The sequence below is a fragment of the Faecalicatena faecalis genome (genome assembly GCF_012524165.2).
Classification (GTDB): Bacteria; Bacillota; Clostridia; order Lachnospirales; family Lachnospiraceae; genus Faecalicatena_A; species Faecalicatena_A faecalis.
On sequence record NZ_JABACJ020000024.1, the window covers coordinates 1 to 57,671 of the forward strand.

The following is a 57,671-nucleotide window of genomic DNA, read 5'->3' on the forward strand; positions in this document are numbered from 1 at the left end:
CGCAAATATATGCGTTATATATAAACCAAGGGCTGAATGCTCATAAAGAAGCCTTCAGCCCTACCATTATCATAGAAGATCTGCTTTTACAGAGATTTCTTCACACACTCGAAATTAATGCCTTCTTTTTCTGCTTCTACACAGAGCCAGTATGGAATGGTACAGTTTTTCTTTACAGCCCTATGATTCATACGTTTTCTATACTCTGTAAAATCTACATCAACTAATGTTAGTATACCTGACAGATAATTGAAGTCTTCATCAGCCTCAAGTTTTGCTTTAGCAAGAGCTGTATTAAAATTAGATGGTTGAGGAATTGGCAAGTGGTCATTTTCAAAAGCGACTCCTTTTAATCCAATGGCATCACGTGCCATTTCAATAGCATCTACCATACTTGTTCCTTCGGTATAGATATCCATATCGGGAATATAGACAAGATAGTCTTCATCTGACTTACAGATAAAAACAGGATACGCATCTTTCATAGTATCATCCTCCTTTGATAACGTGATATATGTATCAGCTTAATCCCCATTTTCTAAGGATTCTTTTAGCGGTTATCTCATTGATTTCAGTATGCCTTGGAACCTGTTCTATATCGCTTCCACGTTTGAATGTATCATGATTTCCACCATGTTCTTTAAAAACAAAGCCGGCATCTTCGAGTTTTATATTAATAGTCTGCGTTTCAATAGCATACCTCCCTCTTATCTAATATGATACGTATTATATGCGCCTTTATCAAGGCCGATAATATGTCTGATCTGTATTAGATACCACAATTTTATCCAAATAATCGCATATCCTACAGTTGGTTCTCCCACTGCAGAAGTCTATAATGAAGTTATATTAGAAGACTTATGCAGTGGGAGGTTTTTATATTATGAAATATGGTCACTTTGACAATGAGAAGAGGGAGTATGTGATTGACCGGGTAGATCTTCCGACATCCTGGACGAATTATCTGGGTGTGCGTGATATGTGTGCCGTGGTCAATCACACAGCGGGAGGTTATTTATTCTACAAATCCCCGGAATACCACCGGATCACACGTTTCCGCGGGAACGGGGTGCCGATGGACCGTCCGGGGCATTATGTCTATCTGCGGGATGATGTGAGCGGAGACTACTGGAGCATCTCCTGGCAGCCTGTGGGAAAGAGCCTGGATGAGGCCAGTTACCGCTGCATCCACGGCATGTCCTATACCAGATATGAGTGTGAATACAATGGAATTCAGGCGAGTCAGACACTATCCATTCCGATAGAAGATCCAGTGGAATTGTGGGATGTTAAGATTAAGAATACGGATACAAAGGAGCGCGAGATCAGTCTGTTTTCCTACTGCGAATTCTCTTTCCATCATATTGAGTTCGACAATCAGAATTTCCAGATGAGTCTCTACTCTGCAGGTTCTTCCTATGAGGATGGCATCATTGAACACGACTTGTATTATGATGAGTTCGGGTATCAGTACTTTACTGCAGACTTTGAACCGGACAGCTTCGACTGCCTGAGGGATGAATTTATCGGTGTCTATCATTCCGAGAGCAATCCTGTAGGGGTAGAACGCGGCGTTTTAAGTGGTTCTTATGAGAAGGGAAATAATCATTGCGGCGCACTTCATAAAAAGCTGATATTGAAACCAGGCGAAGAGATTCGGGCAGTCTTTATGCTGGGAGAGGGGAACAGGGAAGTCGGAAGGAAAATGAGGGAAAAATACCGTCTTTTCCACAATGTTGACCAGGCTTATGTGGATATCAAAGCGTTTTGGGAGGAGAAATGTGGAAAACTCCAGATTCAAACTCCGAACGAGGGAATGAATACTTTGATTAATATATGGACCTTATATCAGGCGGAGATCAATGTCATGTTCTCCAGATTTGCTTCTTTTATCGAAGTAGGTGGAAGGACCGGACTTGGCTATCGCGATACAGCCCAGGATGCCATGACCGTGCCTCATTCCAACCCGGAGAAATGCAGACAGCGTCTGGTCGAGCTGTTGCGGGGACTGGTATCAAAGGGATACGGACTGCATCTGTTCGAGCCTCGCTGGTTCGATCCGCAGGCGGAGGAGAAACCGTTCAAATCTCCGACCGTTGTGCCTGAACCAAAGCGGGAGGATATGATACATGGGTTAGAATCTACCTGTTCGGATGATGCACTCTGGCTGATTGCTTCAATTGTTGAATATGTAAAGGAGACAGGAGAGTATGATTTCATAGATGAAGTCATCACTTACGCGGATGAGGGAAGCGGCACGGTCTATGAGCATATGATGAAAATCCTGGATTTCTCCTTTGAGCAGGTCGGTGCGGACGGAGTCTGCAAGGGACTGCGGGCAGACTGGAACGACTGTCTGAACTTAGGCGGAGGAGAGAGTGCTTTAGTCTCCTTCCTACATTATTGGGCGCTTGCGAACTTCCTGGAGCTGGCAAGATTCCGTCAGGATGCGCAGGTTGTTAAGAAGTATGAGGAAATGCAGAAGAAAGTCCGGGAAGTCTGTGACAGAGAGCTTTGGGATGAAGAGTGGTTCATCCGCGGAATCACGAAGAATGGGAAAAAGATCGGAACGAAACAGGATCAGGAAGGAAAAGTCCATCTGGAATCCAATGCATGGGCAGTTCTGTCAGGAGCATCCAGCTATGAAAAGGGCATAAGGGCAATGGACAGTGTAAGAGAATATCTGTCTACACCGTATGGAATCATGTTGAACGCCCCGTCCTTCACCGTGCCGGATGATGACATTGGATTCGTTACCCGGGTGTATCCGGGCGTGAAGGAAAATGGTTCTATTTTCAGTCATCCAAATCCGTGGGCATGGGCAGCAGAATGTCGTCTGGGAAGAGGCAACAGGGCCATGGAATATTATGATGCGCTCTGTCCGTACTACCAGAATGACAAGATTGAAATCCGCCAGGCAGAGCCTTATTCCTACTGTCAGTTCATTATGGGAAAGGACCACAGTGCTTACGGAAAGGCAAGGCATCCATTCATGACAGGCAGTGGCGGTTGGGCTTACTTTTCAGCGACCAGGTATATGCTCGGCATCCGTCCACAGTTCGATACACTGGAGATCGATCCTTGTATTCCGGGAGACTGGGACGGATTTGAGGCGGTCCGTGTCTGGAGAGGAATGACTTACAGAATCAAGGTCGTAAATCCAGAGCATGTGATGTCAGGGGTAAGAGAAGTGTATCTGGACGGAACAGAGCTTCCGGCAGTTTTATCTTTATCAGGCCTGGCAAAAGAAGGAGATGCATCGGGAAGGACTGCAGAACGTTATGTTGCAGAAATTCCTTTTATAGAAGATAGAAAAGAACACGTAGTAAAAGTCGTCATGGGAGAAAGGAAGGCACAGTTATGATAGCATTTGGCACAGGTGGATGGAGAGCAATTATCGGGGATGAATTCACAAAGGCGAATATTCAGATTCTGGCAAAAGCAATGGCAAGAAAGATGAAAGCAGAAGGCGTGGAGGAGAAAGGAATCGTCATGGGCTATGACAGGCGTTTCCTTTCGAAAGAAACGATTTACTGGTCTTGTGAAGTGTTTGCAGAGGAAGGAATCAAGGTCTGGTTCATTGACCGATCCGTCCCGACCCCGCTTGTGATGTTCTATGTGATGAAGCATGATATGCCTTATGGCATGATGGTGACCGCAAGCCACAATCCGGCGATCTATAACGGAATCAAAGTCTTTACAGAGGGCGGCAGAGATGCCAATGAGATTCAGACGCAGGATATCGAATGTTATATTCGTGAAGTAGAGGAAGAATTTAAGGATAAGCCACTTCCGGTAATGGAGTATGACAAGGCTGTTGAGGCCGGGCTTGTAAAGCAGTTCAACCCTCTGAATGAATATCTGGACAACATCATTGATAATATTAATATGCAGAAGATTCGGGATGCGGGCCTTCATATTGCTCTGGACCCGATGTACGGAGTGAGCCAGACTTCACTCAAGACGATTCTTCTGACCGCAAGATGCGATGTGAACCTGATCAACGAGCGCCATGATACTCTCTTCGGCGGGCGACTTCCGGCCCCTACGGATAATACCCTTCGGGCCCTCAAGACCTATGTCATTGATTATGGCTGTGATATCGGCCTGGCGACCGACGGAGATGCGGACCGGATCGGTGTCATCGATGATAAGGGAAGATTTCTGCACGCCAATGACATTTTGGTGTTATTATATTATTATCTTGTAAAATATAAAGGTTGGAGGGGACCAGTCGTAAGAAATGTAGCCACCACACATATGCTGGATAAAGTGGCAGCAGGTTTCGGAGAGACCTGTTATGAAGTTCCGGTCGGATTCAAACACATTTCCGCCAAAATGCAGGAGACAGGGGCGATCCTGGGAGGAGAGTCCTCAGGCGGCCTGACAGTACGCGGGCACATCAACGGGAAGGACGGCGTGTATGCCGCCATGCTTCTTGTAGAGATGCTAGCAGTGACGGGCAAGAAGATGTCTCAGATCATGGATGATATCCAGAGTGAATATGGGGCAATCCATATGGAAGAGCGCGATTATAAGATGAGCCAGGAGAGAAAGCAGGAAATTTTCCACATGATCATGGAAGAAAAGCTGCTTCCGAAGATGGATGTGCCGATTCGTGATGTCTCCTATCTGGATGGATGCAAAGTCTATTTTGAGGACGGTGGATGGATCATTGCGAGATTTTCCGGGACAGAGCCTTTGCTCCGTATCTTCTGCGAGATGCAGGATGCGGATGCGGCAAAGAAAATGTGTGAGAAGTTTGAAGCATTTCTTAGACTCTAAAGAAACGTATGAAGACAAAAAGAAAGATTTCAGTGAAATCCAGGATCATTGCGCTGATGCTGCTGTGCTGGCTTCTGCCGTTGATCATCATTACGGGAGTGAATATCTACTATCTTTATGGAAGCCAGTTTGAGAGTAAGATCTCAAAGGAGATCGACCAGCTCAAGTTCAACGACCAGGTCAGTGCGGAGCGTCTGGGGAAGGTCGTAGAGTCTTCCCTGGAAGCGTCCTATGACGGGAATCTGATGTCATTATACCGGCGCTACAAGAGAAAGACGATTATGGAGCATGACCTGCTGGCTTCCAGTATGTACTATCTGGGAAACCGTTATGGCAGGGACAGCCGGGTGAAGGCTGCGATTCTGTGGTACAGGGAGAATCCTGAAAAGCTGAACAGCAGTGCTTACAATACAAGTGAAGGTGCTACTTATCAATTGGTACAGAACTACTGGAATGAGGACCATGAGGCGATTGCCGCGATTTCAGAAGATTTGGGTACAGCGGTTCGGTTCTATAACAATGGCAGCCGTCTGTATTTGGTACGAAATCTGTATAATTCGAATTATGAGAATGCGGCAGTTCTTGTGCTTCTGGTGAATGAAGAAAATTGCTTTGAAAACTATTCTATATTCCCGGAGGGGACTTCAGTTACGCTTCATATTGATGACTGCAGCTTCCCGTTGATCGGGGAGGAAGTGACGAAGGAAGAGACCGGCATGACAGAGATGGGCGGAAGCTCCGGCTATATCTGGGAGAACGGGGTCCTCCGCCTTTATCATGATATGAAGGTAGAAGGGCACAGGATGGTGTCCCTTGTACGGTTCGACAATAGTTCTTCGTTCACCTTGTTTTATGGATATAAAGCGATTATGATCGGGATGGCGTTGTGTCTGATTCCGCTGCTTGCAATCCTGCTTCTTGTATTCTACAGGCATGTAACAAAGCCGATTCAGATTATGATGGAGGGAGCAGAGGAGATCGAGAAAGGAAATCTGGGCTATCAGTTGGAATATGAACCTGAGAGTACGGAATTCAAGTATCTGGCGGAGTCTTTTAATAAGATGTCAGAGCGTTTAAAGTATCAGTTCGATCATATTTATGAGGAAGAGCTGGCGCTGAGGGATGCCAGGATCATGGCACTGCAGTCTCATATCAATCCTCACTTTATGAATAATACGCTGGAGATCATCAATTGGGAGGCACGCCTGTCCGGGAATCAGAAGGTGTCCCAGATGATTGAGGCGCTGGCAACTCTAATGGATGCCGGGATCGACAGGAAGAAGCAGCCGGAAGTCCTTCTGTCAGAAGAAATGATCTATGTGAATGCATATCTCTATATTATTTCTGAGAGGCTTGGCAAACGGCTGACGATTAAGAAGGAACTCCCGGAGGAGATTATGCAGTATAAAGTGCCCAGGCTCATTCTGCAGCCCGTGATAGAAAATTCGATTGAACACGGGGTTGTGAAGAAGGGTCAGGGGACCGTGGTTCTGAATGGTTATAAGAAAGGAAAGTACTTATACCTGGAAATCGTCAACGAAGCGGTTCTCACCAAAGAGGATGAGGCGAAGATCGAACGCCTTTTAGATGTTAACTATGACACAAGTAAGGAATCATCAGGCAGTATGGGAATCGCAAATGTGAACCAGAGGCTTAAGATCCTGTATGGAGAGCCCTGCGGCCTGAGCATGGAAAAGATTGATGATGAGCATGTCTGTGCACGCCTGACTATACTGGTGGAACGCTCATGAGATGCATGAGTTTTTGAATCTGATGTACAAGATTTGCAAAGACAACAAAATCGTGCAAGAAATCACAGATTGAGTTATTCACTTTTCCTAAAAAAACGTCATAATTAAAGTATAAATTATACAGAGTGTATAAGGGATTGGAGGAAAAGTTATGAAGAAAAAAGTAGTATCAATTTTACTGGTGACTGCAATGGTCGGAACTATGGCTGCAGGGTGTGGCTCTAAGAAAGGCAGCGAAGAAGGAAAAGATGAGGAATTATCCTTAAGCGTCACCACAACATTTGCAGGCGAGGACGGCAACGCAGGAAATTATAAAGACGCCGTGGCAGCATTTGAAAAAGAGTCAGGAATTAAGATCAATGATTCATCTGCAGTTTCTGACGAGACATTTAAGGCACGTATCGAGACAGACTTCCAGGCAGGATCAGAGCCGGATGTATTGTTCTTCTTCAACGGCGCTGATGCAAACTCCTTTATCGAGGAAGGTAAAGTCGTTTCCATCGATGAAATCAGAAAAGAGTATCCAGATTATGCATCTAATATGAATGATGATCTGATTGCTCCTTCTCTGGTAGATGATGTAAAATATGCAGTTCCTGTTAATGGATACTGGGAAGGCCTGTTCTGCAACACAGAGGTTCTGGATGCAGCAGGTGTAGAAGTACCGGGAGCTGATTATACTTGGGCAGACTTCGAGGCAGACTGCGAGAAGATCAAGGCAGCAGGTTACACACCGATTGCAGCAGCACTGGGTGAGATTCCTCACTACTGGTGGGAATACAGTATCTTCAACCACACTTCACTGGACACACATCTGGAAGTTCCAGAGAGCGCTGACAAAGGCAACGGACCTGGATGGGTAGAAGGAATGGAAGATATCAAGGGATTATATGACAAAGGATATTTCCCGGAGAATACATTATCAGCAAAAGATGATGAGACATTCGCATTATTTACAAGCGGAAAAGCAGCATTCTTAATCGATGGTTCCTGGAAAGTTGGCGGTATCGCATCAGCTTGTCAGTCTGATCCGGATGATGCTTCCACACTTGACACAGCAAAACTGGATAAGTATACCGTAACATATGTTCCGACGAACGGAGAAAGAAAAGCAACAGACCTGATCGGTGGTCTTTCTATGGGATATTACATCACTCAGAAAGCTTGGGATGATGAGACAAAGAGAGATGCAGCAGTGAAGTTTGTAGAATACATGACAACAGATGATATGGTAGCTAAGTTCGCACAGCACACAGCATCTGCTCTGAAAGAAGCTCCAGAAGTTGATTCCGCAGACTTTAACTCCTTACAGATCAAAGCAATCGACATGATGGCAGGCGTTACATCCTTGACAGGCGCTGTACAGGATGTATTCAACGGACAGTGCAGAGTATCTACATTCGACGGAATGCCTCAGATCGTTACTGGCGAAGTCAGTGCAAAGGATGCAGTACAGCAGGGTCTGGAAGCATACGCAGAAGAGACAGCAGAATAACAGGTTTTCAGCCGGGGGCTTCGTAAAAGGCGCCTCCGGTTTTTCATGAGGAAGCAGGAGGCTGAAAATATGGAATCTAATGAATCTAATATATATAGAAACAAAAAGCCGCTATTTGTGTTCTTAATACCGGCATTTATATTCATGGTCGTGTTTCTCTATTACCCCTTTGTAAAAAATATACTGAACAGTTTTCAGAAGATTACAAGTCTGGGAGCAGCAAGCAAGGGATGGAACGGTCCGTGGTATTCGAACTATGTGAAAATGTTCAATGACCCCAACATGCGTACCGCAATCTTGAACACTATTATCATGATGGTCGTAACGATTATCGGTCAGGTAGGTATCGCAGTTGTCCTTGCGTTGATGGTCGATAATATTAAAAAGGGAGCCAAATTCTTCCGTACCGTATTTTTCTTCCCAATCGTTATTTCCGCAACTGCATTAGGTCTGATGTTCAACCTGATCTTCCTGTACGATAAAGGAATGGTCAATCAGCTCCTTGAGATGCTCGGAAAAGGAACACTGACAGATTGGAAGGACACCGCACATGCGCTGGTGGTCATGCTGCTTCCGGTTATGTGGCAGTATGTCGGGTTCTACTTTGTCATCCTGATTACGGGATTGAACAATATTCCCGAGGATCTGTATGAATCAGCCTCCATCGACGGTGCGACCAGATGGCAGCGTATTCGCTACATTACCCTGCCGATGTTAAGAAATGTCATTTGTACCTGTGTAGTCCTGGCTGTGACCGGAGCTTTGAAGGTCTTCGACCTCCCATGGGTCATGTTCCCGAAAGGAATGCCGCTTGGCAAGACCTGGCTGACCGGAACTTATATGTACTATCAGGCATTTAATACACAGGATGTAGATTACAGTTCTGCAATCGCGGTTGTTATTGTAATCCTGGGAATCGTAACCTCGAAGATCGTCAACAAAGTATTCAAAGAAGCAGACTATTAGAAAGGAGAATCAGCATGAAAGCAAAAACGAAAAAACACGTATCCCCAGGAATGATCGTGATTTATGCGATTCTCATTTTCTGGGCACTGACCACCATATATCCGATCTTTTGGATTATTATAAACTCTTTTAAAGCGAAAAATGAGATTCTGGCAAATTCCTTCTCTCTGCCGCTGGGAGATCTGTTCACAACATCAAACTATAAGACTGCTTTTGAGCGTTTGAACATTTTCAGTGCTTATCGGAACAGTATCATCATATCCTGTACTGTAGCACTTGTAGTCGTATTGCTGGCCGGTCTGGCATCCTTTGCCATCGTCCGCTATAGCTTCAGACTAAAGAAATTTGTGTACTCACTGATTATCGCAGGAATGATGTTCCCGGTGTTCTCAACAATCATTCCGGTCTTTCGGATGCTGAACACCTTGCATATTGCCAATACCAATAACCTGTGGCTGTCCCTTCTGTCCGTGGCGCTGCCCCAGATTGCAGGGAACCTGTCCTTTGCGATCGTGGTATTGAGCGGCTACATTAAGTCGCTGCCGATCGAACTGGAGGAGGCTGCTTACATGGAAGGCTGCAATGCATACCAGATCTTCTTCAAGGTCGTAATGCCGCTGACCAAGCCATCCTTTGCAACCGTTGCAATCTTCTCCTTCCTCTGGAGCTACAATGATTTGTTCACACAGATGTTCCTGCTGCGTCTTCCAGAGCAGAGGGCAATCACACGTCTGTTAAATGAACTGACTGCCATGGAGGGTACGAACTATGGACTGATGGCAGCAGCAGTTGCGCTGGTTGTCATTCCGGTCATCATCGTGTATATTATATTACAGAAGCATATTATTAAAGGTATGACTGCAGGCGCAATCAAAGGATAAATAGTTTTTGGACCATAGTATCCTGCAGACCGAAGGATGATACGAAGTACAAGAGGATGAACCAGGATAAAAGTTGACTTATGGGGATGGGATTATGTACAAAGTTGTGATTATCGATGATGAACCGATTATAGTGGAGGGGCTTTCCCGTGTGATTAAATGGGAAGAGTATGGCTGCCGTCTGGCAGGAACTGCCTATGATGGAATGGACGGCGTAAATGTGATCCGGGAGCAGAAGCCGGATATCATCTTTTCCGATATTGCCATGCCGGGGATGGACGGTCTGAAAATGATTGCCGCCATCAAGGTGGAACAGCCAGACGCAATGATCGCGATTCTGACAGGTTATCGGGACTTTGACTATGCGCAGACGGCAATCCGGCTTGGAGTATGCAGATTCCTTTTAAAGCCTTCGAACCTGTCGGAGCTGGAAGAGGCAGTCCAGTTCATGGTCTCCGAATTGAAAAAGAAGCATCCCGAGGAAGCAAAAGAAGAGAAAGCAGAAGGCGCAGAAGACTCCGAAGGGAAGGATTCTGAGGGAACAGCCGGAAGCTTTATCGTCAAGAATGCGCTGGAATATATGGAAAGTCATTATGCGGAGAAGATCACACTCTCCGAGCTGGCAGATAAGATGTATGTCAGCCAGTGGCATCTGAGCAAGCTCCTCAATAAGCATACGAAGAAAAGCTTTAGTGAACTTTTAAATGAAATCCGGGTAAAAGAAGCAAAACAGTTGCTCAAAGACCCGTCCCTCCGTGTCGGTGATGTGGCAGAGATGGTCGGATTTCTGGATATCGCACATTTTTCCAGAGTATTTAAGAAATGTACAGAAATGTCCGCGAATGAATATAGAAATAAGAAATTAGGATAGTAAGGATAATAGAAAAAAACACTGGAACAGGCTGAACAGAAAAGAATGCCTTTCCAGTGTTTTTTTGGTCAAAAAAGGGATAAAATTAAATTGCACCCCGCAGATTTAACAAAAAACTGCGTGTGATTTTGTGGAAAACAACTAAATTGATTTATTCGCTTCTCAAAGCTTGCAAAATTTTTAACAATTGGTTATTATAGAAACAGGCAATAGACTGGGTTCTAGTTGTCTATAAGTAAACTGCATAGTGGGATGATGTTTTCTAAGAGAGAGTTGTTGAATCAACCGCCGAAGAGGCAAGCCGGAGTTACGAGGGTGAACGTATGATGGTGAAACTTTCAGGCAAAAGGACTGGAAAACGTACCACATTCTGAATCTTGTGCTGAGTGTTTTTTATAAAACAGGTAATCAGGGCAAATAGACAGGAAGGAGGACGATTTATACACAGGTGTGTTTAAATTGTCTTTTTTTATGACATAGATAACTTCCTGTAAGGAACTGAAAAAGGAGAAGATGGATCAAGATGAGTAAAAACAGCTACATAGTGATAACAAACAATCCACTTGTTTTAGAAAGGCTCAACGAAGGGCACAAAGTCATATACAAAGAGATTTCTTATGAAGAGATTTTAAAAGAGGCTAGAGACAGAATCCACGATGGTCACCGGCTTTTAACACATCCTCTTTCGGGAAGTGTAAAACCGAATGAAACACCATACAAATCAATTTTAATAACAGAAAGAAAGGAGAAGATGGATGAATGGTCCGTCAAGATCATTGAAAGTGCCATCCAGGCATGTGGAAAGTTCGAGTTCAAGTCGGACAAGTACAAGCCGGAGGTGTACAGAGATTTTCAATTGATCGACTGGACACTGTTGGAGAGTGGATTAGCATCGGCTGACGCATGGTAAATGGGAAGGCCGGCCATACCTTCGCGGGACCTGAGTTAGGAGCGTTGGTATGTAGGGTAAGTTCAAAAGAGGTTTTGAATCGTTAAATTGCACGGAAACTAAAAAATTATAATAATCATTGAGAGGAGGGCATGACAAGTGAGATTAGAAATGGGACACATTTACATTAAGGATATCCAGTTCGGACCGGAATCAAAGATTGAAGACGGAGTCCTTTATGTATCCGAGGAGGCTGTAAAAGCAGTAGCTCTGGAGGAGGAAAAAATTAAGAGTGTATCACTTGACATTGCAAGACCGGGCGAATCTGTAAGAATTACACCGGTTAAGGACGTTATCGAGCCAAGAGTAAAGGTAGAAGGAAGAGGAGGAATCTTCCCGGGAGTTGTTGCTAAGACTGACACAGTTGGAGAAGGCAAGACTTATGCTTTAAAGGGAATGGCTGTTGTAACAGCAGGTAAGATCGTAGGATTCCAGGAAGGTATCATCGATATGACAGGCCCGGGAGCAGACTACACACCATTTTCTAAGACATTGAACCTGGTTATGGTATGTGAGCCTGTAGAGGGAATTGAGCCTCACGATTATGAGAAGGCAGTGAGACTTGCAGGATTTAAAGTTGCAGTTTATATTGGGGAATTAGCACGTGAGCTGACACCAGATGAGACAAAGGTATATGAGACATGCACAATCAAAGAAGGACTTGAGAAGTATCCTGACCTTCCGAGAGTTGCTTATGTACAGATGCTTCAGAGCCAGGGACTGCTTCACGATACATATGTATACGGCGTAGATGCAAAGAAGATCGTTCCTACGATTTTAAGCCCTACAGAGATCATGGATGGTGCAATCGTATCAGGAAACTGTGTATCTGCATGTGACAAGAACCCAACTTATGTACATCTGAACAACCCAGTCGTACATGATTTATTTGAACAGCACGGAAAGACTTTGAACTTTGTTTGCCAGATCATCACGAACGAGAACGTTTACCTGGCTGATAAGCTTCGTTCTTCCGACTGGACAGCTAAGCTTTGCAAGATGCTTGACTTAGACGGTGTTATCGTTTCCCAGGAAGGATTCGGTAATCCAGATACAGACCTGATCCTCAACTGCAAGAAGATTGAGGCAGAAGGTGTGAAGACAGTTATCATCACAGATGAGTATGCAGGACGCGATGGAAAATCCCAGTCTCTTGCAGATGCAGACCCGGCAGCAGACGCCGTTATCACTGGTGGTAATGCGAACCAGTTGATTATTCTTCCAAAACTGGACAAGGTAATCGGTACATTAGACTATGTGAACAAGATTGCAGGAGCAAGTGAAGAGACTCTCCATGAGGACGGCAGCTTAGAGGTAGAGCTTCAGGTTCTTACAGGTGCAACAAATGAAACTGGCTTTAACAAGCTGAGTGCAAGATAGCGGGGAGGAGAAGAAAATGGCTAAAATTAAAGTTGTTCATTATATCAATCAATTCTTCGCACAGATCGGCGGAGAGGAAAAAGCTGATTATCCGGCAGAGATTCGTGTTGGCGAGATCGTTGGACCGGGTATGGCATTAACAGCAAGCTTTGGAGACGAAGCAGAGATCATCGCAACGATCGTGTGCGGCGACTCATATTTCAATGAGAATCTTGAGAAAGCAAAAGCAGATATCCTTGCTATGGTAAAAGAGCAGGCACCGGATGTATTCGTTGCAGGACCGGCATTTAACGCAGGACGTTATGGTGTGGCTTGTGCTACAATCGCTGCTGCTGTACAGGAAGAACTTGGAATTCCTGCAATTACTGGTATGTATGTAGAGAACCCTGGCGCTGATATGTTCAAGAACCAGGTATACATGATTGCAACAAAGAACAATGCAGCAGGCATGAGAGATGCTGTTTCTAAGATGGCACCTCTGGCATTAAAGCTTGCAAAGGGCGAACCAATCGGTGCATCCGCAGAAGAAGGATATATGCCGAATGGTATCCGTGTGAATTTCTTCGAGAAGGAGAGAGGATCACAGAGAGCAGTAAAGATGCTGCTTAAGAAGCTGAATGGTAAACCATATGAGACAGAGTACCCAATGCCTGATTTCGATAGAGTAGATCCGAATCCGGCAGTGAAAGATCTGGCTCATGCTAAGATTGCTCTGGTAACATCAGGCGGTATCGTACCGAAGGGCAACCCGGATCATATCGAAAGCTCCAGTGCATCTCACTATGGTGAGTATGACATCACAGGAGTATATGACCTGACAGAAGAGACTTACGAGACAGCACACGGCGGATATGATCCTGTTTATGCAAACAAGGATTCAGACAGAGTTCTGCCTGTAGATGTACTGCGCGATTTGGAAAAAGAAGGCGTAATCGGAGAACTTCATAATAAATTCTATACAACAGTGGGGAACGGAACAGCCGTTGCTAATGCAAAAGCATTTGCTGCAGAATTTTCACAGAAACTGCTTGCAGACGGTGTAGACGCAGTTATCCTCACCTCCACGTGAGGCACCTGTACTCGTTGCGGTGCAACGATGGTGAAAGAAGTGGAGAGAGCTGGAATTCCGGTTGTACATATTTGTACAGTAACCCCGATTTCCATGACAGTTGGTGCTAACAGAATCGTACCGGCTATCGCTATTCCACATCCTCTTGGCAATCCAGCTTTGAATGCAGGAGAGGAAAAAGCGCTTCGTCGTAAGATCGTTGAAAAGGCATTAGATGCTTTGGCAACTGAAGTAGACGGACAGAAGATTTTCGAGTAAAATAAGAGATAAGGACAACCTCCAAAAAGGTGTGGGATGACAGGCCCCGCCTTTCAGAGGCTTTCCGGACTAGAATCCATGAAGGAGAGGAAACTTCGTTATGAGCAAGATTTATGACGTAATCATCCTGGGAGCAGGACCGGCAGGTCTTGCAGCAGGACTGTATGCAGGCAGGAGCCGTCTGTCCACATTGATTATCGAGAAGGGACAGGACGGAGGACAGATCGCAATCACAGATGAGATTGAGAACTATCCGGGACAGATCGTAGAGGGAGAATCAGGACCGTCTCTGATCGAAAGAATGACACAGCAGGCTGAAAAGTTTGGTGCAGAGCGTGTATCAGACACAATCAAAGAAGTACAGCTCGAAGGGGACGTAAAAGTCTTAAAGAGCGAGAAGGCTGAATATCAGGCTAAAAATGTGATCATTGCAACCGGTGCACATGCAAGACCAATCGGATGCAAGGGTGAGAAGGAATACATGGGCAAGGGTGTATCTTACTGTGCAACATGTGATGCCAATTTCTTCGAAGACTTTGAAGTATATGTAGTAGGCGGCGGAGATTCTGCAGTTGAAGAAGCAATGTACCTTACAAAGTTCGCAAGAAAGGTAACCATCATCCACAGACGTGATGAGCTGCGTGCTGCCAAGTCCATTCAGGAGAAGGCATTTAAGAATCCGAAGATTGAATTCTTCTGGGATTCTGTTGTAGAAGAGCTTTACGGAGATGACATTCTTCAGGGAATGACGGTGAAGAACGTAAAGACCGGAGAGATTAGAAAAGTAGAAGCTGACCCGGATGACGGAATGTTTGGTCTGTTCGGATTCATCGGAACTGTTCCGAACTCTGATATTTTCAAAGGTATCATCGACATGGACGAGAGGGGATATATCAAGACAGATGAAGACATGCATACTAATATCCCAGGCGTTTATGCAGCAGGTGATGTCCGTATCAAGAGTCTGAGACAGGTCGTAACAGCAGCAGCCGACGGTGCAATTGCAGCCGTTCAGGTTGAAAGAAGCATGTCAGATTATTTCTAAGAGTAAACAGGAGGTATAGACCAATGTTAGATTTAGACAAGAACACTTTTGAACCAGAAGTATTACAGGCAGAAGGATATGTATTCGTAGACTTCTACGGAGACGGATGCGTACCATGCCAGGCTCTGATGCCAAAGGTACATGAATTCGCAGAGACATACGGTGACAAGATGAAATTTACATCTTTGAACACAACAAAAGCACGCCGTCTTGCTATTGGACAGAAAGTTCTCGGACTTCCTGTTATGGCAATCTATAAAGACGGAGAGAAGATCGATGAAGTAGTAAAAGATGAGGCTACTCCAGAGAGCATTGAAGCGATGATCAAGAAATACATCTAATCAGGTGATTTCTTATCATAGATTTATTGAACTTTATAAGTCCAATAAAACAGATTACTGTCTGGGAATATCGGATGTAATTCCGAAGGGAACAGATGGTACAGTAGATGAGTGATATAACTTAAAAGAAAGGAGAATGAATAATTATGGCTATTTTAGAAGGTAAAAAAGCAATAATTATCGGAGACCGTGATGGAATTCCGGGACCGGCTATCGCAGAATGCGTAAAAACAGCTGGTGCTGAAATCGTATTTTCATCAACGGAGTGCTTCGTCTGAACAAGCGCAGGCGCAATGGACTTAGAGAATCAGAAGAGGGTAAAAGAATTTGCTGACGAATACGGTGCAGAGAACTTAGTAGTAGTTCTCGGTGCTGCAGAAGGTGAAGCTGCAGGTCTTGCAGCAGAAACTGTAACAGCAGGTGACCCAACTTTTGCAGGTCCATTGACAGGAGTCCAGCTTGGACTTCAGGTATATCACGTATGTGAACCAGAGATGAAAGATGAATTTGACGCAGACGTTTATGACGAACAGATCAGTATGATGGAAATGGTACTCGATGTAGATGATATTATCAGCGAAATGACTGCCATCAGAGAGCAGTATTGCAAATTCTAATAGAATGATCTAGTAGAGTTTATTTACTGTGCAAGTTCGAATGAACGAGTAATGAAGGGCAGGCCTTTAGCGAATCCGTAAAAGACCTGCCCTTTTTATGTATGGGGATTTTCTTGTACATAAATGAGACATCCATTTGATTAAGTATATCACAATTGAAATTTATAAGCTTAAGAAAGGCGGAAAACCAATGAACAGTGTAATTAAAGGGGCAAGTTATGTATTAGTACATACTCCTGATATGGTTTTATATAATGGTACAACACAGACAACAGAGAAAATCGTAAATCCTGAATCAGAGTACTTAAAAGAGGTACCGAATCATCTTCGTTCTTATGAAGATGCAGTTTCCTATTGGCCGAATCAGACCTATATCGGAAACGCACATCCTGATGAGCTGGCAGGAGTAGAGTTCCCATGGTTTGATAAGAAGAAAGAAGATGCAGACCGCTACGGAAAGTACGGCGAGATCATGCCAGAAGAAGAGTTCTTATTCCTGGTACAGGCAAGTGATATGTTCGAAGTCGTAAAACTGGAAAAGGGCTTTGTTGCAGAGTACAAAGATGCATTTGCAAAGAACCCGATCATCTCAGAAGATATCGTGGAGAAGATTCCAGAAGGTGTTGAACTGTCCGAGATTGAAGGCTATGTGAACAATGACCATGCAGAGGGATTATATTTCCAGAACAAGCTGGTCGGATGTGTAAAGCCGGCTCATGATATTGATGTGAACCTGTCTGCTCATGTAATGCATGAGAACCTGATGAGTAAAGCATCCAGCGTTCTTGCACTTCTTTATGCAGTACGTAACGCAGGGATCGATAAAGCAGAGGTAGAGTATGTCATCGACTGTGCAGAAGAGGCATGTGGTGATATGAACCAGAGAGGCGGCGGCAACTTCGCAAAGGCAGCAGCAGAAGTAGCAGGTCTTGTAAGTGCATCCGGTTCTGACGCAAGAGGATTCTGCGCAGCACCTGTACATGCAATGATCGAGGCTGCGGCACTTGTAAAATCCGGCGCTTATAAGACAGTAGTCGTAACAGCCGGAGGATGTACTGCAAAGTTAGGTATGAACGGAAAAGATCATATCAAAAAAGGTCTCCCGATCTTAGAGGACTGCCTTGGTGGATTCGCAGTTGTTGTTTCTGAGAATGATGGAGTCAGCCCTGAGATCGACCTGAATCTGTTAGGACGCCACAGTGTAGGAACAGGTTCCGCACCACAGGCTGTTATTGGAAGTCTTGTAGCTGAGCCGCTTGACAGAGCTGGAATGAAGATCACAGATATCGATAAGTTTGCACCTGAGCTGCAGAACCCGGATATCACAAAACCGGCAGGAGCAGGAGATGTTCCGCTTGCTAACTACAAGATGATCGGTGCGCTGGCAGTAAAACGCGGCGAACTGGACAGAAAGGGTCTTGCAGACTTTACAACTTCTCACGGACTGACCGGATGGGCTCCGACACAGGGACATATCCCATCAGGTGTACCATACATCGGATTTGCATGTGAGGACATTAAAGAAGGTAAGATCAATAATGCAATGATCATCGGAAAAGGAAGTCTGTTCCTTGGAAGAATGACAAACTTATTTGATGGTGTATCCTTCGTAATGCATAGCAACACAGCTGCTGAGGAAGAAGCAAAGGCAGGCGTTTCTGAGGATGAAGTAAAGACAATGATCGCAAAAGCTATGAAGGAATTTGCAGCTTCTTTATTAGCAGAGTAAGGGAGGCAGTGATAATGGCAGACAATATTCAGAAAATGATCGCTGATACCTTCCTGGAGATGGCGCAGGGTCTGGAGACAGGATCATTCGGTAAGAAACCGAAGATCGCACTGACAGGCATGGGCAGCGAGCATGGCGAAGCAAATGCGATGGAAGCAGCAGTTGCAGCCGCAAAAGATGGAATCGATGTATATTATATTGGTACTTTAGAGGCAGAAGAAGATCCAAGTTCCACCGGACAGGTGATTACCGTGAAGGTTGAGGACGAGGAAGCAGCCCACAAGAAAATGGAAGATCTCCTGAAACAGAAGGCAGTGGACGGAGCAGTAACTATGCACTATCCATTCCCAATCGGAGTTTCCACTGTAGGACGTGCAGTAACACCAGGAAAAGGCCGTGAGATGTATGTGGCGACGACCACAGGTACATCCAGTGCAGACCGTATTGAGGGTATGATCAAGAATGCGATTTACGGAATCATCGCCGCAAAAGCATGTGGAAAAGCAAACCCGACAGTTGGTATCCTGAATGTAGACGGCGCACGCCAGACAGAGATTGCTTTGAAGCAGTTAAGAGACAATGGTTATGACATCACATTTGCAGAGTCAGCAAGAGCAGACGGTGGATGTGTCATGAGAGGAAATGACGTACTCCAGGGAACACCGGACATTATGGTATGTGATTCCTTATCCGGAAATATTCTGATCAAGATGCTGTCCTCCTTCACAACGGGCGGAAGTTATGAGGCTTCTGGATATGGATATGGACCGGGAATCGGAGAAGGATATGATCAGCTTGTCATGATTATCTCACGTGCATCTGGGGCACCATTGATTGCAGGTGCGATTCGTTATGCAGCACAGCTTGTAAGAGGAAAAATCTTCGAAGTAGCTGCAAAAGAATTTGAAGCAGCAAATAAAGCTGGACTTGCAGATATCCTTGCAGCAAGAAAAGCGAATGACAAACCGGCAGCAGCCCAGGAAGTCGTAACAGCACCACCGAAGGAGATTGTAACAGCACAGATTCCAGGAATTGAGATTATGGACCTGGAAGATGGAGTTCAAGCTCTCTGGAAGATCGGTGTATATGCGGAAAGCGGTATGGGATGTACAGGACCGATTATCCGTGTATCTGAGGCGAACCTGGCGAAAGCGCAGGAAGAACTCAAAAAGGCTGGATATATTGGAGATTAGATTATCGGGTAGGTATTAGGAGATAAAGAAAGGGATGGGCCATCCGGGCAGCGGACGTTTTAGAAGGCTGCGGGGGAGGGCTCATCCCTTGTTTTTAACCTTATCAAAAAAGCAGCAAAGCGGATTTTGATTGTCCGTTTTGACCAAGAGGTCCTGGATTTATAAGTGGAATTCTTTAAATAACTGCTGACGATAGGCTTTGTCACTAACAGCCTTATCAATTTCGGCGGTACGGGATTGCTGAATGAGTAGTTGGATTAATCGACTGACTTTCTCCTCTCCTTCTTCCTTAAGTAATCGATCACGTTCTTCCATTTTCATATAATCAACTCCTATCTGCGTACTTGATTTAATATGTTTTACCTTATCATGCAGATGCCTTAGTCGTTCATCACAGCCTGCGGGAATATTCTCGTCTGTACTGTGTTCCACATAGTGGAGAAAGTCAATTAAAGACTGGTCCGCTTCGTCGTCATTTTGTCCCTTTGTATTAAGAATGACCTTTTTACAGCCATCGCCTAAAGGGAGTGGGGAGGGCAGACTTTCGTGACACAAATTTTCAAAAGTATACCGATACTTTTTCAGCCCAAAGATGTCAAATCCACAGATGACTACAATATAAGTCGGGTTCAGATTATCAAAGCCCTTTTCCCCGCTTTCCAAAAGAGGAGCATCTAAGAGTGCCTGATAAAATCTCGTTCTTTTGGGAATATTACCTACGTTTCGTTTCTGCATTTCCACATCAAAGATTCGTCCATCTCCATCTTCTACATAAAAATCCATTCGGATTCCGCGTTTCCCAGGCAGGTTATGGATTACTTTCTGCCCTTCCTTCCAACAGATTTTCTTAATTGTGATCCCTAAGGATAACTCTAATATAATTTTGCAGGCTTCCAGGTCAACAGTTGCTGCATCAAACAGATAATCATCCATTAGATTCAAACTCTGAAGAGGAGCCAGTATAGGGTCTACATTTATGAGCCCTAAATCCGGCATCTGCGTATTCGATTTTTCATTCACATCCATATAGTTTCTTATTTCTCCTTTTATTATAGTATTTTCCTGTGTGTTTAGCAATGTAGAAGCAATAGTAATGACCTCCTTTCCAAAACTGGCCTGGTTAAATAGTATATAACTGGACGTTTAGAGTGAACCACTTATATGATATCATTGCATGCAAGTGAAAGAGAAATGGGGTTATACTATGACGAAAAAAATAGCAGTCATCAATGATTTATCAGGATTTGGCAGATGCTCTCTGACAGCGGCAATCTCTGTGATTGCGGCGATGGGGGTACAGCCTTGTCCTCTGCCTACGGCGGTCTTAAGTGCGCAGACGGGATATCCAAGTTATTTCTGTGATGACTATACAGATAAAATGGAATATTTCAGACAGGAATGGGAGAAGATGGGGGCGGCCTTTGATGGAATCTATACAGGATTTGTGGCGAGTGAGCAGCAGATAGAAAATATTTTCTGTTTCCTTGCGACCTTTCGGAAGAAGAAAACGTTTTTGCTTGTGGACCCGGTCATGGGAGATAATGGGAAAGTGTATGCTATGTTCACAGACAGACTTTTAAGCCTGATGAGGGAGCTGGTATATAAGGCCGACGCAGTAACGCCGAATCTGACCGAGCTGTGTCTGCTGACGGATACGGATTATCGGATGATTCAGAGCCTGACGGACGAAAAGCATCTTTTGACAGTGATCGAACAGATGGCAAGGAACGTGATTAAAAAAGGGCCGCAGGCGGTTGTGGTAACAGGTATTCATTTTCTGGATGAAAAAGACGGCATTCAGAAGATGGGAAATCTGGCCGTTACAGGAAAGCAGGCAAGCCTGTCCGCTTTCCCTTATGTGGGAGGAAGCTATTCGGGCACGGGAGATTTGTTCGCTTCTATTATTGCAGCAGGGATAGCCAGAGGAGATAAGATAACGGATAGCATTCAATTGGCAGGAGATTTTATCGAGCGGGCAATTGTGGATTCTGTGAAGGAAAATATACCACGTAATGATGGCGTTAATTATGAACAATTCCTGGGGATGTTGACAAAGTAGATATGATTTCGGTAAAAAAGTCTGCATTTACAGATTGTTTTAAGGTAGAAAGATAACGTCAAGGGAAGGATTCAAGAAGGAGGGCGAAAAGGATGAAGAATAACACATCAAAATTGACAATGACAGGTTTATTTGCAGCGATGATTACAGTGATGACAGCTTACATCTGTCACATCCCATATGGAGCGAATGGCGGTTACATTCATTTTGGAGATGCGCTGATCTATATGGCGGCCGTTTTTCTTCCGAGGCCATACGCACTGACCGCCGCTGCAATAGGCGGAGGGATGGCGGATTTGTTGACGGCACCGATGTGGGCTCCGGCAACGATTGTCATAAAAATGCTGATTACACTGCCATTTACAAGTAAAGAGGGCAGGATATTGATTCCGAGGAATATTGCGGCACCATTCGTGGCAGCAGTTATATCCGCCACAGGATATTATCTGGCAGAGGGTATTTTATTTGGCTCCTTTATCGCGCCTTTGGCATCCATTGCAGGAAGCGCAGTACAGTCTGGGGGAAGTGCGGTTATTTTCCTCGTGCTTGCAGCAGCAATGGATAAGGCACATTTGAAAAGCAAAACACAGAGAATGCTTCATATGTGTGAATAAAAGAAATCGTAACGGTCAAAGATGTGGATTGTTTTTGGTAAGTGAAAAGACGGATTTGGTATACCCGTCTTATAAAATGAAAAGAGGAAAATAAAATGGCAGATATCTTATATACATATAAAAACCAGGTTTACGCAAATATTACGAATCTTTGTGACTGCAGATGCCGTTTCTGCATTCGAAGCCATGAGGATGGAGTCGGGGATGCCAAGACCTTATGGTATAAAGTAGATCCGACACTGGAGGAGATTATTGCCGCCATGGATGACTTTGATTTTACCGGATATACAGAGCTTGTGTACTGCGGCTATGGAGAACCTACCTGTGCCCTGGACAATATGATCGCATCTGCAAAGTATGCGAAGGAAAAGTATGGTGTCACAATTCGGGTCAATACGAATGGTCTGGGGAATCTTTACCATGGGAAGGATATTGTTCCGATTCTTGCAGAGGTAGTGGATTGTGTATCGATCAGTCTGAATGCACCTACAAAAGAGGAGTATATGGATGTGACACGTCCGAAGTTTGAAAATGCATTTGAGGGGATGCTGGACTTTGCAGTGAAATGTAAGGGGAAAATCCCACAGGTGAAGATGACGGTAGTAGATGTTCTGTCACAAGAAGACATTGAGGCGAGCAGGAAACTGGCAGAATCGTTAGGTGTGGATCTCAGGGTCAGAAAGTTCGCGTAGAACAGTAAATATCAAAAACAGAATTTAAAAACCTGCGTTACTTTTCTGGCGGGAGCATATTTTATCATATGTTCCCAGCCTGGAAAAGCAGCGCAGGTCATTTTATTTGGTCAAGATTTCAATCCCATCTTCAGTAACAAGTACCATGTATTCTATCTGTGCGGATAATCCGTCATCAATTGTGTATACGGTCCAATCGTTCTCCTCATCCACGAAGAAATCAGGACTTCCTTCGTTGATCATCGGTTCGATGGTAAACATCATGCCCGGCACCAGGAGCATCTCACTCCCCTTGGGGGTGACATAGCTGACAAACGGGTCCTCGTGGAATTCGAGTCCAATCCCGTGTCCGCCAATCTCCTCTACGACAGAATAGCCATTGGCCTTTGCATGGGTATTAATTGCGTCTGCGATATCTCCTAAGTGACCCCATGGTCTGGCAGCCTTAAGACCCAGCTCCACACACTCTTCTGTGACCCGGATCAGACGCTCGGCGCGTTCTGAAATCTTTCCCATCTTGAACATCCTTGAGGCATCTGAAAAATATCCGTCCAGAATAGTGGAGACGTCTACATTGATGATATCTCCTTCCTCCAGAATGATATTCGGGTCCGGAATCCCATGACAGATCTCGTTATTGAGTGAGGTGCACACGCTTTTCGGAAAGCCCTGATAATTGAGCGGTGCAGGGATGCCGCCGTGTTTAGTAGTGACATCATATACGATCTTATCAATCTCCTCCGTGCTCATTCCAATTTGGATCTGCTCTGCCACTGCGTCCAGGACAGCAGTGTTGAGCGCAGCACTTTGTTTGATTTTCTCGATCTGGGCAGGCGTTTTTAAAAGTTTGCGGCTCGGAACTATCTCGCCTCTTGCTGCATGGAGCGCCATCTTTTCTTCAATCATCATATGGCATTTTTTATATTTTTTTCCACTTCCACACCAGCATGGTTCATTTCTTTCCATAAAAACATCTCCTTTTCGCTGTATTGCATCACAGCTATATCATAATCAACGTTACATTATTATTGTTCAAACAGATGGATCAACAGTCCGCTTCGCAGCTTGGGTTCAAACCAGGTAGACTTAGGCGGCATCAGCCGTCCGGCATCGGCCACTCTTAACAGCTCCTCCATGGAAGTTGGATACATGGCAAATGCAGCACCATCTCCTGCATCATCCACGATTTCCTCAAGTGCAGCAATTCCCCGTATGCCTCCGATAAAACGGATTCGACTGTCTGTCTTGGGGTCACGGATATTAAGAAGAGGCCCAAGGACGACATTCTGCAGGATGGATACGTCAAGGCTGTTGACAGGGTCATCGGAATAGAGAAATGGATTAGCCCTCAGGCAGTACCAGGAGCCATTTCCATACAGTCCAATCTCACCTTTGCAGGTAGGATGGTATGCACTCTTTCCACACTCTGTTACTTCAAATCCGCTTCTTAAAAGATTCAAAAATTCATCGAAGGTATACCCGTTCAGATCAGTGACTACACGGTTATAGTCGTAAATCTTAAGTTCCTCGGCCGGAAACAGGACAGAGAGGAAATAGTTGAATTCCTCATTTCCAGTATATCCGGGATGCTGTTCTCTGCGTTTTAATCCTGCTTTTACGGCAGAAGCGGCGCGATGGTGTCCGTCCGCTATATAGATATCATCGATTTCCTGAAACAGCAGGGGAATCCTCTGTATATAATCTGTACGGCTGATCTTCCAGACCTGATGGCGTACAGAATCTTCACTTGTGAAGTCATACAGTGGTGCAGTCAACTTCACAGAATCTATGATCTGTGTCAATTCGGGCCGGGCATGGTAAGCCAGGAAAATAGGTCCGGTCTGTGCACTTAAGGTGTCCACATGTCTGGTCCGGTCCAGTTCTTTGTCCTCTCGTGTATTCTCATGCTTTTTGATCCGGTTCTCCAGATAATCATCGATCGAGGCACAGCCCACCAGTCCGGTCTGTGTCCGTCCATCCATTGTCAGCGCATAAATATAATAACAATCCGTATCATCCTGGATGAAAGAGCCATCTGCTCTCATTTCGTCTAGTGTATCTTTGGCCCTGTCATAAACAGTTTGGGAATACATGTCTATATCAGCGGCAAATTGTGTTTCCGCACGGTCGATCTTTAAAAAGGAAAGCGGATTGAAATCTACTGCTTTTTTGGCCTCTTTTCGGTCGTATACATCATAAGGCAATGCGGCGATAGAGGAAGCCAGCTCTTTTGCGGGCCGCACGCCCTGAAAGGGTCGGATGACTGCCATTGTTTGTTCTCCTTTCATCAGCAATTACACTTCAGCAGGACCTGTGCATGAAAGTTCATGGAGACAGGTAAGCCGAAACCTTCTTTATTTTAGCACAAAGGGGGAAAATTTACTATGGGATTTCTATTTTATTGGAGCAGGAAAAAGCATCATTCACGCAATAGGCATTGTATAAAATGGAAAATGGGAATAAGATAGGAGTAATATAAAAGAAAATGATTGGAACGGAAAACAAAATGGAAAGGGTGAGTCTTACCACAATTAGAATGAGACAAACAATCCGTTTAAACTGAAAAGCGGGGAGGGAGGATTTATGAATGCAGAGAGAAAGGCAAGAAGATTTCAGGTCATATGTGGATTAGTTGTATTTTTTTCAGTGTTATTTTGTAAAATCAATACAGATTCAGGATTCTGCAGTTTATGGGATATTTTTTACATGATTCGGGATGGGATGCTTAGAGATGGCAATTGGGGTGTTCGTCTCCATTGGATGGTTGCATTTGCCGGGCTGCTTGCAAATTCCTTATATTTTATCCGCTCGATCTGGCTCATGAGCGGTAGGAAAATTGGCTTTTTTGAGGTGCTGCCTGGAGTAGGACTTATCCTATATGTTATGTCAGCAGGGTTTGCATTACAGCCCTATGCATTTGTCGGAATCATGGTATTGATCTTTGATTATATGGGCGCACGCTGGATTGAGGAGCGTGAGGCGATTAATAAGGCATATGAAGAACAGAAGGCCCGGGAGCTTGCAGAAAAAGAGGAAATCAAGCGTGTCCGGCATTTTCCGGGGAAATACCCGGAGGAGTTTTTCCAGATGATTCGTAAGAATGCGGTCTACGGCAAAAAGGGGCAGATGATCTTGAGTGCGGGCTGTATCCTCATATCCGCATTTATGTATATCATGCTTACGATGTATGGGCTGATCTCACAGGTGCATGGTGAGGAAGACTTTGCTTTGGGATTCGGACTTGCCCGGATATTTCGGCAGACAGGTCTTTTGATGGGACTGTGCAGTATCCTGATGATGACCATGATCATTTCTCACTACATAAAAGACCAGAAGAAATCGAACCGTCTGCTTGTCATCCTGGGAATGCGAAGCAGGACTGTTTATCTGATGTTCGGGATTGTATTTGCGGCAAATGTGATATTGTCAGGAATTGCAGGGACTGTGATAGGCGGGGCAGCAGCATATCTTGTGAGAGATATCTGGCAGAGCGGCCTTACGAATAACGGGGTGGCGGTGGAACTGGCATCTGTGATCAGTGGTAAGACAATCGGAATGGGCATCTTGGGGTATTTGGTCATTGTCCTTCTGTCCCTTGGATTTAATCAGGAAAATGTGTTGAACCTGGCAAGGTCCATGAATATGAATGCCGAGGTGCAGAAGGAGAAGCGAGGGAAAAAGCATGCCCTTCTTTTGGCGTTTTTTGGCACACTCCTGTGGTTGATCAGCATTCGGATCTATTGGTCCAGAAGCTGGGCGGAGACAATGTTTATCCATATTCTTACTGTACTGGGGCTGTATTTGCTCTTGGTGGGTGGAATCAGCATGTATCTGAGCCGGCTTGAGCACCGGAAGGACAAGTATTACCGCAGCCTATTGGCCAAACGGCCGCTTTATTACCGCTATAACAAAAGTACCTGGAATTTGTTCTATCTGTCCGTGATTCACCTGTTTATCCTGGCTGTATTTGCCATACAGCTGACGGGAGGACTCCTGCATCAGAATATTGCCAGGCTGTATCCTTATGATATTGTCTGCACGGCTTACGATGCGGATATGCAGGAGCTGGGGGAGATTGCGAAGGAGCATGATGCAAAGGTGCAAGTCTATCCTATGCTGCGGATTACATCGATCTATGGATCTGATGCGCCGAATATTCAGTGGGGCGGCGTCCGCCCGATCCAGTGGCCCCAGGGACAGCATATCGCGGTCTCAGAATCTACATACCGTGCATTAAAGGAGGCTCAGGGAAAGACTCCGATGAAATTGAATCTGACAGGGGATGAGATTCATGTGGTATATCAGCAAGATCTGTCGGCCAAGGCACATACCATTGACTGGGATACCAACCGTATCCATAAGATGCTCAGGATAGGACAGCCTATGATGAACTATGTCACGGCTGATTATGAAAAAGTATTCCCGGAAAGAAAGATCAAGAGTGAAGAACTGGACAGTCTTACCGGAGTTTTCCATGAAGGAATGGAAGATAATCTGGTCGTATTCAATGATGTTTATTTTGAGAAAGAGTATGAACGGATTTCCGACTACAACCGGAAACAGTGGAGCCAGAGAGAGGCAGCAGATGCAGATGACTGGAACCATTATACATACACCCACACTGCTAATATGACAGAAGGACCGACGCAGCTTTTGTGTATAGATGTCCCAGAAAAGGAATATGCAGGCATGCTTAAAGATATGGACTATCTGGTCGAGAAACATGCTTTTGACAGTGCCTGGGACAGCGCAATCCTTCCCTTCTATGGCAAACAGCAGATGATCGTGGATACGGGGGCAGAAATCTTCTTTCGAAAACTGGTGTATCTCTTTATCGTCGTTCTGCTGTCGATCATGGGACTCTTCCAGTATTACGTGAAGTTTGAGTCGGAGGCAGGGGAATTGAAATGGCAGAATCAATTCTTGAAGAAACTTGGCCTTCGGGAAAAAGAGAGGAAGGCTGTGCTGACGGGGCAGATGAAGATATTCGCAGTGCTTCCATTGATTATTGGAACCTGTGGAGGCATCCTTTTCGGAGGCCTTAGTGTGAAGGCAAGGCTATATGATGCAGCGGCTCTGAGAAGCTTTTTACTGACAGGAGCAGTCGTGTATCTTATTTATATCGGTATTTGGATCATCTGGTATCTATGGATCAAGAAATTAATATGGAGGCAGGCAGAATGGGAGAAGTAAATGTATTACAAGTGGAGGAACTGATCAGAAATTATGAGAAGCAGACGCCGAGTGGCGTGAAGGATGAGATCAAGGTGTTAAAAGGGCTCAACTTCAACGTGGAAGAGGGCGAATTTGTAGGAATCATGGGAAAGTCTGGATGCGGTAAGACGACACTTCTTAAGGTGCTTGGTCTGATTGACAAGCAGACAGGGGGGATCTTAAAGTTCATGGGGAAGGATACGAATGGGCTTCATCCCGACGAGCTGGCGGATATCAGGAGAACGCAGATCGGATTTATATTCCAGGATTTCTATCTGATGGACAGTTTGTCAGTAGAAGAGAATATTATGCTGCCGATGATTCTGAATAAGGAAAAGTCAGAGGTGATGTCAGAGAAGGCGAAACAGCTTGCGAAGCAGTTCCAGATCGACCATCTGCTGGGGAAAGACCCATATGAACTGTCAGGAGGAGAAAAGCAGCGGTGTGCAATCTGCCGCGCGTTGATCAATGACCCCGAACTGATTCTTGCGGATGAACCGACCGGAAATCTGGATTCTAAATCAGGAAAAATTGTTATCGATGCACTGACAAGGATCAATGAGGAATACGGCAAGACGATCGTGATGGTTACCCATGACCCGAAGATGGCAGGATACTGTAAAAAGATTATACTTCTTAAGGATGGGATGATACTGGAAACTTTGGAAAAGACAGGTACAGATGAAGAGTTCTATCATCTGATACTGGATAAGATGAGTGAACTGTAATAGAATGATAGAATGAAGAACAGGTGTGGAAATGAAATCATATCATTTCCACACCTGTTGTGATATAAGAAACTTTTTTCTAAGGTAAGACATTTTCGTTCTCTATATCAAAAAACTTTATTGCTATAATGTATCTCTTCTCCTGATATATCCAGGCTTGTCTGGAGCGGCAATCACTTCTTTTGCATGAATCACTTTTGCCCCTTTATCTACGACTTGGTTTTCAATCAGTACATCTTTTCCAATCTTAGAACCAGGTAGAAGTACACTGTTCTTGACTACAGCGCCTTTCTGGATGACACATCCACGTCCGATGACAGAATTTTCAACGATTCCTTCAATGGAGCATCCATTCGATACAACAGAAGTCTTCACGTCAGCAGTCTTATAATACTGTGTCGGACAGGAGTCATTGGTACGTGTATAGATCGGCCATTCAGAATCAAACAATGTCATGGAATTCTTTAAGTCGATCAAGGAGATGTTGGCCTCATAGTAGCTCTTAAAGTCTGTGATGGAAGCAAAGTATCCTCTATGCGGAACTCCGCGGACATCAAGGTCTTCACACTGGTTATTAACGATCTGGGCCAGCGTGTACATGGAGGAAATATTCCTTGCCTTTTGAATCAGCTCTAACAGCAGATCCTTTTTCATCACGTAGGTATCCATGAAAATGCTTCTGTTCTTAGCGGTTCCACGGTTCTTCTCGATTGATAAGACACCCTTTTGACGATTCAGGTTCAGCATGTCACAGTTGAGGAACGTCTCTTTTGCATTATCCGTAGAGTGATACAGTAATGTGATGTCAGCACCGGAATCAATATGTGTCTGCAGTAACTGGTCGAAGTTCTGGGTATATACCATATAACTAGGAGCAATGACGACGTATTGATAATGCATCCTCTCGATGCACTCTAAGTTCTCCCAGTATGCTTCGATATCAGTATTATAAATATCATTCTCCGAGCTGCTTTCAGAGAAAAGTACACGCAGTTTTCCGCGCTTTGAGTTAATATTGTAATGTCTTCCTGTTCCAAGATGTTCTACAAGTGAACGGGGTTTTCTTCTCAAATAGACCTGAATCTGGTCGATGCCGCTGTTGCTCATATTGGAAATCGGAAAATCGATGACACGATATCTGCCGAGGAAGGAAAATGCTCCGATACTGCGATAAGTCTGAAGCCCTTCTACCCAAATGTGATTCCCGGAAGGATTAACAATTCCAAATGCGTTATTCATATTATTCTGCCCCCTTTACATGTTTCGCAACCAGTTCGATATGCTCGCTGTCAGCACTTCCTACGACAGTATTCTTATCGATCTTAATTCCGTCGGCAACGAGTGCGCGCGTTACAACAGCACCTTCGCCTACCTCTACACCAGGCATCAGTACACTGTCAATGATCTTGGCACCTGTACCGACCTTAGCGCCTGTGAACAAGACGGAATTCTTGATTTCTCCATCTAAGACACAGCCCTGTGTGATGAATGCATTCTTAATATCTGCGTTCGGTCCTACATAGTGAGGCAGGGTATAGCCGTCTTCTGTGTAGATCTTCCAGGTCGAGTCATTTAAGTCAAGCTCGTTGTTCTTATCCAGGAGATCCATGTTGGCTTCCCAGAGAGAATCGATGGTTCCTACATCTTTCCAGTATCCTTTGTATTTGTATGCATAGAGTCTTTTCTGGTCATTCAGAAGGGTCGGAATGATATCCTTACCAAAATCGTGGTTAGAATCGGCATCCTTCATATCTGCGAGCAGCATCTTACGCAGCAGCTTCCAGTTGAATATGTAGATTCCCATAGATGCAAGGTTGCTCTTCGGCTGTGGCGGCTTCTCCTCAAATTCAACGATTCTGCCTTCTTCGTCTGTATTCATGATACCAAAACGACTGGCTTCCTTCATAGGTACTTCGATAACGGCGATAGTCGCATCTGCCTGACATTCTTTATGATGTGCAAGCATTTTTGCGTAATTCATCTTATAAATGTGGTCGCCTGACAGTATGAGGACATATTCCGGTGAAAATGAATCAATAAAATCGATATTCTGTGAAATGGCATCTGCGGTTCCACGGTAAACATCCAGATTAGAATCTGCTTTTTCACGAGGAGGCAGTACATAAACTCCACTATTCTGGGCATCCAGGCCCCAGCGGCGTCCAGCAGCTACGTAGCTGTTCAGTAAGATAGATTCATATTGTGTCAATACTCCTACTACATCGACTCCACTGTTGGCACAGTTGCTCAATGGAAAATCGACAATGCGGTATTTCCCGCCATATGAAACGGCTGGCTTAGCCACTTTGTTCGTCAGATCATGCAGACGAGAACCACGGCCGCCAGCTAAAATCATTGCTAACATGTTGTTCTGTTTCATAATAAGTCCTCTCTTTCATATTACTTGTACATATTGTACAAGTTTTTCACTTGAATTACAATACAATTGTGCAAAAATGTGGATAAAAATTCATGCTTTATACATTAATGTCAGACCTGGACGATTCTGGGAACGAAGATTTTCTTGTTACAGTGTATAAAATAGGGTATAATTATAAAAGTAAGAAACAGCTTCACCTTACGGTGGAGCTTTTCGCAGTTGGTATATTCCCTGTGAATGTGTGGGGAACTTTGAAAAGGAGGATGTACTATGTTGAGGATCGGAATGTTGACAAGCGGCGGAGACTGCCAGGCTTTGAATGCTGCCATGAGAGGTGTTGTGAAGGGGATTTGTTCGAAACGCAAGGACGTAGAGATATATGGATTTAAAGATGGTTATAAGGGTCTGATCTATGCTAATTTCGAGATGCTGACATCGAAAGATTTTTCAGGAATCCTGACCAGAGGAGGCACGATCTTGGGTACTTCCAGACAGCCGTTCAAGCTGATGCGGGTGCCGGATGAGAATGGGCTTGACAAGGTTGCTGCTATGAAGCATACATACCATAAGCTGAGCCTGGATTGTCTGGTGATTCTGGGAGGCAATGGTACGCATAAAACGGCGAATATGCTGCGGGAAGAGGGATTGAATATCATCACGCTTCCGAAGACAATCGACAATGACCTCTGGGGCACAGATATGACCTTTGGTTTCCAGAGCGCGGTAGATATCGCGACAGATACGATTGACAGGATTCATACAACAGCGACCTCACACAGCCGTGTATTTATTATAGAAGTCATGGGACATAAGGTTGGGCATGTGACGCTTCATGCAGGAATAGCGGGCGGCGCAGACATCATTCTGCTTCCTGAGATTCCATATGATATCAATGTCATTGCTGATGTCATTCATAAGCGTACTGAGGCAGGCAAACCATTTACAATCCTTGCAGTAGCAGAAGGGGCTATTTCGAAAGAGGATGCGAAGCTCAAGAAGAAGGAATACAAAGAAAAGCTTGAGAAACGCAAATATCCTTCCATTGCATATGAACTGGCAGAGCAGATCCAGAAGAAGACGGACAAGGAAGTCCGTATTACAGTGCCGGGACACACTCAGAGAGGCGGCTCTCCATGTCCTTATGACAGAGTCTTCTCTACAAGAGTTGGTGCGGCAGCTGCCCAGTTGATTTTAGATGAAGATTATGGTTATATGATAGCGATGAGAAATGGTGAGACTGTGAAGGTGCCGCTGCAGGATGTGGCCGGAAAACTGAAATATGTTGACCCGAAGTGCAGTCTGATCAAAGAAGCAAAGCTGACAGGAATCAGCTTTGGGGATGAACTTTAGATTTATCTGGTAAGCAGCGAGAGGGATATGGATATCCGTTTTGATTTTTATCAGACAGAGAGGCGGATGGGAATGTCCGTGTTGATAGATTTTAGGAGAACAGAGGTGTGATTCATGTCGTATACGGCGCTTTATAGAAAGTTCCGCCCTACAGAATTTGCGGATGTAAAAGGGCAGGACCATATTATTACAACATTGCAGAACCAGATTAAGGCAAACCGCATTGGGCACGCCTATCTGTTCTGTGGGACCCGGGGAACGGGAAAGACTACGGTCGCGAAGATATTTGCCAAGGCCGTGAACTGTGAGCATCCGGTAGATGGAAGCCCCTGTGGGGAATGTGCGATGTGCAGGTCGATTGCGGCGGGCACATCTATGAATGTGATCGAGATTGATGCCGCATCGAATAATGGTGTGGATAATATCCGTGAGATTCGGGAGGAAGTGGCTTACAGACCGACAGAGGGGCGGTTCAAAGTCTATATCATCGATGAGGTGCATATGCTTTCCATAGGGGCCTTTAATGCACTTTTGAAGACTCTGGAGGAGCCGCCGGAATATGTTATTTTTATTTTGGCGACAACGGAGGTGCATAAGATTCCAATCACGATATTGTCCCGCTGTCAGCATTATGATTTCAAGCGGATCAGTATCGAGACGATTTCAGACAGATTGAAGGAGCTCATGATCGAGGAGCAGGTGGAGGTCGAGGATAAGGCGATCCGCTATGTGGCAAAGGCGGCGGACGGTTCCATGCGTGATGCGCTGAGTCTTCTGGACCAGTGTATTGCCTTCTATTTGGGACAAAAGCTGACCTATGACAATGTACTTGAGGTGCTTGGCGCGGTGGATACGGATGTGTTCAGCCAGCTTTTGCGCAATATCATCCGGCGGGATGTGCCGAAGGTACTGGATACAGTGGAAGAACTGGTCATGCTCGGAAGAGAGCTGACTCAGCTTTCCGTTGATTTTACCTGGTATTTAAGGAACTTGCTTCTGATGAAAACATCTGATAATATAGAGGATGTGCTGGATGTATCGACGGAAAATATGCAGCAGCTCAAGGAAGAGGCCGAGATGATCGAGACCGATATGCTGCTTCGCTATATCCGTATTTTTTCCGAGCTTTCAGGGCAGTTAAAGTATGCGTCCCAGAAGAGAGTGCTTCTGGAGGTGGCGCTGATCAAGCTGTGTACACCGGCTATGGAGGTCGATCAGGACAGCCTGCTGGACCGTATCCGTGCGGTGGAGGAGAAGCTTGAACAGGGTGTTCCTGCGGGGGCAGTACAGGAACGGGTCGTATATGTACAGGGAGATGGCACGGATTCACCTGCCAGCAAAGGACCGAAGCCGGAGCTTCCCAAAGCGGTTCCGGATGATATCAAAGAAGTTGTGAAGAACTTCAGACCCATTGCAGATGAGGCTTCCGGGCTGCTTCGGACATTTTTGAAGAAGGCCAGGTTAAGCCTTGGAGGCGATAACCGGCTGATGATTGTTATGCCGGGAGCGATGGAGGCTGAGGTGGTCGGCAGAGAGGACCACAGGCAGGAGCTGGAGGATCTGATCGAGAACCGGATCGGGAAGAAGGTAGAAGTGGAAGTCCGTCATGTGGAAGAGGGACGGCACTTTGAAGATACATTTGCAGACCTTGAGAAGTATATTAATATGGAGATTATTGTGGAGGATTAACAGAGTCCGGGTGTGGTATGCGGCGCTGTTGCGAAATGATGGTAGAAAACTATCGTTTTGCAGCAGCGTCTTTATGTGTGCAGATAATGTAACCTCATCAGGGAAGCTGAGAAATGGATTCCGGATATTCGCCTGACTGAAAGATTATGTTTAATTTCAGAAGGTTAAACATTGACAATACTGGTAAATTTGATTATATTAAAATTAACAACAAATGAGGTTAAATTAACAAGTATAATAAAGGAGAAGAACATGGCGAAGAGTGTGACGCTTGCAGATATTGCAGCTAAAGTAGGAGTAAGCAATGTTGCAGTTTCGAAAGCACTGTCTGGTAAACCGGGAGTAAGTGATGAGATGCGGGCCAGGATTAAGAGTGTGGCTGAGGAACTGGGATATGTATCAACTGCGTCTGGAAAATCAGGAAGTATAGAGACTGGAAATATAGGGGTGGTGATTCCTGAAAATTACTATGGTTATACAACATCGTTCTATGGGCAGATGTATGAAAAAGTTGTGAGGGCTTTGTACAATAATAAATATTACGGTATTTTAGAATTGCTGACCCAGGAAGATGAAAAAGGATGTAATATTCCCAAAGTGATGCAGGACGAAAAAGTTGACGGGCTGATTCTTTTGGGTCAGATGGATGAGGCGTACATAGCAAAGATGGTCGGTCAGACGGAGCTTCCCGTGTTCTTTCTGGATACTTATGTCCGCGCGACGACTTTTGATACCGTGATTTCGGATGGCTATTACGGAATGTATATGCTTACGAATTATCTGGTCAGCCAGGGACACAGGAAGATCGGATTTGTTGGAAGTGTGGATGTCACCAGCAGTATCACGGACAGATTCTGGGGATACAGAAGGGCTCTCAGGGAAAATGGAATCGAATTCGAGGAATCCTGGGAGATACCGGATCGCAGTGAGGATGGAAAAAGTTTTGAAAAAATCTTGGATTCTCCTGCCGGACTGGATGCCTTTGCATGCAACTCTGATTTTACTGCACATATACTGATCCAGAATCTGGAGGAGGCAGGATACCATGTCCCGGAGGATGTATCCGTTGTCGGGTTTGATAATTTCCTGCCCGCCGGGATGGAGTCTGATCGGATTACGACATATGGAGTGGATATGGAGCGTATGGCGGAAACATGCGTGAAGTCACTGATCAAAAAAATAAAGCATAAGAAATATGTAGAAGGAATTCAAATTGTGACGGGAAAGATGGTTCTGAAGAAAACGGTACGGAAGAAGTAGTACAGTTCCTGTCAGGGAGTAATGTGATGTTACTCCCCTTTTTTTATAATACAGGAAGCTTTTTTGTTTCTGTAAACCTAATTAAAAACTTCAAAATTAATTAAATAAAGTTAATATGAAGAATAAATTAATTAATTTCATGGTTAAAATTACTAAAAATAAAAGCTAAAATTTGATTAAAATGCCGAAAATGCGTGTGAATAGGTTAAAACAAAGAAAAAGCATTGAAAATAAAAGAAAAGTATATTATAGTTAAATTAACTTAAAAATAGTTAATAAATTAATTAAAAGGAGAACGTTATGAAAAAGGCAACTTTAAAAAAGGCATTCACAGTCACTCTTTCAGCAGCCATGGTGTTATCTTTAGCAGCCTGTGGGAATTCTAAGAAAGAAAAACCGGAAAAAGAAGTAATGGATGTTACGATTGACCAGATTAAACTGGGAGAAGATTATACAGACCTCAAAGCGGATCTGAAATTCCTGACCCATAAGACTGATGTCGTGGATACAACATTCAAACAATACATAGAAGAGTTCCAGAAGCTATATCCGAATATCAATATCGAGTATGAAGGAATTACAGATTATGCAAATGACATCACAACTCGTCTGACAACAGGAGACTGGGGAGACATCTGCATGATTCCTACAACGGTCGATAAGGATGAACTTGGAAATTATTTTACAAAATTAGGAGATAAAAAAGCTCTCTCAGATATCTATGAAGGCAAATTCCTGGAAGCATATTCCTATGAGGGTACGTCCTATGGTATTCCTTCTATGGCGAATGTACAGGGAGTTGTATACAACAAGGCGGTATTTGAAAAGGCGGGAATCAAAGATGTTCCAAAGACACCGGAAGAATTCCTGGGAGCACTTCAGAAGATCAAGGATAACACAGATGCCATTCCTCTTTATACGAACTTTGCAGCAGGCTGGACAATGACAGCATGGGATGCTTATATTGACGGTGGAGCAACAGGAGATCCGGATTTTGCTTATGAGGGGCTGACAAAGGGAGAGAACCCGTTCTCAGACAGAGGCGATGGAACAGGACCTTATGCAGTATATGATACTTTATATGAGGCCGTAAAACAGGGACTGACGGAGGAAGATCCAACGACGACTGACTGGGAAGGCAGCAAAGGAATGATGAATAAAGGCGAGATCGGATGTATGGCTCTTGGTTCATGGTCAATCACACAGATTCAGCAGGCAGGTGAGAATGCGGATGATATAGGTTATATGACTTTCCCGATTACTGTTGAAGGAAAACAATATGCATCAGCAGGCGGAGACTACAATTATGGTATCAACTGCAACAGCTCAAAGGACAATCAGATTGCCGCAATGTGCTATATCAAATGGCTGGTGGAAAAGTCTGGATTTGCACAGAGCGAAGGCGGACTTTCTGCAGTGATCGGAGATGAATATCCGGAAGCACTGTCAGCCCTCGACGGAATAGAACTTGTTGTAAACAATCCGGCTCCGGATGAAGATGCGAATCTGTTTAATGATGTAAATAATGATTCAGAACTGGGAATCAATGTGTCAGGTGCGATTCCGACAGAGATTATTGAGGAAGCAACCGGAGGCACAAAGACAATGGATGACCTGGTCAATGAGTGGAATGAACGATGGACAACAGCCCAGGAAGCAAATGGGATCACGCATTAATACCAAAGAGGCTGTGAAAAAAGCTGGAATAAAAAGCTTTTTTTACAGCACCTTTATCAGGAAAGGAGAGTGCGGGCAGTTTATGAATTCCGGGAAATCAAAAAGCTTTATCGAGTGGATTAAGTCGGGAAAAGTAAATCAGAGACTGGTTATCATTACATTTATGCTGGTACCGTTAACGCTGCTAATTGTATTTACATATATACCATTCGGGAAAATGATAGGGTTCAGTTTCTATGATATGAAGTATATTGGCGACAGAGAGTTTGTAGGTATGCAGAATTATATAGAAGTATTTACAAGAAAGGATTGTTTCAGTGCGCTGAAACTGAGTCTTTACTATATCGTTGCATCATTTTTCCAGCTTGGACTTGCGCTTTATTTTGCAACAATCCTGAGTGCAAAGACAAAAGGCGGAGGAGTATTCAAAGGTTTTATGTTCTTTCCATATCTGGTATGTGGTATTGCGGTCGGATTTATTTTTAAATTTTTCTATACAAGAGGATTTGTACTGGATACAGTGCTGCAGTGGTGCGGGTTTAATCTGGAACAGCTGCCCTACTGGCTCAAGGATACGAGCATAAATAATATCTCTGTAGCTGCAACATCGATCTGGCGGTATATGGGACAGAATATGGTGCTTTTTATCGGTGCAATTATGTCTGTGGATTCTACATTGTATGAAGCAGCCTCCATAGATGGCGCAAACGGGTGGCAGAGATTCAGGTATATCATAGTGCCGAGCATCAAGACAATAATTGTACTGAACATGATCCTTTCCATTACAGGTTCACTCAGTGTGTTCGAGCCACCATATGTAATCACCGGCGGAAATTTCGGCACTGGTACTTACTTTGTAATTATGAATAAACTTGCACACGAAAGCCAGAAGGTCGGACTTGCATCGGCAATGGCAATCATACTGCTTGTGATGATCATAATTGTAACTGCGATCCAAAAGTTTATTGAAAGATATTACTTTGGTGTGGGTGATCAGGAAGCGATCCGGACAATCAGAAAACAAAAGAAGCTTTTAAAGAAAGAGCAGGAAGGAGGAAGATGATAATGACGGCTGCCAGAGCAAAAAAAATTATCTGGAATGTTTTTAAATATGCAACACTGATTCTGGGTGCGTTTATATCAGTCCTTCCTGTTGTTGTGTGTGTAATTACCGCGTTTAAATCACCGGAAGAGTATGCGTCTACAAATGTCATGACACTCCCGCAAAGCTGGACCTATCTGGAGAACTTTGTGCAGGCATGGAAGCAGGCAAACATGGGGATTGCATTTAGAAACTCAGCAATCATCCTGGTGTGTGTACTGACAGGATCTATTCTGACAGGCTCGATGCTTGCATATGTATTGAGCCGCTTTAAATTTAAAGGAAACGCTCTGATCAGGAATATGTTCTTATTTGCATCACTGCTTCCTGGAATCGCCATGCAGGTTTCCGTATATCAGATTATGTATAGTTTAGGATGGATCAACTTTATGCCGGGTTATATCATTATGATGTGCGGTACAGATATTATTTCAATTTATATCTTTATCCAGTTTTTTGAGAATATCTCCACATCTCTGGATGAATCTGCAATTATGGATGGATGCACATATTTTGGAGTGTTTTTCAGAATTCTATTCCCGCTCCTGAAGCCGGCGATCGTTACAGTAATGATTTTAAAGGGTGTGGGTGTATATAACGAATACTATACAGCGAACTTATATTTGCAGGATAAGAACAATCTGGTAACAGTAGCCACCTCGTTGTTTAAATTTACAGGTCCTTTGGGAAATCAGTACAACTATATATGTGCAGGCGTAATCATCACGATGATTCCGGCGCTTTTAATCTTTATCTTTTGTCAGAAGCAAATTTACAGCGGACTTACACAGGGGGCTGTAAAAGGTTAGAAAAACATTATTTTGGAGGATATTTTATGAGTGAGGTAAAAATAATCGGTGCAAATGTACCGAATGTACCATGGCAGGACAGGCCGTCTGATGATAAAGGGCGGCTGCCGGTATGGAGATATAAAGAAAATCCGATTATAGGAAGAAATCCGGCAGAGGGAGTTGCACGTATCTTCAATAGCGCAGTGATTCCTTACGAAGGGAAATTTATCGGTGTATTCCGTGGTGAACAGACAAATGGGATTCCATATATATATTTAGGAAGAAGTGAGGATGGCATCCACTGGGAATATGAGAAAGAAAAAATTCCATTTAAGGATGAGGATGGAAATGATTTCATGCCCAGATACGCATATGATCCAAGGCTTGTAAAAGTCGAAGATACATACTATATCATCTGGTGTCAGGATTTTTACGGGGCGGCAATCGGCGTGGCGAAGACGCAGGATTTTAAGACATTTACAAGGATTGAGAATCCCTTCCTTCCATTTAACAGAAATGCGGTACTGTTTCCAAGAAAAATAAATGGGAAATTTATGATGCTGTCCCGACCAAGCGACAGCGGACATACTCCATTTGGAGATATCTTCCTTTCAGAAAGCCCGGATATGGAATACTGGGGGAAACACCGTCATGTTATGGGCAAAAGTGGCAAGTGGTGGGAAAATCTAAAAATCGGCGGAGGTGCCGCACCAATTGAGACTACAGAAGGCTGGCTTTTGTTCTATCATGGTGTGACGGGAACCTGCAGTGGCTATGTATACAGTATTGGAGGGGCAATCCTGGACATTGACAATCCTTCAGTCGTAAAATACCGCTGTGAAACATTCCTGCTGACACCAGAGGAATGGTATGAAGAACGTGGATTTGTGCCGAATGTAACCTTCCCGTGCGCAACAATCCATGATGCCAAAAGCGGAAAAATCGCGATTTATTATGGCTCTGCAGACACATATGTAGGCCTGGCATTTACTGAAATCAATGAAGTCGTTACTTATATTAAAGAGCATAGCGTGGTAACCGGAGAAGATACCGAGATCGGAAAACGATAACTGACCAGGAGGGAATAGAATGTTTGTCGAAGAAATAAGAGAACATTTGATCAACGATCTGATTCCATTCTGGAAGGGGATGAGAGATGACACATATGGGGGATTTTATGGGTGGCTGGGATATGATCTTGTGTTGGATGAGGAGGCAGTAAAGGGCTGTATTTTAAACAGCAGGATACTCTGGTTCTTCTCCAATGCATACAGGCTTTTAGGGGAGGAAGAACTGCTGGAATATGCCAGACATGCTTTTGGTTTTCTTAAAGACCACTGCCTTGACCAGACATACGGAGGCATCTACTGGTCTCTTGCTTATACAGGACAGCCGGAGGATACGACAAAACATACTTATAACCAGGCCTTCGCAATTTATGCGCTTTCATCCTACTATGATGCTTCCGGGGATATGCAGGCATTGCAGATCGCGCAGGAGTTGTCAGAACTGATTGAGACCAGATGCAAAGATGGGTATGGATACCTGGAAGCCTTCAGCCGGGATTTTCAGCCGGAGGAAAACGATAAATTATCCGAAAACGGCGTGATTGCTGAAAAGACAATGAATACGCTGCTGCATGTGTTCGAGGCGTATACAGAATTATACCGTGTGTCAGGAGATGAGAAGATTGCATCCAGCCTGAAATTTATGCTGGATGTAGTTGCAGATAAGGTCTACAACAAGGAAAAAGGGCGTCAGGAGGTTTTCTTTGATAAAACCTGGAATTCGCTGATCGACCTGTATTCCTACGGACATGATATTGAAACGGCCTGGCTTGTGGACCGGGGGCTGGAGATTCTGGATGACGCTTCTTATACAGAAAAGCTGTCTCCGATTACAAAGTGTCTTACAAAGAATATTTATGACAGGGCCTATATAGACCATTCTCTTGTGAATGAATGTGAGAATCATGTTGTGGATACGACACGTGTATGGTGGGTTCAGGCAGAAGCGGTTGTCGGATTCCTGAATGGATACCAGAAATCACCGGAAAAAACGGAGTATCTTAAGGCAGCACAGGATATCTGGGCGTATATCAGAGAGTATCTGATAGATGGCAGGAAGGGGTCCGAGTGGTACTGGGCAGTGGACCAGGATAAAAGACCACTTAAGAAGCCAATTGTAGAACCCTGGAAGTGCCCGTATCATAACGGAAGGATGTGCTTTGAGGTGATAAGGAGGATGCAGGATGCTTCACAGGCAGTATGAGGTGGAACAGGAAAAGGTGAATAGACTTGTTTCCAGGAAGAACTTGAAAAGTGATTTTTATAATGGAATTTATGACCGGTATGTGTATCCGGTCCTGACACGGGAATTTGCTCCGGTGCATTGGAGATACGATTTGAATGAAGAAACCAACCCTTACTTTATGGAGCGGCTGGGAATTAATGCGGTCATGAATTCAGGGGCAATTGAGCTGGATGGAAAATATTATCTTGTTGTGAGGGTAGAAGGCAATGACAGAAAATCATTTTTTGCAGTAGCGGAAAGTGAGAATGGAATCGATGGATTTCATTTCTGGGATTATCCTGTAATCCTGCCGGATACATGTCCAGGGGAGACAAATGTATATGACATGCGGCTGACAAAGCATGAGGATGGCTGGATTTACGGTGTGTTCTGCTCAGAGAGCAAGGATCTTAAGAATCCCGATCTGTCTGCGGCAGTGGCGAAGGCAGGAATTGTCAGGACGAAGGATCTTAAGACCTGGGTGAGGCTGGATAATCTCAGGACACTTCGCTCCCCGCAGCAGAGGAATGTAGTGCTCCATCCTGAATTCGTGGATGGGAAGTATGCATTTTATACCAGGCCAATGGATGGATTCATCGAGACTGGAAGCGGAGGCGGTATCGGTTTTGGGTTATGTGAGGATATTGAGCACGCCGTCATTGATGAGGAGACAATCATCAGCAGGCGGATCTACCATACCCTGACAGAATCTAAAAATGGGGCCGGAGCTGTGCCGATCAGAGGAAAAAAGTGCTGGATACATATTGCCCATGGAGTTCGGAATACGGCTGCAGGACTGCGCTATGTATTATATGCATTTGGAACAGACCTGGAGAATCCGGCAAAGGTGATCGCAGAACCTTCAGGAGCCTTTCTGGTGCCTTTTGGAGAGGAACGGGTCGGGGATGTCTCAAATGTTGTCTTTACCAACGGTGCGATTGCATGTGAAAATGGAGATGTGTATATCTATTATGCCTCCTGTGATACAAGGATGCATGTGGCCACGACTACAATCGATCAGCTGGAAGATTATTTATTTGCAACACCGAAAGACCCTTTGCGCTCAGCAGACTGTGTAAAACAGAGATGCGCGTTGATTGAAAAAAATCTGGAACTTCTAAAGAAGAGATAAGAAAAATAAGCCGGGCAGTGAATGCTGCCCGGAAAAATAATCAGAGGAGTGATGGAATATGATAAGGCGTATATTCAGAGATATCCGGGAAAAGACAGAAAACATGAGTAAAAGAGAAACAGCCGCTTATGTCCTGACGTATTACTGGTATCATATTCTGGCGGTATGTTCCATAATTGCTCTGATTGTTTTATTTATTACTCATTATACAATAGGAAATCAAAAACCGGTATTTACCTGTGTACTGGCGAATCAGGAAATGGATTCCGGGCGGGATGGCCTTATAAGGGACACATTTTCGGAATATGCAGGACTTCCTGCCAGGAGAGTTGTAATAGACTCGGATTACAACTTTTCTTATGAAGGTATGGAACTTTCGGGAGTGAATGAAAGTTCTTATGAAAAGTTTTTCTTTCAGTGGAGAAACAAGGAATTAGACGCACTGATCCTATCTGAGAGTTTTTATCAATACTGCAGAGAAATGGGAGGAAGCTTCTGTGATCTGTCCGATATGGATAAAGGAGATTTTGAAATCTATAAGGATGGTGATATGGTCGGCGCCGTCATCCTCGGAGAGGATTCATTTGCAGAGAGGGTGACCGGAAAAAAAGGAGAAAAACTTTTGCTGGCGTTCCCGGACGAGGGAAAACATGAGGAATCCAGAGAAATGTTTTTGAAGTACCTGTGTGATGTGAAAGCGGGAAAGGTCGAGGGTGTACAGTTTAGTGATTTGATCCGCTGACAGAGGTCTGAGAGAAGAATGGAAAGAAAAGAGGAGAAGAAGAATGAGAGTGCTGCCTGATCATGAAAAACTAATTTACAGTGGAAGGATCGACTGGAGTGATCCAAAAGCACCTGTGTTTGTTTTCCCGTGTACGTCCGTCGGGATGCGTTTTACGGGGAATACTTTGAAGATCCAGGTGATGAATAAAAGTGCATATTGGGATCATTATCTGGGATGTATTCTGGACGGTGTGCAGTCCGCGGTCCTTCTTCCGAAAACGGGGAAGGCAGAGCTGGAAATTCCGGTTACCCCATCCGAAGATAACTGCCATGAGGTCCTGTTCTTTAAACGCCAGGATTCCTGTCATGAGTTGGTATTTTTAGGAATGGAACTGGATGATGATGCAGAAGTCCTTGCAATGAAACCAAAGCCGGGGAGAAGGATTGAGGTATATGGAGATTCCGTTTCGGCAGGAGAGGTTTCAGAGGCAGTAGAATATGTGGGAAAGACAGATCCGGAACATAGCGGGGAGTATTCCAACAGCTGGTATTCTTATGCCTGGATGACGGCCAGAAAACTAAATGCACAGATCCATGATATCGCGCAGGGGGGAATAGCCCTGATGGATAAGACCGGATGGTTCTGTGAACCCGAGGCTGTGGGAATGGAGACAGTCTGGGATAAAATCAACTATCATCCGCTGTTCGGTGCCCCGGTAGAGTGGGATTTTTCACAGTATGTACCACAGGTAGTTATTGTGGCGGTCGGTCAGAATGACAATCATCCAAAGGACTACATGAAAGAAGAGTACGAGGGAGAAAGGGCGGCAGTATGGAGGGAACATTATAAGTTGTTTCTGGGAAAGCTGCGAAGCAGATATCCGGCAGCACAGATTGTATGCTGTACGACGCTTCTGTATCATGATGAATCCTGGGACCGGGCAATTGCCCAGGTGGTACAGGAACTGGGAGATGAAAAAATTACGCAGTATCTTTTTAAGCGTAACGGGAAAGGGACTCCGGGACATCTGCGGATTCCAGAAGCAGAAGAGATGGCAGAAGAACTGGCACAGTATATAGAGAATCTGAATGTGGAAGGATGGGATTAACGGATGGGACAGATCAATCTTGCAAGAATGAAAAGGTGTATGCGAAGGGCTGATAAGGGAGAGGATCTGACAATCGGATTTATTGGAGGTTCCATCACACAGGGGAGCCTTGCTTCAAATCAGGAGAATACATATGCCAGGCGGATATATGCGTGGTGGGAGCAGACGTTTCCGAAGGCGCATTTTCATTATGTGAATGGTGGGATCGGAGGAACGACTTCCCATTTTGGGGCTGCAAGGGCAGTATCGGATTTACTGATGTATCAGCCGGATTTTGTTATAGTAGATTTCAGTGTAAATGATGAGGCAGATGAATTCTTTCAGGAGACCTATGAAGGACTTCTTAGAAAGCTCCTTTTGTGGAATTCACATCCCGCGGTTCTGCTGTTGAATCATGTGTTTTATGACACAGGGAAGAATGCACAGGATTATCACAATGCCCTGGGGGAATGGTATCAGGTTCCTCATGTCAGTATCAGGGACACCTTGTATCAGAGGATGAAGCAGGGAATGTATACAAGAGAAGAATTGACGCCGGACGGCCTGCATCCAAACGATAAAGGGCATAAGCTGGTGGCAGAAGAGATTACGGCTTTTCTGGAACAGGTAAAAGCAGGAATGCAGGAAGAAGAAAATGAGGCTGTGTTTCCGGAGCCGATGACTCCCAATGCTTATGAATCAGCCAGGATGCTGACGATAAGAGAATCAGCACCCATCCTGGAAGGTTTCAGGGCAGATGCAGAAGAAAAGGCAGGTCACCTTGATGTATTTAAAAATGGCTGGATCGGTACCAGGGCGGGGGACAGGATAACTTTTGAACTGGAAGCCTCCTGTATTGCCGTCCAATACAGAAAGACAATTCAGAAGCCTGCCCTTCGGGCAAAGCTGGTCCTGGATGGAGAGGAAGAACATCCAGTTCTCCTGGACGGAAACTTCGATGAGGACTGGGGGGACTGTTTATATCTGGAACCTGTGCTGCATCATGGAGAGAGAAAGAAGCATACGGTAGAACTAACTGTTCTGCCTGGAAATGAAGAGCAGCAGACACCATTTTATCTGTTGTCATTGATTATTGCATAAAAGGAAAGAGGAACAAGATGAACGCAAAAGAAACTTATGAATTCTGGCTGAGTAATTCGTATTTTGATGAAGAAACAAAACAGGAGCTGAAAAGCATTTCAGAAGACGAAGCAGAAATTGAGGAACGGTTTTACCGTGATCTTGAATTTGGAACGGGTGGTCTGCGTGGGATCATCGGAGCGGGAACGAACCGGATGAATATCTATACAGTGCGTAAAGCAACACAGGGACTGGCAAATTATATGATAAAAGAAAAGAAAGAAAAACAGGGGGCGGCGATTGCGTTTGATTCCAGGAATATGTCACCGGAGTTTGCCCAGGAAGCGGCATTGTGCCTGGCAGCAAATGGAATCAAGGCATATATTTTTCCATCCTTACGTCCCACGCCGATGCTTTCTTTTGCACTCCGTGAACTTGGCTGTGCGGCAGGAATTGTTGTGACAGCAAGCCATAATCCGCCGGAATACAATGGATATAAAGTATACTGGGAGGATGGGGCGCAGATTACCTGTCCAAGGGATAAAGAAATTATTGCAGAGGTAAATGCGATTACGGATTATGCACAGGTGAGAAGTATTTCACAGGAAGAAGCAGAGGCCGCAGGCTTGTATCAGGTGATCGGGCCAGAAATAGATGACAGATATATGGAGGAGTTAAAAAAATTGGTCATTCGCCCGGAAATCATCAAAAAAGAAGCCTCTGACCTGAAGATTGTATATACGCCGCTTCACGGAACCGGAAATCTGCCGGTCAGAAGGATATTGAAAGAGCTGGGATTTGAACAGGTATATGTGGTAAAGGAACAGGAACTTCCAGACGGTGGTTTTCCGACGGTCTCCTATCCGAATCCCGAGGATAAAAATGCATTCCGGCTAGCACTGCAGCTGGCAGAAGAGGTGGATGCAGATATTGTTCTGGCAACAGATCCTGATGCGGACCGCCTGGGAGTCTACGCGAAGGATAAGAAAACAGGAACGTATACCAGTTTTACAGGCAACATGTCCGGTATGCTGATTCTGGAATATATTCTTTCTCAGAAGAAAATGTTGGGAACCCTGCCGGCAAATGGGGCTGTGGTAACTACGGTCGTATCCGGGAAGATGGCGAAATCGATAGCAGCGGATTATGATGTAGATCTGATTGAGACATTGACAGGCTTTAAATATATTGGAGAGCAGATTAAATTTTTTGAGCAGGACCATCAGCACACGTATGTTTTTGGATATGAAGAAAGCTATGGATGTCTGGTCGGCACACATGCACGTGATAAAGATGCAGTCGCTGCGGTTATGGCGTTGTGTGAAGTCGCTGCATGGTGTAAGAGCCAGGGAAAAACACTTTGCGACCAGATGAAAGAGCTGTTTGAGACTTATGGCTATTACAGGGAATCGCTTTCTACTGTGACCTTAAAAGGACAGGACGGGGCAAGGCGGATCGCACAGATCATGGAGCAGATCCGCAGTCAGGTGCCGGAGACGATCGGCAAAGTGAAAGTGACACAATTCAGAGATTATCAGGAAGATATCTGTCTGGACTGCATTACGAAGGAACGGTCTGTTACCGGGCTTCCCCGGTCCAATGTCCTTTACTTTGAGCTGGAAGGTGGAGCATGGTGTTGTATACGCCCATCAGGGACAGAGCCTAAGATCAAATTCTATATTGGTGTCAGGGGTGAGGATGACAAAGAGGCAGAAGCTATATTAGAGTTATTGGCCAGTGCAGTGGAAAAGCTGGCGGAGTAGGAGGCAGTATGGGATTTGGAGAAGATTTTGTCTGGGGAGCTGCTACCAGCGCATATCAGATCGAGGGGGCAGTAAAAGAAGACGGGAAAGGAATGCATATATGGGATGTGTATACAGAACAGCCCGGCCATATATTTGAAGGGCATACAGGAAAAATCGCCTGTGATCATTATCACCGTTTCAGAGAAGATGTAAAAATAATGAAAGAAATGGGACTGAAGGCTTACCGGTTTTCAATCGACTGGTCCAGAGTACTGCCGGATGGATATGGAAAGGTGAATGAAAAAGGAATCACATTCTACAGTGAACTGATTGATGAACTTTTGGAAAATGATATCGTCCCGTATATAACGCTGTATCATTGGGAACTGCCGTATGAAATCTATAAACAGGGCGGCTGGATGAATCCACGGATTGTGGAATGGTTTGGGGAATATGCGAAGCTGGCCGCAGAACGTTTCAGCGACCGGGTGAAGAATTTCTTTACATTAAATGAACCGCAATGTTTTGTGGGACTGGGATTTCTGACAGGAGAGCATGCTCCGGGAATCAGGGCACCTTTACGTGACACCTTTGAAATGGCACATCATGCCATGAAAGCGCACGGAAGGGCAGTGCAGATGCTGCGTCAGTATGGTAAGCAGCCATTGAACATCGGATATGCGCCGACGGGGTCCATGTGCTATCCAGAGACAGAGAAAGCAGAAGACATTGAGGCGGCGAGACAAATGCTGTTTTCCATGCAGACAGACGACAATAACTGGACCTGGAATGTGGCATGGTGGTCTGACCCGGTTCTTCTGGGGCATTATCCAAAAGAGGGGCTGGAAAGATACGAAGCATATCTGCCAAAGATCACGGAGGCTGATATGAAGCTGATCTCGGAACCGATTGATATTTATGGACAGAATATATATAACGGAAGATGTATCCGCATGGGAAAAGACGGGAAGCCCGAAGAGGTCAGAAGGTATGAAGGCTTTGCGAAGACCGCAATTGACTGGCCAGTGACACCAGAATGCCTGTACTGGGGGCCGAAGTTCTTATACGAGCGTTATGGGAAACCAATTTACATTACAGAGAACGGGCTTTCCTGTCATGATGTAGTTTCACTGGATGGAAAAGTACATGATCCGAATCGAATTGACTTTCTTGCAAGATACCTTCATGAATTGAAAAGGGCAGCGGGTGAGATTGAACTGAGGGGATATTTCCAGTGGTCACTGATGGATAATTTTGAGTGGGCTAAGGGGTATTCGGAGCGTTTTGGACTGGTATATGTAGACTACCGGACACAGGAAAGGATACTGAAAGATTCTGCATACTGGTACCGGGATGTGATTTTAAATCATGGGAAAGACTTGTAGGCAGGGGGATGGATATGATAAAAGGAATTACATTTTATCCCTTTGCGCCAAGGGGAAGCTTTATTAAGGGGGAGGTAAGAACAAGCCTGTCTGTGATGAAAGAACGTACAGGAGCAGATACGGTGGTGCTGGTTCCCGCGGGAATCCAGCAGACTCCCCAGTCTGTGGAGATAGACTGGCAGTCGCCACAGACGGTAAGTGACAGTGAATTGTGTGAGTTGATCAGATATGCGAAGACTCTGGGGCTCAAGGTGTTTCTAAAGCCGACAGTAAATTGTGCAAATGGAGTCTGGCGGGCCCATATTAATTTTTTTGATGAAGAGGTGCCCTGCGAACCTAAATGGTCCGAATGGTTCCGGGCGTATACGGAGTTCCAGATGCATTATGCCCGGATTGCGGAGGAGCTTCATTGTGAGATGTTTATTACGGGATGTGAGATGGTCATGTCGGAACGGCGCGAACGGGAATGGCGCAGCCTGATAAAGGCGGTGAAAGAAGTTTACCATGGACCGGTCAGCTATAACACGGATAAATATCAGGAACACAATGTATCCTGGTGGGATTGTGTGGATGTGATATCTTCCAGCGGATACTACCCGGCAGATGATTGGGAAAATCAGCTGGACCGGATTGAAAAAGTGGTCAGAAGGTATAAAAAGCCCTTCTTTTTTGCAGAGGCGGGGTGTATGTCCACTGCCGGCTCCAGGGAGGTGCCCAATAACTGGGAACTGCACGGAGAAGTAGATCTGGAGGGGCAGAGGGTGTGGTATGAGAATATGTTCACGGCTGTTACGAAAAGAGACTGGATCAAAGGCGCTGTACTCTGGTCCTGGGATGGAAGGCTCTATGATGGATGGAAGGCAAAAGAGGATTTACATTATGAATTTTATCAGAAGCCGGCAGAGGCAGTGATCAGAAAATATTTTACGGAGAATTGGACATGAGTATTTTGAAATTAAAACCAAGCTGTAAGGATTATATCTGGGGCGGCAGCAGACTGGCAGAGGAATATGGAAAAGAATGTGACAAAGAAGTGATTGCCGAGACATGGGAATTATCCTGCCACCCGGATGGGCCGTCTTATATTGTAAATGGTCCTTATGTGGGAAAGACTCTTAAGCAGTACATTGATATAGAAGGAAGGGACGTTCTGGGTGTAAACTGCAGAAGATTCCGTGACTTTCCAATCCTTACAAAATTTATCGATGCGAAGGACAACCTGTCCATTCAGGTACATCCGGATAACCGTTATGCATTAAAGAATGAAAAGCAGTACGGTAAAACAGAGATGTGGTATGTTATGGATGCAGGGGAAGAAGCCTTTTTATACTATGGGTTTAAAAGAGAAGTCAGTAAAGAGGAGTTTGCAAAAAGGATTCAGGAGGATACGCTTCTGGAAGTGCTTCATGCAGTTCCGGTTCAAAAAGGCGATGTGCTGTTCATCGAGTCGGGAACCATCCATGCAATCGGGAAAGACATCCTGATCGCAGAAATCCAGCAGAACTCCAATGTGACCTATCGGGTGTATGATTATGGAAGGGTCGGCAAGGATGGTAAGAAGCGTGACCTGCATATTGAAAAGGCTCTCGCAGTTACAAACCGTGTTCCCATTGTAAAAGGCAGGAACAGTTATCCGCATGTCGCAGACTGTGATTATTTTACGGTAGATAAACTGAACCTGGATGGAAATGTGATGAAAAAGCTGGAAGGAAATGTTTCCGGGGCATCCTTTGCAAGTATTCTGATGCTGGATGGTGAGGGGACAATCTCCAACGGCAATGAAAGACTGTCATTTAAAAAAGGAGACAGCTTCTTTCTGGCAGCAGGAAGCGGTACTTATACAGTAGAAGGTTCCTGTGACGCATTGATTACCACGATTCGTGAAAAGGCGGCGCCTGTGCGTATCGGAATCGATATCGGCGGAACGACGACTAAGATCGGGCTGGTGGACATTCATCAACAACTGCTTGCCTGTGAGGAGATGGATACTGACCCGGACAGGACGGCAGAAGCAGTCATTGAAGAGATCGCGCAGAGAGTGCTTGGGCTTTTAGAACGTCAGGGGATTTTGATGGATCAATGTATTGGGGCAGGCATTGGTGTACCGGGAACTGTGGACAGAAAGTCAGGTATTGTCCGGTATTCCAATAATATGAAATGGGAAGATGTAAAGCTGGCTGAAAAGATCGGGGTGTATCTTCCTATTCCTGTCAGGATAGCGAATGATGCAGATTGTGCGGCATTAGGTGAGGCAGCGGCTGGAGCCGGGAAGGAATGTCAGGATGTGATTATGCTTACACTTGGAACGGGAGTCGGCGGCGGAATTATTCTGGATGGGGAAATTTATGAAGGAAAGGGAATCGGCGGAAGTGAGCTGGGCCATATGGTGATTGTGGAGGATGGCGAGCCGTGTACCTGTGGACGCAGAGGATGTCTGGAAGCATATGTATCTGCATCAGCCTTGATCCGGGATGCGAAAAGGGCGCTTGGAAAAGAGATGACACCGGAAGAGATCTTTGCCGGGGCATCCGGGGGAAATGAGGTATTAAAGGATATTGTGGACTTGTATATCAGAAGGCTGGGTATTGGGATTGTCAATATAGTCAATATCTTCCGTCCGCAGCTCGTACTGATCGGCGGTGGGATATCTGCCCAGGGGGAGAACCTTTTAGGACCTCTCAGGGAGATTGTAAAGAAAAACTGTTTTGGTGGCGAGAAAGGTGAATTACCGGAGATTGAGACTGCTGCTTTAGGAAAGAATGCCGGGATGATCGGTGCGGCCAGCCTGATATAAAGAGAGAAAGCTGATATTATGCTGATATTATATAGAAGAATTACTGTATAGAAGATTGATTGTATAGGGAAATAGGGCGGTGGAACAAGAAAGGTTCTGCGGTCCTGTTTTTTGCTGTGAAAAAACTACACAGATAAATGGAAATATGATAATATAAGTAATGAACGGCTTTGGATCGCCGTAAAGATGATAATAGCAGATAAATTTTATATTGAAGTATAGGAGGATTAAATCATGGCAAAAAGAGGTGGATTCCCAGGCGGCGGAATGCCTGGCAATATGGCCAACCTGATGAAGCAGGCGCAGAAGATGCAGCGCCAGATGGAAGAGCAGGCCAAGGAGCTTGAGACAAAAGAGTTTACAGCAACGGCCGGAGGCGGCGCAGTTGAGGTGACGATTTCCGGTAAACGTGAAGTTGTGAAGGTAAAATTACAGGAAGAAGTCGTAGACCCGGAAGATATCGAGATGTTAGAGGACCTGATTGTGGCAGCAACGAACGAAGCACTTCGCCAGGTAGATGAAGTATCCGGTGCGGCAATGAACAAGCTGACAGGCGGCCTCGGCGGCGGAATGCCGGGAATGTTCTAAATATTCTGACAATGGAGAGCAAAAGGGTCAGACCCCTTTGAAGAAGGGTCTGACCCTTTTGAATCGCTTTTCTCCGATGAAGGGATAGAAAGAGAATACAGGAGTGATACCAGATGGATTATTATAGTAATCAAATCAGCAGGCTGATCGAGGAGTTTTCGCGGCTTCCGGGAATTGGAGCCAAGTCCGCACAGAGGCTTGCGTTCCACATCATCAATATGCCGAAGGAGCAGGTGGACAATCTTGCGAAGTGTCTTGTGGATGCGCGCAATAACGTGAGATATTGTTCACAATGCTGCACGCTGACCGACCGCGAGTTGTGTCCGATCTGCAGCAACCCGGACCGGGACCAGAAGACGATCATGGTCGTGGAGACACCGAGGGATCTGGCAGCTTATGAGAAGACCGGAAAGTATAATGGAGTCTATCATGTGCTGCACGGTGCGATTTCTCCGATGCTGGGAATCGGGCCCGGAGACATCCGGCTCAAAGAACTGATGGAGCGTCTGCAGGGAGATGTGGATGAGGTCATCATTGCTACGAATTCGAGCCTGGAGGGTGAGACGACGGCGATGTATATCAGTAAGCTGATCAAACCTACGGGAATTAAAGTCAGCCGGATCGCCAGCGGAGTGCCAGTCGGCGGTGATTTGGAATACATTGATGAAGTGACGCTTCTGAGGGCTTTGGAAGGCAGAACACAGCTGTAGGGACACAAGTGGTAAGGATGTGGGACAATGTATAAGAAAAAGGTGACGTCTTCGGATGTGGCGCAAAGAGCCGGGGTTTCCCAAGCCACAGTTTCGATGGTGCTGAATAAAAAGTATAATGTTTCTTTTTCTAAGGACGTAATCAAAAAAGTAGAGGATGCGGCCAAGGAACTTGGATATGAGCTGCCAAAGCGTAAGAAGCACAAGGAAAATAAGAGGGAGAAGCTGTTGGTTGTTTTTTGCCCAAACCTGACGAATCCTTATTATGTGATGCTTCTGCAGGGAATTGAGTCCAGGGCCACGGAGCAGGGATTTGGGCTGTTCGTTTGCAATACACAGAGAAATCTGGAGCTGGAAGAGCGCTATCTGAAAATGATGCCGTCGTTAAATCCGCAGGGGGTCATCTATACATGCAATCCAAGCCGATGCTTTATGCCTGTTGTGGAAGAGCTTTCAAGGCAGATTCCATTTGCAGTGATAAACAACCAGAATGAGAAACTGGATGTGGATGCCGTGGAATTGGATAATTCCAAGCTTGGGCGGATTATGGCCCGGCACCTTCTCGAACTAGGACACAGACATGTGGCGTATATTGCACCGCCGTTGACGGTCCGGCAAAAACAGCGTTCCAAAAGGGTAGAGGGATTCCTCAAAGAATTCAAGGATGCAGGACTTGGAGATCAGGTAGTCATTAAGGCTGCAAATGAAGCTATAGATCAGGATATTCCAGGAATTGATTCAGAGTATCGGATCGGATATGATCTGACAAAGGAGCTTTTAGCGGAGGACAAAAATCTGACTGCTATTGTGGGGTTGAATGACATGATTGCTTTTGGAATCCTGGATGCACTTTATGATGAAAAATATAAGGTCCCCGGGGATATGTCTGTGATGGGGTGTGATAATACCCTTTTTGCAAAAATGCATAAGATTTCATTGACCACCATTGAGCATTTTGTGATCTACAAGGGCAGAGATGCCTGCGATATCATTATGAAAAAAATTAAGACCAGGGACAGGCAGTATTCGGAAATGGAGCCAATCAGCATCTATCATGTAGAGTATGAGCCTCGTCTGGTGACCAGGGGCACAACCTCATATCCGAGGAGCAGAAAAAAGAAAAATTAATTTAATGTTTCAAATTATTAGTAATAATTTGAAATAGAGGGAAAGCAGTTTAGACGAAGTATTTCAGAAAAACGCAGAAATGTATTACAATTAAGAGAATCGATTTCTTGATAAGGAACCTAAAAAAATTAATAAAATAAAATTATTAACACAATAAAATTATTAATAATTTGCAACCCTATTGACCGCTTTCGCCGCAGAGCTTATAATCAGAAATATCAAAACAAAGGGATTTAGTTCAAGGAGGAACGGACAATGAAATTTTTTATCGACACAGCTAAAGTAGAGGATATCAAGAAAGCAAACGACATGGGAGTAATCTGCGGAGTGACAACAAACCCGTCACTGATTGCAAAAGAAGGACGTGTTTTTGAAGAAGTAATCGCAGAGATCACATCTATCGTAGACGGACCGATCAGCGGAGAAGTTAAAGCTACAACAACAGACGCGGAAGGCATGATCGCAGAAGGAAGAGAGATTGCTAAGATCCACCCGAACATGGTAGTTAAGATTCCAATGACGGTAGAAGGATTGAAGGCTTGTAAAGTACTTTCTTCAGAAGGAATCAAGACCAATGTTACTCTGATTTTCTCAGCGAACCAGGCACTTCTTGCAGCAAGAGCAGGCGCAACATATGTATCTCCATTCCTGGGACGTCTGGACGACATCTCTGTAAGAGGAACAGATTTAATTGCAGAGATCGCACAGATCTTCGAGGTTGCAGGAATCGAGACAGAGATCATCGCAGCAAGCGTACGTAACCCGATTCACGTAACAGACTGCGCACTTGCAGGAGCTGATATCGCTACAGTACCATACAATGTAATCGAGCAGATGACACATCATCCGTTAACAGATGCAGGAATCGAGAAGTTCCAGGCTGACTATAAAGCAGTATTTGGTGAATAGTCTGACAATGGAGAGCAAAGGGGTCATCCCTCTTTGAAAAAAATCTGTTTCAAACATAAAATTTAGGAGGAATTCCGATGAACAAATTAGAATTGATGAAGACTGCAAACGAAGTCCGTAAGGGCATCGTGACAGCAGTTCACAGTGCAAAATCCGGTCATCCGGGCGGATCACTGTCAGCAGCAGATATTTTTACGTATCTTTATTTTGAAGAAATGAATATTGATCCGAAGGAGCCTAAGAAGGCAGACCGTGACAGGTTTGTTTTATCCAAGGGACACACAGCTCCGGGATTATATTCCACACTTGCAAACAGAGGATTTTTCCCTGTAGAAGATCTTAAAACTCTGCGTCATGTAGGTTCCTATCTGCAGGGACATCCAGATATGAAGCATATCCCGGGTGTAGATATGTCATCTGGTTCTCTTGGACAGGGAATCTCAGCAGCAGTCGGTATGGCTCTTGCTGCGAAGTTATCAGGAGATGACTACAGAGTGTACACTCTGCTTGGAGACGGTGAGATTCAGGAGGGACAGGTCTGGGAGGCTTCTATGTTAGCCGCTCATAGAAAACTGGACAACCTGGTTGTGATCGTGGATAACAATAATCTTCAGATTGACGGAGCGATTGATGAGGTCAACTCTCCATATCCGATCGATAAGAAGTTCGAGGCATTTAATTTCCATGTAATCAATATCGATGGAAATGATTTTGATCAGATCGACGCAGCATTTAAAGAGGCGAAGACAGTCAAAGGACAGCCTACAGCAATCATTGCAAAGACTGTCAAAGGAAAAGGTGTTTCCTTTATGGAAAACCAGGCTTCATGGCATGGAGCAGCTCCGAATGATGAGCAGTATGAAGTGGCTATGAAAGATTTAGAGAAAGTAGGTGAAGCATTATGTCAGATGTAAAGAAAATTGCAACAAGAGAGAGTTATGGCAATGCTTTAGCCGAATTAGGAAAGAATCATGAAGACGTAGTCGTACTGGATGCAGACCTTGCAGCAGCTACGAAGACAGGTGTTTTCAAGAAAGCATTCCCAGAGAGACATATCGACTGTGGTATCGCAGAGTGTAATATGATGGGTGTGGCAGCAGGACTTGCTGCAGCAGGGAAAGTTCCATTTGCAAGTTCATTCGCAATGTTCGCGGCAGGACGTGCATTTGAGCAGGTTCGTAACTCCATCGGTTATCCGAAGCTGAACGTGAAAATTGGTGCGACACACGCTGGAATCTCTGTAGGAGAAGACGGTGCTACACACCAGTGCAACGAGGATATCGCGCTGATGAGAACAATTCCGGGCATGGTGGTCATTAATCCATCCGATGATATCGAAGCAAAAGCAGCCGTACAGGCAGCTTATGACCATGTAGGACCTGTATATATGCGTTTCGGCAGACTTGCAGTGCCGGTTATCAATGATAAGCCGGATTACAAGTTCGAGCTCGGAAAAGGTGTGGTGCTCCGTGAAGGAAAAGACCTCACGATCATTGCAACAGGACTTCCGGTAGCAAACTGTCTCGAGGCAGCAGAGAAGCTGGCAGCAGACGGAATTGATGCAAAGGTCATCAATATTCATACAATTAAACCATTGGATGAAGAATTAGTTGTTGCAGCTGCAAAGGAGACTGGAAAAGTCGTTACAGTTGAGGAACATTCCGTAATCGGCGGACTGGGCAGCGCAGTGTGCGATGTGCTTTCAGAGAAGGCTCCGACAAAGGTAATGAAGATTGGAATCAATGATACTTACGGTGAATCAGGTCCGGCAGTTGAATTGGTGAAAAAATACGGATTAGATGCAGACAGCATTTATGAGAAAGTAAAGAGTTTCGTATAGACTTAAAAAGTTTAAGAGGAATTTGAGTGGATAATAAAAGGGTCAGGCCCCCTTTAAAAGGGGTCTGATCCTTTTGTCATTGGTATTCAGAATATAAATTTGACTTGTGAAACTATCTTTGACTCGTCTCTAAAGTTCCGCAATATTTATCAGTCAGTGTCGTGATCCACCCCTCCTTTGTGCGTGGGAAATGGAATAGTGTCACGGGCCACATATGGTTTTTAATTACGTCCTCCTGAATATGATTTAATTCGAAGAACTTCTTTGCATGTTTATGTGCGCAGGCTGGGTGTGTCATTCCATGAAAATGGTCTCCTGTCCGGGCGGCGTGGGTATGCCAGTCATAGAGGAACAGATCATGAAGCATTCCTCCCCGGGCAGCCGAACGGGCATCTAATTGGAAGAAGCGGCACAGGACATAGTTGTAATATGCCACATGCAGGCAGTGCTGGTAGCAGTTGGTATGTCCATGATGTGGATACAATTTCATGCGCAGCACGACCGGATGCTCTGCAATATCTTTAATGCATTCATAGAAATCCTCTCCCCAGTCCCGTCGGAGGTCCTGCTTTACCTCTTTAGTCTCGCGTCTTAGATTGGTAAGTAATTTATTTTTTAATCTCATAATAAACACCTCGGATTTTTTGATTTTTCCTATTTTTATTATCATAACATCGGACTTTAATGGATTCAATTTTTCTGTAGAAAATTTAAGAAAAATATGATATTCTCTTAATATCTATACTGTGTTTCTTTAGTTTCATTGGACCTTCGATGTTCAATTATATGCGGTATTGGTCATGAGGGGATAAAAGTCCCATCAGAGAATCTGTTCCATTTCGGAACACTTTTCACACAGTAACTATCCAACTACGATATATACATAGGGTATTATAATTAGTCATGCCCATCTTCTGGTGAAAGCTAATCAGGAGATCTTGACGAGATTCATGCAGTCCATGAATTCGACATATGTCGAAGGATATAATGCCAAATACGACAGAAGTGGACACGTTATCCGGGGCCGTTACTATAGTAACTGCGTGGATACCGAAGAATATTACTGGTGCTGCTTCAGGTACATCCACAATAATTCGGTGAAATCCTTCTGATGAGGGAACTGTATGACTATGATTATAGCGGTGCGGCGGAGTATTTTGCCAGGACCTGTGAGCTTCTTGATGAGGGTTCATATCAGATGTTAGAAACCTAGGTTCAGACTTCAGAATAGTTTTGGAATTTCCGTCACCTGTTCGGATAGAAGTCATTCCTCGACACCGTTGAAGATGAGCGGATACATAACTATGAATAGGTTAAGATTCTAGTCGAAAAATATATGTTTGAACATAAAATTGAAGAGGTTCAGATTAT

The 57,671-nt window shown here is 44.7% G+C and carries 50 protein-coding genes and 1 riboswitch; of the genes, 42 read left to right on the plus strand and 8 right to left on the minus strand.

Going from position 1 to position 57,671, the window contains the following annotated elements; genetic code table 11:
- Positions 1–86 precede the first annotated feature (86 nt).
- Both HGO97_RS18885 and HGO97_RS24465 read right to left on the minus strand, forming a co-directional pair.
- Entirely contained in the window at positions 87–485 is a 399-nt protein-coding gene (locus HGO97_RS18885; protein WP_216244442.1) for a type II toxin-antitoxin system HicB family antitoxin, read from the minus strand.
- Between the two features lie 34 nt (positions 486–519).
- Positions 520–711, minus strand: coding sequence for a type II toxin-antitoxin system HicA family toxin (locus tag HGO97_RS24465; RefSeq protein WP_334299590.1), 192 nt, complete (start codon positions 709–711; stop codon positions 520–522).
- Between the two features lie 172 nt (positions 712–883).
- Between HGO97_RS24465 and HGO97_RS18895 the strand changes: the two genes are divergently transcribed.
- The 15 genes from HGO97_RS18895 to grdD all read left to right on the plus strand — a co-directional run bounded on the left by HGO97_RS18895 (position 884) and on the right by grdD (position 19,330).
- Entirely contained in the window at positions 884–3,364 is a 2,481-nt protein-coding gene (locus HGO97_RS18895) for a GH36-type glycosyl hydrolase domain-containing protein (protein ID WP_216244443.1), read from the plus strand.
- Positions 3,361–4,785, plus strand: coding sequence for a phosphoglucomutase/phosphomannomutase family protein (locus HGO97_RS18900; RefSeq protein ID WP_216244444.1), 1,425 nt, complete (start codon positions 3,361–3,363; stop codon positions 4,783–4,785). Before HGO97_RS18895 ends, HGO97_RS18900 begins: the two co-directional genes overlap by 4 nt.
- Positions 4,786–4,793: 8 nt before the next feature.
- Positions 4,794–6,536 (plus strand): sensor histidine kinase, encoded by a 1,743-nt coding sequence (locus HGO97_RS18905; RefSeq protein ID WP_216244445.1) that lies wholly within the window; start codon positions 4,794–4,796, stop codon positions 6,534–6,536.
- Positions 6,537–6,687: 151 nt separating this feature from the next.
- Positions 6,688–8,031, plus strand: coding sequence for an ABC transporter substrate-binding protein (locus tag HGO97_RS18910; protein WP_216244446.1), 1,344 nt, complete (start codon positions 6,688–6,690; stop codon positions 8,029–8,031).
- Positions 8,032–8,100: 69 nt separating this feature from the next.
- On the plus strand, positions 8,101–8,997 hold the full coding sequence (locus HGO97_RS18915; RefSeq protein WP_168866732.1) for a carbohydrate ABC transporter permease: 897 nt from the start codon (positions 8,101–8,103) through the stop codon (positions 8,995–8,997).
- A gap of 14 nt (positions 8,998–9,011) precedes the next feature.
- Positions 9,012–9,878 carry a carbohydrate ABC transporter permease gene (locus HGO97_RS18920; RefSeq protein ID WP_216244447.1) on the plus strand — a complete coding sequence of 289 codons (867 nt, stop codon included), beginning with the start codon at positions 9,012–9,014 and terminating at the stop codon, positions 9,876–9,878.
- Between the two features lie 94 nt (positions 9,879–9,972).
- A complete protein-coding gene (locus HGO97_RS18925; RefSeq protein ID WP_216244448.1) occupies positions 9,973–10,749 on the plus strand; it encodes a response regulator transcription factor in 777 nt (258 codons plus the stop codon).
- 253 nt (positions 10,750–11,002) lie between these two features.
- Positions 11,003–11,113: riboswitch (glycine riboswitch) on the plus strand.
- A 159-nt stretch (positions 11,114–11,272) separates the two neighbouring features.
- Entirely contained in the window at positions 11,273–11,659 is a 387-nt protein-coding gene (locus tag HGO97_RS18930) for a GrdX family protein (protein WP_216244449.1), read from the plus strand.
- A gap of 138 nt (positions 11,660–11,797) precedes the next feature.
- The gene (locus HGO97_RS18935) at positions 11,798–13,078 is read left to right on the plus strand and encodes a glycine/sarcosine/betaine reductase component B subunit (RefSeq protein ID WP_287841418.1); all 1,281 of its coding nucleotides are present in this window, start codon (positions 11,798–11,800) and stop codon (positions 13,076–13,078) included.
- 16 nt (positions 13,079–13,094) lie between these two features.
- Positions 13,095–14,405 carry a glycine reductase complex selenoprotein B gene (grdB, locus tag HGO97_RS18940; RefSeq protein WP_216244450.1) on the plus strand — a complete coding sequence of 437 codons (1,311 nt, stop codon included), beginning with the start codon at positions 13,095–13,097 and terminating at the stop codon, positions 14,403–14,405.
- Positions 14,406–14,505: 100 nt separating this feature from the next.
- The gene (trxB, locus tag HGO97_RS18945; RefSeq protein ID WP_216244451.1) at positions 14,506–15,450 is read left to right on the plus strand and encodes a thioredoxin-disulfide reductase; all 945 of its coding nucleotides are present in this window, start codon (positions 14,506–14,508) and stop codon (positions 15,448–15,450) included.
- A gap of 23 nt (positions 15,451–15,473) precedes the next feature.
- Positions 15,474–15,791: a thioredoxin TrxA gene (gene trxA / locus HGO97_RS18950; RefSeq protein ID WP_216244452.1), complete on the plus strand. Its 318-nt coding sequence runs from the start codon at positions 15,474–15,476 to the stop codon at positions 15,789–15,791.
- 146 nt (positions 15,792–15,937) lie between these two features.
- Positions 15,938–16,408 (plus strand): glycine/sarcosine/betaine reductase complex selenoprotein A, encoded by a 471-nt coding sequence (gene grdA, locus HGO97_RS18955; RefSeq protein WP_216244453.1) that lies wholly within the window; start codon positions 15,938–15,940, stop codon positions 16,406–16,408.
- A gap of 190 nt (positions 16,409–16,598) precedes the next feature.
- Positions 16,599–18,137, plus strand: a complete 1,539-nt coding sequence (gene grdC, locus HGO97_RS18960; protein WP_216244454.1) for a glycine/sarcosine/betaine reductase complex component C subunit beta — start codon at positions 16,599–16,601, stop codon at positions 18,135–18,137.
- A gap of 14 nt (positions 18,138–18,151) precedes the next feature.
- Positions 18,152–19,330 (plus strand): glycine/sarcosine/betaine reductase complex component C subunit alpha, encoded by a 1,179-nt coding sequence (gene grdD, locus HGO97_RS18965; RefSeq protein ID WP_216244455.1) that lies wholly within the window; start codon positions 18,152–18,154, stop codon positions 19,328–19,330.
- A 159-nt stretch (positions 19,331–19,489) separates the two neighbouring features.
- Here the strand turns inward: grdD and HGO97_RS18970 are convergent, their stop codons facing one another.
- The gene (locus tag HGO97_RS18970) at positions 19,490–20,356 is read right to left on the minus strand and encodes an Rpn family recombination-promoting nuclease/putative transposase (protein WP_216244456.1); all 867 of its coding nucleotides are present in this window, start codon (positions 20,354–20,356) and stop codon (positions 19,490–19,492) included.
- Positions 20,357–20,534: 178 nt separating this feature from the next.
- Between HGO97_RS18970 and HGO97_RS18975 the strand changes: the two genes are divergently transcribed.
- The 3 genes from HGO97_RS18975 to HGO97_RS18985 all read left to right on the plus strand — a co-directional run bounded on the left by HGO97_RS18975 (position 20,535) and on the right by HGO97_RS18985 (position 22,695).
- Complete coding sequence (locus HGO97_RS18975; RefSeq protein ID WP_216244457.1) at positions 20,535–21,389, plus strand: pyridoxamine kinase; 855 nt, start codon at positions 20,535–20,537, stop codon at positions 21,387–21,389.
- Positions 21,390–21,481: 92 nt separating this feature from the next.
- A complete protein-coding gene (locus HGO97_RS18980) occupies positions 21,482–22,003 on the plus strand; it encodes a TIGR04002 family protein (protein ID WP_216244458.1) in 522 nt (173 codons plus the stop codon).
- 95 nt (positions 22,004–22,098) lie between these two features.
- Positions 22,099–22,695, plus strand: coding sequence for a TIGR04100 family radical SAM protein (locus HGO97_RS18985; protein WP_216244459.1), 597 nt, complete (start codon positions 22,099–22,101; stop codon positions 22,693–22,695).
- 102 nt (positions 22,696–22,797) lie between these two features.
- On the opposite strand, the gene HGO97_RS18990 is transcribed toward HGO97_RS18985, so the two are convergent.
- Both HGO97_RS18990 and HGO97_RS18995 read right to left on the minus strand, forming a co-directional pair.
- On the minus strand, positions 22,798–23,661 hold the full coding sequence (locus HGO97_RS18990; RefSeq protein ID WP_216244460.1) for a methionyl aminopeptidase: 864 nt from the start codon (positions 23,659–23,661) through the stop codon (positions 22,798–22,800).
- Between the two features lie 59 nt (positions 23,662–23,720).
- A complete protein-coding gene (locus HGO97_RS18995) occupies positions 23,721–24,965 on the minus strand; it encodes a DUF1015 domain-containing protein (protein ID WP_216244461.1) in 1,245 nt (414 codons plus the stop codon).
- A 313-nt stretch (positions 24,966–25,278) separates the two neighbouring features.
- Here HGO97_RS18995 and HGO97_RS19000 point away from each other — a divergent pair, with 313 nt between their 5' ends.
- Together HGO97_RS19000 and HGO97_RS19005 are read left to right on the plus strand one after the other, a co-directional pair.
- Positions 25,279–27,888 carry an ABC transporter permease gene (locus HGO97_RS19000; protein ID WP_216244462.1) on the plus strand — a complete coding sequence of 870 codons (2,610 nt, stop codon included), beginning with the start codon at positions 25,279–25,281 and terminating at the stop codon, positions 27,886–27,888.
- On the plus strand, positions 27,876–28,637 hold the full coding sequence (locus tag HGO97_RS19005) for an ABC transporter ATP-binding protein (protein WP_216244463.1): 762 nt from the start codon (positions 27,876–27,878) through the stop codon (positions 28,635–28,637). The genes HGO97_RS19000 and HGO97_RS19005 overlap by 13 nt, the downstream gene beginning before the upstream one ends.
- A 123-nt stretch (positions 28,638–28,760) precedes the next feature.
- On the opposite strand, the gene glgD is transcribed toward HGO97_RS19005, so the two are convergent.
- Together glgD and HGO97_RS19015 are read right to left on the minus strand one after the other, a co-directional pair.
- Positions 28,761–29,876 carry a glucose-1-phosphate adenylyltransferase subunit GlgD gene (gene glgD, locus HGO97_RS19010; protein WP_168866583.1) on the minus strand — a complete coding sequence of 372 codons (1,116 nt, stop codon included), beginning with the start codon at positions 29,874–29,876 and terminating at the stop codon, positions 28,761–28,763.
- 1 nt (position 29,877) lies between these two features.
- Entirely contained in the window at positions 29,878–31,017 is a 1,140-nt protein-coding gene (locus tag HGO97_RS19015) for a glucose-1-phosphate adenylyltransferase (protein ID WP_168866584.1), read from the minus strand.
- Between the two features lie 270 nt (positions 31,018–31,287).
- Between HGO97_RS19015 and HGO97_RS19020 the strand changes: the two genes are divergently transcribed.
- The 22 genes from HGO97_RS19020 (at position 31,288) to HGO97_RS19125 (ending at position 56,300) form a co-directional block, all read left to right on the plus strand.
- Positions 31,288–32,367 carry a 6-phosphofructokinase gene (locus HGO97_RS19020; RefSeq protein WP_216244464.1) on the plus strand — a complete coding sequence of 360 codons (1,080 nt, stop codon included), beginning with the start codon at positions 31,288–31,290 and terminating at the stop codon, positions 32,365–32,367.
- A 114-nt stretch (positions 32,368–32,481) separates the two neighbouring features.
- Positions 32,482–34,056 carry a DNA polymerase III subunit gamma/tau gene (dnaX, locus tag HGO97_RS19025; RefSeq protein WP_216244465.1) on the plus strand — a complete coding sequence of 525 codons (1,575 nt, stop codon included), beginning with the start codon at positions 32,482–32,484 and terminating at the stop codon, positions 34,054–34,056.
- Positions 34,057–34,308: 252 nt separating this feature from the next.
- Complete coding sequence (locus HGO97_RS19030; RefSeq protein ID WP_168866472.1) at positions 34,309–35,316, plus strand: LacI family DNA-binding transcriptional regulator; 1,008 nt, start codon at positions 34,309–34,311, stop codon at positions 35,314–35,316.
- Positions 35,317–35,616: 300 nt separating this feature from the next.
- Positions 35,617–36,993 (plus strand): ABC transporter substrate-binding protein, encoded by a 1,377-nt coding sequence (locus HGO97_RS19035; protein ID WP_168866471.1) that lies wholly within the window; start codon positions 35,617–35,619, stop codon positions 36,991–36,993.
- Between the two features lie 82 nt (positions 36,994–37,075).
- Positions 37,076–38,056, plus strand: coding sequence for a carbohydrate ABC transporter permease (locus HGO97_RS19040; RefSeq protein ID WP_216244495.1), 981 nt, complete (start codon positions 37,076–37,078; stop codon positions 38,054–38,056).
- Positions 38,057–38,058: 2 nt separating this feature from the next.
- Positions 38,059–38,904, plus strand: coding sequence for a carbohydrate ABC transporter permease (locus HGO97_RS19045; protein WP_216244466.1), 846 nt, complete (start codon positions 38,059–38,061; stop codon positions 38,902–38,904).
- 26 nt (positions 38,905–38,930) lie between these two features.
- The gene (locus tag HGO97_RS19050) at positions 38,931–39,956 is read left to right on the plus strand and encodes a glycoside hydrolase family 130 protein (RefSeq protein ID WP_216244467.1); all 1,026 of its coding nucleotides are present in this window, start codon (positions 38,931–38,933) and stop codon (positions 39,954–39,956) included.
- A gap of 19 nt (positions 39,957–39,975) precedes the next feature.
- Positions 39,976–41,157: an AGE family epimerase/isomerase gene (locus tag HGO97_RS19055; RefSeq protein ID WP_216244468.1), complete on the plus strand. Its 1,182-nt coding sequence runs from the start codon at positions 39,976–39,978 to the stop codon at positions 41,155–41,157.
- Complete coding sequence (locus HGO97_RS19060; RefSeq protein ID WP_216244469.1) at positions 41,138–42,310, plus strand: glycoside hydrolase family 130 protein; 1,173 nt, start codon at positions 41,138–41,140, stop codon at positions 42,308–42,310. Before HGO97_RS19055 ends, HGO97_RS19060 begins: the two co-directional genes overlap by 20 nt.
- Positions 42,311–42,368: 58 nt before the next feature.
- Positions 42,369–43,052, plus strand: coding sequence for a hypothetical protein (locus HGO97_RS19065; protein WP_216244470.1), 684 nt, complete (start codon positions 42,369–42,371; stop codon positions 43,050–43,052).
- Positions 43,053–43,095: 43 nt separating this feature from the next.
- A complete protein-coding gene (locus tag HGO97_RS19070; RefSeq protein WP_216244471.1) occupies positions 43,096–44,142 on the plus strand; it encodes an SGNH/GDSL hydrolase family protein in 1,047 nt (348 codons plus the stop codon).
- Between the two features lie 3 nt (positions 44,143–44,145).
- Positions 44,146–45,222: an SGNH/GDSL hydrolase family protein gene (locus HGO97_RS19075; RefSeq protein ID WP_216244472.1), complete on the plus strand. Its 1,077-nt coding sequence runs from the start codon at positions 44,146–44,148 to the stop codon at positions 45,220–45,222.
- A 17-nt stretch (positions 45,223–45,239) separates the two neighbouring features.
- A complete protein-coding gene (locus HGO97_RS19080; protein WP_216244473.1) occupies positions 45,240–46,964 on the plus strand; it encodes a phospho-sugar mutase in 1,725 nt (574 codons plus the stop codon).
- An 8-nt stretch (positions 46,965–46,972) separates the two neighbouring features.
- Complete coding sequence (locus tag HGO97_RS19085; protein ID WP_216244474.1) at positions 46,973–48,331, plus strand: GH1 family beta-glucosidase; 1,359 nt, start codon at positions 46,973–46,975, stop codon at positions 48,329–48,331.
- 8 nt (positions 48,332–48,339) lie between these two features.
- Positions 48,340–49,275, plus strand: coding sequence for a glycoside hydrolase family 113 (locus tag HGO97_RS19090; protein ID WP_216244475.1), 936 nt, complete (start codon positions 48,340–48,342; stop codon positions 49,273–49,275).
- Positions 49,272–51,125: a type I phosphomannose isomerase catalytic subunit gene (locus HGO97_RS24295; RefSeq protein ID WP_216244476.1), complete on the plus strand. Its 1,854-nt coding sequence runs from the start codon at positions 49,272–49,274 to the stop codon at positions 51,123–51,125. The genes HGO97_RS19090 and HGO97_RS24295 overlap by 4 nt, the downstream gene beginning before the upstream one ends.
- A 234-nt stretch (positions 51,126–51,359) precedes the next feature.
- On the plus strand, positions 51,360–51,713 hold the full coding sequence (locus tag HGO97_RS19100; RefSeq protein ID WP_216244477.1) for a YbaB/EbfC family nucleoid-associated protein: 354 nt from the start codon (positions 51,360–51,362) through the stop codon (positions 51,711–51,713).
- A gap of 113 nt (positions 51,714–51,826) precedes the next feature.
- Positions 51,827–52,423, plus strand: a complete 597-nt coding sequence (gene recR / locus HGO97_RS19105) for a recombination mediator RecR (protein ID WP_216244478.1) — start codon at positions 51,827–51,829, stop codon at positions 52,421–52,423.
- A gap of 27 nt (positions 52,424–52,450) precedes the next feature.
- Positions 52,451–53,551: a LacI family DNA-binding transcriptional regulator gene (locus HGO97_RS19110; protein ID WP_216244479.1), complete on the plus strand. Its 1,101-nt coding sequence runs from the start codon at positions 52,451–52,453 to the stop codon at positions 53,549–53,551.
- A 255-nt stretch (positions 53,552–53,806) separates the two neighbouring features.
- Entirely contained in the window at positions 53,807–54,460 is a 654-nt protein-coding gene (gene fsa, locus HGO97_RS19115) for a fructose-6-phosphate aldolase (RefSeq protein WP_216244480.1), read from the plus strand.
- Between the two features lie 77 nt (positions 54,461–54,537).
- Positions 54,538–55,374, plus strand: coding sequence for a transketolase (locus tag HGO97_RS19120; protein ID WP_216244481.1), 837 nt, complete (start codon positions 54,538–54,540; stop codon positions 55,372–55,374).
- The gene (locus HGO97_RS19125; RefSeq protein WP_216244482.1) at positions 55,362–56,300 is read left to right on the plus strand and encodes a transketolase family protein; all 939 of its coding nucleotides are present in this window, start codon (positions 55,362–55,364) and stop codon (positions 56,298–56,300) included. The genes HGO97_RS19120 and HGO97_RS19125 overlap by 13 nt, the downstream gene beginning before the upstream one ends.
- Positions 56,301–56,412: 112 nt before the next feature.
- On the opposite strand, the gene HGO97_RS19130 is transcribed toward HGO97_RS19125, so the two are convergent.
- Positions 56,413–56,925: an HD domain-containing protein gene (locus HGO97_RS19130; protein ID WP_246597594.1), complete on the minus strand. Its 513-nt coding sequence runs from the start codon at positions 56,923–56,925 to the stop codon at positions 56,413–56,415.
- Positions 56,926–57,671 lie beyond the last annotated feature (746 nt).

Excerpts from the sequence above, each read along its gene's own strand:
- HGO97_RS18885 (WP_216244442.1), bottom strand. The coding sequence starts at position 485 with ATGAAAGATGCGTATCCTGTTTTTATCTGTAAGTCAGATGAAGACTAT.
- HGO97_RS18905 (WP_216244445.1), top strand. The coding sequence starts at position 4,794 with ATGAAGACAAAAAGAAAGATTTCAGTGAAATCCAGGATCATTGCGCTG.
- HGO97_RS18910 (WP_216244446.1), top strand. The coding sequence starts at position 6,688 with ATGAAGAAAAAAGTAGTATCAATTTTACTGGTGACTGCAATGGTCGGA.
- HGO97_RS19100 (WP_216244477.1), top strand. The coding sequence starts at position 51,360 with ATGGCAAAAAGAGGTGGATTCCCAGGCGGCGGAATGCCTGGCAATATG.
- HGO97_RS19090 (WP_216244475.1), top strand. The coding sequence starts at position 48,340 with ATGGATATGATAAAAGGAATTACATTTTATCCCTTTGCGCCAAGGGGA.
- recR (WP_216244478.1), top strand. The coding sequence starts at position 51,827 with ATGGATTATTATAGTAATCAAATCAGCAGGCTGATCGAGGAGTTTTCG.
- HGO97_RS19045 (WP_216244466.1), top strand. The coding sequence starts at position 38,059 with ATGACGGCTGCCAGAGCAAAAAAAATTATCTGGAATGTTTTTAAATAT.
- HGO97_RS19015 (WP_168866584.1), bottom strand. The coding sequence starts at position 31,017 with ATGAAACAGAACAACATGTTAGCAATGATTTTAGCTGGCGGCCGTGGT.
- HGO97_RS18980 (WP_216244458.1), top strand. The coding sequence starts at position 21,482 with ATGAAGAATAACACATCAAAATTGACAATGACAGGTTTATTTGCAGCG.
- HGO97_RS19060 (WP_216244469.1), top strand. The coding sequence starts at position 41,138 with ATGCTTCACAGGCAGTATGAGGTGGAACAGGAAAAGGTGAATAGACTT.
- HGO97_RS18975 (WP_216244457.1), top strand. The coding sequence starts at position 20,535 with ATGACGAAAAAAATAGCAGTCATCAATGATTTATCAGGATTTGGCAGA.
- HGO97_RS18900 (WP_216244444.1), top strand. The coding sequence starts at position 3,361 with ATGATAGCATTTGGCACAGGTGGATGGAGAGCAATTATCGGGGATGAA.
- HGO97_RS19035 (WP_168866471.1), top strand. The coding sequence starts at position 35,617 with ATGAAAAAGGCAACTTTAAAAAAGGCATTCACAGTCACTCTTTCAGCA.
- HGO97_RS19075 (WP_216244472.1), top strand. The coding sequence starts at position 44,146 with ATGGGACAGATCAATCTTGCAAGAATGAAAAGGTGTATGCGAAGGGCT.
- HGO97_RS18985 (WP_216244459.1), top strand. The coding sequence starts at position 22,099 with ATGGCAGATATCTTATATACATATAAAAACCAGGTTTACGCAAATATT.
- HGO97_RS19110 (WP_216244479.1), top strand. The coding sequence starts at position 52,451 with ATGTATAAGAAAAAGGTGACGTCTTCGGATGTGGCGCAAAGAGCCGGG.
- grdC (WP_216244454.1), top strand. The coding sequence starts at position 16,599 with ATGAACAGTGTAATTAAAGGGGCAAGTTATGTATTAGTACATACTCCT.
- glgD (WP_168866583.1), bottom strand. The coding sequence starts at position 29,876 with ATGAATAACGCATTTGGAATTGTTAATCCTTCCGGGAATCACATTTGG.
- dnaX (WP_216244465.1), top strand. The coding sequence starts at position 32,482 with ATGTCGTATACGGCGCTTTATAGAAAGTTCCGCCCTACAGAATTTGCG.
- HGO97_RS19030 (WP_168866472.1), top strand. The coding sequence starts at position 34,309 with ATGGCGAAGAGTGTGACGCTTGCAGATATTGCAGCTAAAGTAGGAGTA.
- HGO97_RS19005 (WP_216244463.1), top strand. The coding sequence starts at position 27,876 with ATGGGAGAAGTAAATGTATTACAAGTGGAGGAACTGATCAGAAATTAT.
- HGO97_RS18970 (WP_216244456.1), bottom strand. The coding sequence starts at position 20,356 with ATGGATGTGAATGAAAAATCGAATACGCAGATGCCGGATTTAGGGCTC.
- HGO97_RS19065 (WP_216244470.1), top strand. The coding sequence starts at position 42,369 with ATGATAAGGCGTATATTCAGAGATATCCGGGAAAAGACAGAAAACATG.
- HGO97_RS19125 (WP_216244482.1), top strand. The coding sequence starts at position 55,362 with ATGTCAGATGTAAAGAAAATTGCAACAAGAGAGAGTTATGGCAATGCT.
- HGO97_RS19130 (WP_246597594.1), bottom strand. The coding sequence starts at position 56,925 with ATGAGATTAAAAAATAAATTACTTACCAATCTAAGACGCGAGACTAAA.
- HGO97_RS18990 (WP_216244460.1), bottom strand. The coding sequence starts at position 23,661 with ATGGAAAGAAATGAACCATGCTGGTGTGGAAGTGGAAAAAAATATAAA.
- HGO97_RS24295 (WP_216244476.1), top strand. The coding sequence starts at position 49,272 with ATGAGTATTTTGAAATTAAAACCAAGCTGTAAGGATTATATCTGGGGC.
- HGO97_RS19085 (WP_216244474.1), top strand. The coding sequence starts at position 46,973 with ATGGGATTTGGAGAAGATTTTGTCTGGGGAGCTGCTACCAGCGCATAT.
- HGO97_RS19120 (WP_216244481.1), top strand. The coding sequence starts at position 54,538 with ATGAACAAATTAGAATTGATGAAGACTGCAAACGAAGTCCGTAAGGGC.
- fsa (WP_216244480.1), top strand. The coding sequence starts at position 53,807 with ATGAAATTTTTTATCGACACAGCTAAAGTAGAGGATATCAAGAAAGCA.
- grdD (WP_216244455.1), top strand. The coding sequence starts at position 18,152 with ATGGCAGACAATATTCAGAAAATGATCGCTGATACCTTCCTGGAGATG.
- HGO97_RS19080 (WP_216244473.1), top strand. The coding sequence starts at position 45,240 with ATGAACGCAAAAGAAACTTATGAATTCTGGCTGAGTAATTCGTATTTT.
- HGO97_RS18895 (WP_216244443.1), top strand. The coding sequence starts at position 884 with ATGAAATATGGTCACTTTGACAATGAGAAGAGGGAGTATGTGATTGAC.
- HGO97_RS19070 (WP_216244471.1), top strand. The coding sequence starts at position 43,096 with ATGAGAGTGCTGCCTGATCATGAAAAACTAATTTACAGTGGAAGGATC.
- HGO97_RS19000 (WP_216244462.1), top strand. The coding sequence starts at position 25,279 with ATGAATGCAGAGAGAAAGGCAAGAAGATTTCAGGTCATATGTGGATTA.
- HGO97_RS18995 (WP_216244461.1), bottom strand. The coding sequence starts at position 24,965 with ATGGCAGTCATCCGACCCTTTCAGGGCGTGCGGCCCGCAAAAGAGCTG.
- trxB (WP_216244451.1), top strand. The coding sequence starts at position 14,506 with ATGAGCAAGATTTATGACGTAATCATCCTGGGAGCAGGACCGGCAGGT.
- HGO97_RS18915 (WP_168866732.1), top strand. The coding sequence starts at position 8,101 with ATGGAATCTAATGAATCTAATATATATAGAAACAAAAAGCCGCTATTT.
- HGO97_RS18930 (WP_216244449.1), top strand. The coding sequence starts at position 11,273 with ATGAGTAAAAACAGCTACATAGTGATAACAAACAATCCACTTGTTTTA.
- HGO97_RS19040 (WP_216244495.1), top strand. The coding sequence starts at position 37,076 with ATGAATTCCGGGAAATCAAAAAGCTTTATCGAGTGGATTAAGTCGGGA.
- trxA (WP_216244452.1), top strand. The coding sequence starts at position 15,474 with ATGTTAGATTTAGACAAGAACACTTTTGAACCAGAAGTATTACAGGCA.
- HGO97_RS19055 (WP_216244468.1), top strand. The coding sequence starts at position 39,976 with ATGTTTGTCGAAGAAATAAGAGAACATTTGATCAACGATCTGATTCCA.
- HGO97_RS18920 (WP_216244447.1), top strand. The coding sequence starts at position 9,012 with ATGAAAGCAAAAACGAAAAAACACGTATCCCCAGGAATGATCGTGATT.
- HGO97_RS18925 (WP_216244448.1), top strand. The coding sequence starts at position 9,973 with ATGTACAAAGTTGTGATTATCGATGATGAACCGATTATAGTGGAGGGG.
- HGO97_RS19020 (WP_216244464.1), top strand. The coding sequence starts at position 31,288 with ATGTTGAGGATCGGAATGTTGACAAGCGGCGGAGACTGCCAGGCTTTG.
- HGO97_RS19050 (WP_216244467.1), top strand. The coding sequence starts at position 38,931 with ATGAGTGAGGTAAAAATAATCGGTGCAAATGTACCGAATGTACCATGG.